General features: G+C 51.2%; 42 protein-coding genes (2 of these 42 running past the window's edge). 36 read left to right on the top strand and 6 right to left on the bottom strand.

What is annotated here, in order from left to right:
- The 9 genes from R2940_13260 to R2940_13220 form a co-directional block, all read left to right on the top strand.
- On the top strand, positions 1–833 hold the 3' portion of the coding sequence (locus R2940_13260; protein ID MEZ4600751.1) for a type II toxin-antitoxin system HipA family toxin. It extends 406 nt beyond the left edge of the window; 833 of the gene's 1239 nt are visible here — the last part of the coding sequence; its start codon lies off the left edge, out of view; it ends in the stop codon at positions 831–833.
- A 364-nt stretch (positions 834–1197) separates the two neighbouring features.
- Positions 1198–2187 carry a hypothetical protein gene (locus R2940_13255; GenBank protein MEZ4600750.1) on the top strand — a complete coding sequence of 330 codons (990 nt, stop codon included), beginning with the start codon at positions 1198–1200 and terminating at the stop codon, positions 2185–2187.
- A 65-nt stretch (positions 2188–2252) separates the two neighbouring features.
- Positions 2253–2459 carry a hypothetical protein gene (locus tag R2940_13250; protein ID MEZ4600749.1) on the top strand — a complete coding sequence of 69 codons (207 nt, stop codon included), beginning with the start codon at positions 2253–2255 and terminating at the stop codon, positions 2457–2459.
- Between the two features lie 50 nt (positions 2460–2509).
- Positions 2510–3610 (top strand): ThiF family adenylyltransferase, encoded by a 1101-nt coding sequence (locus tag R2940_13245; protein ID MEZ4600748.1) that lies wholly within the window; start codon positions 2510–2512, stop codon positions 3608–3610.
- 88 nt (positions 3611–3698) lie between these two features.
- Positions 3699–4691, top strand: coding sequence for a ThiF family adenylyltransferase (locus tag R2940_13240; GenBank protein MEZ4600747.1), 993 nt, complete (start codon positions 3699–3701; stop codon positions 4689–4691).
- Between the two features lie 939 nt (positions 4692–5630).
- Positions 5631–6992, top strand: coding sequence for a restriction endonuclease (locus tag R2940_13235; GenBank protein MEZ4600746.1), 1362 nt, complete (start codon positions 5631–5633; stop codon positions 6990–6992).
- Between the two features lie 493 nt (positions 6993–7485).
- Positions 7486–7863 (top strand): helix-turn-helix transcriptional regulator, encoded by a 378-nt coding sequence (locus tag R2940_13230; GenBank protein ID MEZ4600745.1) that lies wholly within the window; start codon positions 7486–7488, stop codon positions 7861–7863.
- A 547-nt stretch (positions 7864–8410) separates the two neighbouring features.
- On the top strand, positions 8411–9814 hold the full coding sequence (gene ltrA / locus R2940_13225) for a group II intron reverse transcriptase/maturase (protein ID MEZ4600744.1): 1404 nt from the start codon (positions 8411–8413) through the stop codon (positions 9812–9814).
- A 49-nt stretch (positions 9815–9863) separates the two neighbouring features.
- Positions 9864–10682 carry a hypothetical protein gene (locus tag R2940_13220; GenBank protein ID MEZ4600743.1) on the top strand — a complete coding sequence of 273 codons (819 nt, stop codon included), beginning with the start codon at positions 9864–9866 and terminating at the stop codon, positions 10680–10682.
- Here R2940_13220 and R2940_13215 read toward each other — a convergent pair.
- The gene (locus R2940_13215; GenBank protein ID MEZ4600742.1) at positions 10599–11372 is read right to left on the bottom strand and encodes a hypothetical protein; all 774 of its coding nucleotides are present in this window, start codon (positions 11370–11372) and stop codon (positions 10599–10601) included. The two genes, R2940_13220 and R2940_13215, sit on opposite strands and share 84 nt — an antisense overlap.
- 778 nt (positions 11373–12150) lie before the next feature.
- Between R2940_13215 and zorA the strand changes: the two genes are divergently transcribed.
- From zorA to R2940_13160, 11 genes are all read left to right on the top strand, one after another.
- Entirely contained in the window at positions 12151–14193 is a 2043-nt protein-coding gene (gene zorA, locus R2940_13210; protein ID MEZ4600741.1) for an anti-phage ZorAB system protein ZorA, read from the top strand.
- The gene (locus R2940_13205; protein MEZ4600740.1) at positions 14190–14930 is read left to right on the top strand and encodes an OmpA family protein; all 741 of its coding nucleotides are present in this window, start codon (positions 14190–14192) and stop codon (positions 14928–14930) included. Before zorA ends, R2940_13205 begins: the two co-directional genes overlap by 4 nt.
- An 11-nt stretch (positions 14931–14941) precedes the next feature.
- The gene (locus tag R2940_13200; protein ID MEZ4600739.1) at positions 14942–16420 is read left to right on the top strand and encodes an EH signature domain-containing protein; all 1479 of its coding nucleotides are present in this window, start codon (positions 14942–14944) and stop codon (positions 16418–16420) included.
- A 5-nt stretch (positions 16421–16425) separates the two neighbouring features.
- A complete protein-coding gene (locus R2940_13195; GenBank protein ID MEZ4600738.1) occupies positions 16426–19443 on the top strand; it encodes a DEAD/DEAH box helicase in 3018 nt (1005 codons plus the stop codon).
- A gap of 59 nt (positions 19444–19502) precedes the next feature.
- The gene (locus R2940_13190) at positions 19503–22853 is read left to right on the top strand and encodes an AAA domain-containing protein (GenBank protein ID MEZ4600737.1); all 3351 of its coding nucleotides are present in this window, start codon (positions 19503–19505) and stop codon (positions 22851–22853) included.
- An 83-nt stretch (positions 22854–22936) separates the two neighbouring features.
- Entirely contained in the window at positions 22937–24469 is a 1533-nt protein-coding gene (locus tag R2940_13185; protein ID MEZ4600736.1) for a class I SAM-dependent DNA methyltransferase, read from the top strand.
- A 226-nt stretch (positions 24470–24695) separates the two neighbouring features.
- Positions 24696–26276, top strand: coding sequence for a class I SAM-dependent DNA methyltransferase (locus R2940_13180; protein ID MEZ4600735.1), 1581 nt, complete (start codon positions 24696–24698; stop codon positions 26274–26276).
- 250 nt (positions 26277–26526) lie between these two features.
- The gene (locus tag R2940_13175) at positions 26527–26874 is read left to right on the top strand and encodes a hypothetical protein (GenBank protein MEZ4600734.1); all 348 of its coding nucleotides are present in this window, start codon (positions 26527–26529) and stop codon (positions 26872–26874) included.
- Entirely contained in the window at positions 26867–27970 is a 1104-nt protein-coding gene (locus R2940_13170) for a HigA family addiction module antitoxin (GenBank protein MEZ4600733.1), read from the top strand. Before R2940_13175 ends, R2940_13170 begins: the two co-directional genes overlap by 8 nt.
- A 132-nt stretch (positions 27971–28102) precedes the next feature.
- Entirely contained in the window at positions 28103–29098 is a 996-nt protein-coding gene (locus R2940_13165) for an ATP-binding protein (protein MEZ4600732.1), read from the top strand.
- Between the two features lie 6 nt (positions 29099–29104).
- The gene (locus R2940_13160; protein MEZ4600731.1) at positions 29105–30619 is read left to right on the top strand and encodes a S8 family peptidase; all 1515 of its coding nucleotides are present in this window, start codon (positions 29105–29107) and stop codon (positions 30617–30619) included.
- Positions 30620–30633: 14 nt separating this feature from the next.
- On the opposite strand, the gene R2940_13155 is transcribed toward R2940_13160, so the two are convergent.
- A protein-coding gene (locus R2940_13155; GenBank protein ID MEZ4600730.1) for an IS3 family transposase occupies positions 30634–31799 on the bottom strand; the annotation gives its coding sequence in 2 pieces (ribosomal slippage) (positions 30634–31535 and positions 31535–31799; 1167 coding nt in all).
- A 64-nt stretch (positions 31800–31863) separates the two neighbouring features.
- Here R2940_13155 and R2940_13150 point away from each other — a divergent pair.
- From R2940_13150 to R2940_13130, 5 genes are read left to right on the top strand one after another with little or no spacing between them, the layout of a single operon-like run.
- On the top strand, positions 31864–33810 hold the full coding sequence (locus R2940_13150) for an HsdR family type I site-specific deoxyribonuclease (GenBank protein ID MEZ4600729.1): 1947 nt from the start codon (positions 31864–31866) through the stop codon (positions 33808–33810).
- A 29-nt stretch (positions 33811–33839) separates the two neighbouring features.
- Positions 33840–34265, top strand: a complete 426-nt coding sequence (locus R2940_13145; GenBank protein ID MEZ4600728.1) for a hypothetical protein — start codon at positions 33840–33842, stop codon at positions 34263–34265.
- Between the two features lie 2 nt (positions 34266–34267).
- Positions 34268–34948: a hypothetical protein gene (locus R2940_13140; protein MEZ4600727.1), complete on the top strand. Its 681-nt coding sequence runs from the start codon at positions 34268–34270 to the stop codon at positions 34946–34948.
- A 50-nt stretch (positions 34949–34998) separates the two neighbouring features.
- Positions 34999–36639, top strand: coding sequence for a hypothetical protein (locus R2940_13135; protein ID MEZ4600726.1), 1641 nt, complete (start codon positions 34999–35001; stop codon positions 36637–36639).
- The gene (locus R2940_13130; GenBank protein ID MEZ4600725.1) at positions 36632–37597 is read left to right on the top strand and encodes a hypothetical protein; all 966 of its coding nucleotides are present in this window, start codon (positions 36632–36634) and stop codon (positions 37595–37597) included. The genes R2940_13135 and R2940_13130 overlap by 8 nt, the downstream gene beginning before the upstream one ends.
- Here R2940_13130 and R2940_13125 read toward each other — a convergent pair.
- A protein-coding gene (locus R2940_13125; protein ID MEZ4600724.1) for an IS3 family transposase occupies positions 37572–38737 on the bottom strand; the annotation gives its coding sequence in 2 pieces (ribosomal slippage) (positions 37572–38473 and positions 38473–38737; 1167 coding nt in all). The genes R2940_13130 and R2940_13125 overlap by 26 nt on opposite strands.
- A 115-nt stretch (positions 38738–38852) precedes the next feature.
- On the opposite strand from R2940_13125, the gene R2940_13120 reads away from it, so the two are divergent.
- From R2940_13120 to R2940_13085, 8 genes are all read left to right on the top strand, one after another.
- On the top strand, positions 38853–40385 hold the full coding sequence (locus R2940_13120) for a hypothetical protein (protein ID MEZ4600723.1): 1533 nt from the start codon (positions 38853–38855) through the stop codon (positions 40383–40385).
- 58 nt (positions 40386–40443) lie between these two features.
- Positions 40444–40917, top strand: coding sequence for a hypothetical protein (locus tag R2940_13115; protein MEZ4600722.1), 474 nt, complete (start codon positions 40444–40446; stop codon positions 40915–40917).
- 40 nt (positions 40918–40957) lie between these two features.
- Complete coding sequence (locus R2940_13110; protein ID MEZ4600721.1) at positions 40958–42214, top strand: DNA repair exonuclease; 1257 nt, start codon at positions 40958–40960, stop codon at positions 42212–42214.
- On the top strand, positions 42204–45707 hold the full coding sequence (locus R2940_13105) for an AAA family ATPase (protein MEZ4600720.1): 3504 nt from the start codon (positions 42204–42206) through the stop codon (positions 45705–45707). The genes R2940_13110 and R2940_13105 overlap by 11 nt, the downstream gene beginning before the upstream one ends.
- A 114-nt stretch (positions 45708–45821) precedes the next feature.
- Positions 45822–47039 carry a hypothetical protein gene (locus tag R2940_13100; protein ID MEZ4600719.1) on the top strand — a complete coding sequence of 406 codons (1218 nt, stop codon included), beginning with the start codon at positions 45822–45824 and terminating at the stop codon, positions 47037–47039.
- The gene (locus tag R2940_13095) at positions 47036–47587 is read left to right on the top strand and encodes a hypothetical protein (protein ID MEZ4600718.1); all 552 of its coding nucleotides are present in this window, start codon (positions 47036–47038) and stop codon (positions 47585–47587) included. The genes R2940_13100 and R2940_13095 overlap by 4 nt, the downstream gene beginning before the upstream one ends.
- Complete coding sequence (locus R2940_13090) at positions 47584–50289, top strand: hypothetical protein (GenBank protein ID MEZ4600717.1); 2706 nt, start codon at positions 47584–47586, stop codon at positions 50287–50289. Before R2940_13095 ends, R2940_13090 begins: the two co-directional genes overlap by 4 nt.
- A gap of 142 nt (positions 50290–50431) precedes the next feature.
- The gene (locus R2940_13085) at positions 50432–51127 is read left to right on the top strand and encodes a hypothetical protein (protein MEZ4600716.1); all 696 of its coding nucleotides are present in this window, start codon (positions 50432–50434) and stop codon (positions 51125–51127) included.
- A gap of 592 nt (positions 51128–51719) precedes the next feature.
- Here the strand turns inward: R2940_13085 and R2940_13080 are convergent.
- Positions 51720–52007, bottom strand: a complete 288-nt coding sequence (locus R2940_13080) for a hypothetical protein (GenBank protein MEZ4600715.1) — start codon at positions 52005–52007, stop codon at positions 51720–51722.
- Positions 52008–52419: 412 nt separating this feature from the next.
- Between R2940_13080 and R2940_13075 the strand changes: the two genes are divergently transcribed.
- Together R2940_13075 and R2940_13070 are read left to right on the top strand one after the other, a co-directional pair.
- Complete coding sequence (locus R2940_13075) at positions 52420–53736, top strand: ferric reductase-like transmembrane domain-containing protein (protein ID MEZ4600714.1); 1317 nt, start codon at positions 52420–52422, stop codon at positions 53734–53736.
- 15 nt (positions 53737–53751) lie between these two features.
- Positions 53752–54273 carry a cytochrome c gene (locus R2940_13070; GenBank protein ID MEZ4600713.1) on the top strand — a complete coding sequence of 174 codons (522 nt, stop codon included), beginning with the start codon at positions 53752–53754 and terminating at the stop codon, positions 54271–54273.
- Positions 54274–54320: 47 nt separating this feature from the next.
- On the opposite strand, the gene crtI (R2940_13065) is transcribed toward R2940_13070, so the two are convergent.
- Both crtI (R2940_13065) and crtI (R2940_13060) read right to left on the bottom strand, forming a co-directional pair.
- Positions 54321–55814: a phytoene desaturase family protein gene (crtI, locus tag R2940_13065; GenBank protein MEZ4600712.1), complete on the bottom strand. Its 1494-nt coding sequence runs from the start codon at positions 55812–55814 to the stop codon at positions 54321–54323.
- Positions 55811–57310 carry a phytoene desaturase family protein gene (gene crtI / locus R2940_13060; GenBank protein ID MEZ4600711.1) on the bottom strand — a complete coding sequence of 500 codons (1500 nt, stop codon included), beginning with the start codon at positions 57308–57310 and terminating at the stop codon, positions 55811–55813. Before crtI (R2940_13060) ends, crtI (R2940_13065) begins: the two co-directional genes overlap by 4 nt.
- A 159-nt stretch (positions 57311–57469) precedes the next feature.
- Here crtI (R2940_13060) and R2940_13055 point away from each other — a divergent pair, with 159 nt between their 5' ends.
- Positions 57470–57671, top strand: the start of a protein-coding gene (locus R2940_13055; GenBank protein ID MEZ4600710.1) for an aldehyde dehydrogenase family protein. 1187 nt of this gene lie beyond the right edge of the window; 202 of the gene's 1389 nt are visible here — the first part of the coding sequence; the start codon lies at positions 57470–57472; its stop codon lies off the right edge, out of view.

Genomic DNA, 57671 nt, shown 5'->3' with positions numbered 1-57671 from the left:
AAGCCCTATCGGCGCCCCCCGTGGCCAGGATGGCCGAACTGGAACAGGTCGCATTCGAGTTGACCCGACCGAAGCAGGATGACCTTGGGAGGGTCAAGGAGTGGCTGAAAGTCCTCGTAGCCCCCGGCGCTTCTCTGGGCGGCGCACGCCCTAAAGCCAACCTGCTGGCAGAGGACGGCAGTCTCTGGATCGCCAAGTTTCCGTCGGCCGAGGACGATTACGACGTCGCCCTATGGGAAAAGCTGCTTCATGATCTGGCGGGAGAATGCGGCCTCCGTGTTCCCGAATCCCGCATCATGCGTGTCGGAGGGGGCTACCATACATTCATGGTCAAGCGGTTTGATCGTTGCGGCGACGAGCGACGCTTTTTCACCTCGGCCATGACCATGCTCGGGCGTGTCGATACCGAAGATGCGAGTTATCTGGAGTTGGCGGAATTCATCGCCACGTATGGCGAGCCCGGTCACTTGACGCATGATCTGGAGGAACTCTTCACCCGCGTCGTTTTCAACGTGATGACAGCCAACCGGGACGATCATTTGCGCAACCACGGCTTTCTCCGTAGCCCCGCTGGTTGGCATCTTGCCCCCGCCTTCGATCTTAACCCTTCCTTCAAGAAGGACGAACACGTCCTTTCCTTAGACCTCATTGAACGTCGCCCGGACATTGAGACTGTATTTGAAACAGCATGTTTTTATCGATTGGACGCTGAGAGCGCCAGGAAGATCATCGACAGGGTGCGAAAGGTGGTTGGGGGATGGCGGGCCAGAGCGCGCAGACTTGGCCTGTCCGCCATGGAATGCCTATCCGCGGAGCACTTGTTTGTCAATTAGCCAGTGGGCGCGGAGGTCGGAGGAAACAAGTGCATACCCCAATTTTGGTCGTGAACGGTTGAGCTGTAGAGAATCTTCGTCCAGGAAAAGTCCTCAATCCAGGGATAGAGGGCTTTTCCTGTAATGCGCTATTTTTTTGAAAATACTTCTAGGGAGCAGCTTTCCGGTGCTTATTAAGGAGTGGTTGTGAGAAGTGAGCAGCCATTCCCTTGTTATCTCTCCATCGTAATCTGAGAGGATTTATCGGACATCTGAAATACTTGACCGGGGGTCCCTAGTGGGCTACATTGATGCTGCCTTATTTTTTCATTGTACGTTTAACTGATTAATATTGCACGGCCTTTTAGCCGACTGGGGAGATGCTATGGAAAAGCTTTTAAATGTAATAAAAGATTTCCGTGGTCCGGCAGAAGACAAGATCCGCGAGAAGGGCCGCAAGATGATCGAAAGAACCTTTGAGGATCAGAAATCTTACGGATTGAAGTTGCAGGATAAGTTCGAAGAACTGACAAATGCTGATATCTTGACGACGGCCTTGCCGTTTCGCGCTGATATCCCAAAAAATTATCGGAATCGCCTTACACAATATCGAGAGAAGGTAAGAGAAATTATTTTTGGCATCGCAGTTGAACTGCAAAATCAGAAGTTCAAGGGACTTGATAATGACATCAAGGAGGCCGGTCTAAGTAAGTACCAAGAGCGGCGCTATATAAAGGTTCGCGATGCGCAAAAGGAGCTTTATGCTAGTTATGATGCAATTCGTGAAAGCCTTAACTACATAACCGATTTCAATAATAAGATCTTAAAAAAAATCAATGAAGCAACTGGCGCCAAAAAGACAGACCTTTTATTGCTCAACGCCATTATCGTTTATGAGCTAACGGATGCGATTATCGATCTTTTGGAAGACTTCCAGCTTAGAGGGAAAGACACCTTGCAAAGCATTAACGATCAGGTCTTAGAAGAGTTAAGGGGCCAAGAAGCACACGATGAGGACCTTCAAAAACGGGCTAGTCATGGTAACGGTCATGTTGAAAAGGGGGTTCAAAGATCGATCAAAGAGAGAAGAGAAATTCGGCAAATTGTGATAAAAAAATGGAAAAAAATTTGGAAGCAGGTTACGGCGCTCGAGGCTAATATTTTGAACGCGAAGGGGCACCTGGAAACGCTTAAGCTGATCAGAGACAATGCAAAGGGGCAGATTAATATTTTGGAGGTCATCGGAATTACACAAATTGTAGAGAGCAATATTCGTAACTTCCAAGAGATTTGTGCAGTGACCAATATTGAGCTGGCACCTCTCACTAAAGAAGATGTATATGGTCTGATAGGTAGAGTTGAAAGCCACGATTAGCCTGAAAGCTAGCTGGTAATGATGCCGGAATTTCCAAACCTGATTACTCAACCAAGGAGGATGAAATGGCAAAGTATTCGCTCGAAACAGATGGCTTTGAAGAGGTCAAGGTCGAAGATGGGATGACAGATGGCAGTTTATACACCGCCAACTGCTCTGGTGGCCGCTCTGACTGTTGTACCAGAACCTGTTCGAGAGACAGCAACTTTACTGCCTCTGAGGAGGCATGGGAAGCATACTTGGAAATTGAAGGCGGACAAGTTCAATATTGACACGAAAGGGGGTTAAAGCCCCCTTTCGTTTTACCAATTCAAAGTAAATCATGAATCCATACCTTCGCGACGGCATTGATGTCTACATAGAAGACACTCCTGATAAAGGTCTCTGCACAATTATATTTGTGTTCCTTTCGACTCGAAAAAGAATACAAATCAATGCAAAGAAAGATTTTTTGAAGGTACTTCCACTGTTGGACGGTGATCGAAAAATTGAAGAGGTTTCTAGTATTGTCGAACTCCCACAACAAGAGGTTGCGAAGTTCGTTGATTATCTTGAGTCGCGCAATATTGTCACTTCAAAAAATTGGTATCTCGAACTAAACTTTGATGATAGTTACAAGTGCCTGATTGAGAAGCAACTCTACTTTTTGATGGATATGCTGCATTCATCAACAGATGTGTACGAAATACAAAAGAGGATAAGATCGACTCGGATAGGAATCTTCGGGCTAGGCTCTATAGGAAGCTGGATACTTGTGGAGCTTTTGCAAATGGGATTTGAGCTGTTTGCCTTGTTTGATTTTAAGCCTCTTGCGAAAGATTCCGTTTCAAGGCATGCATTCTTTTCAGAAGATTGTGTCGGAGAGTTTAAAGGTGATTACTACAAAGACCTAGCAAAGCACGTCAATCCCAACGCCGAGGTTGTCGCAAAGAAAATTTCTATAAGTATAGACAGTAATTTCACTAAAGAACTCAGTAGCTTAGACTTCCTTATAAATTGTGCTGATGAGCCTTATGTCGGTTATACAAGCATCGCTCTTTCTCGGTTTTGTGTAGCTCACGGGAAGGTCCTTTTTGTTGCTGGAGGGTTTGATGCTCATCTGGGTTGCTTTGGCGAAATGATTGTTCCGCAGAAAACGCCTTGTTCAGACTGCTATAGCCAATACTTCAAGGCATCACTAAAAGACTGGAAGCCAGTGAATCATCCGGTAAAGAACAGGGCGAAAGGCTTTGGTGGCCTTGCCCCTCTTAGCGTATTTTCTGCCTCGACCGCAGCGTTGTCGATTCTGAGATACTTTCTGAATGAAACTCAGTTTCTAGAGGCGGCAGGTGGCAGAGGGGAATTCAAGTTTGATGACTACACCATCGATGCCTTTGAAGTAAGAAGGGATAGCAATTGCGAGGTATGTGGTGACAGAAAGTAAATTAAAGTACCGATTGCGGCCTTCTGTCAGCTTGGTTCCGACTAGGGACGAAATGATTTGGGAGTTTTTTCAGTCCAATACGAGAAGGTTGAAACATATCCGGGTGCAAGACCAGTGGTTGATTGAAGCCATTAAGGAACTTGATGGCACATGTGTCGATGAACTAGTTGCGAAATATGGTTTACCTGATCAACTCCCCAAGTTTTTGGAATACCTCAGTTCTGTGTGCCTTATTGAAGAAGTCAGCATTGCTCAGGTAGTCAATGAAAGCCCCTACAATAGAGTTCTAAATTTTTTAGCGGATTACTTCCCTTCGGGTGAACTCATCAATGCATTTGAAAGGATCAGGAATTCCCATGTGCTCTTGGTCGGGGTCGGGGCTGTTGGGAGTTGGATTGCTCATTTGTTGGCCCAGTCTGGCGTGAAGCACTTGATCTTGTGTGACCCCGATATTGTTAAGGCGCACAATTTGAATAGAAGCCTTTTTGTTGATTCTGATAAAGGGAAGATGAAAACAAAGGCGCTGGGCGCCAAATTGGAAGTTATCGATCATGGTATCGAGGTAAGCTGTTTCGAAATAATGATAAATGATGTTGATGATCTTGATCAGGTTTTATCGAGATGTCAAACTTGCTTTGATTTAGTAATTAATGCATCTGATTATCCTAATGTTGATATAACATCGAAAACTATTTCCACTTTCTGTATGAGTCATAATATCCCACACATTATTGCGGGTGGGTACAATTTACATTTGAGTCTAATTGGGCCTACAATCATCCCGAAAGAAACGCCATGCTTCTATTGCATAAGTAGGAGGCTTGAGGGGGGCCATCCTGAGGACTTTTCAAGAGTGAGAAAGTTATATAGGCCTAAAAGGAACATAGGTAATCTCTCTCCATTGGCAGGTATCTCCGCTTCATTTACATGCTTTGAAGCAATAAGGGTTCTTGTGAAATCAGAGCGGCTTCGCCCTGTGATGGTCGGCCGCCGAGGCGAGTTCAACTTTTTAACCTCTAAGTTGAATTTTTCTGAATATTCAAGGATGCCTGATTGTGAATGGTGTGGGAGCATTATTTAGCCACTGCTGCCGGAACATTTTCTCCCATTCTCGATACCGCAGGGTTTTCAGACACATAAAAAGGGCCGTTTTCATCCTTGATGAAGCGGCCCTTTTTCGCAGGTCAGGGGTGGCGAGAATCAATCTCTGTTGCGTTTTTGGCACGACCAGAATTTATGCGAGATAATTTTCCGGACAATCGAAATACTTGACCGATGATTCCCCCTGGGCTAGATTGATGCTGTCTTATTTTTCGGATTTGCTGGAGGGAGTATGCAGGAAAGGCTTGAAGACGGGACCTGAGAAACCAATGAACCGCAGTTGCCGATTGTACGGTCTGCGGTTTTTTCGTCCTCAAGTTTTGACCTGTCCCTTTGGGGAAAGCATACGTTTCCTCACCAGGAGTTATAAAGTACTGTATAAGGTTCCATTATTTTTGCGTTTGGAATTTTCCGATAGTCAAAAAGCAGAAATATTTGCTCGGGATCGAGGCATATGTGTCTTTTCGGGCAAAAGTCTTTGGATCCCCGACTACGGTGTCAGCCCTACTTATGACATCGACCGGGGTTGATCACATCCTTCCCGCTTTTCGCGGCGGTGATAACTCCATCGAGAACGGTATTTATGCAAGCTACTTCTACAATATGAAAAAGCGCGGCAACTTAAATGACAAAAGGGTATATATTTCGTTTGGGGCGGCTGACCAATCATTTTTTTATTTCTATAACTTGGATAGAAAAAAAAAAACTTACCAGTTGTTCGCCATGATGGATGACCAGTAGCGCATTTACAATGTAGTATTTAGATATTATAAAGAAGGGAATCGAAGCGAAATAGAAATGGAGTTTATGAAAGTATTTATGGCTGGGTTAAGGTTTATGCAAAAAGTATTTTAAAGGTAGATTTTTCTTCTTGCATTAAGCTATAGAATAAAATCTGATATCAAGTAGCAGAGGCTATATGGAAAATGTTATATCTTCTTATGACGAAATTAAACTAACGAAATCCTGCAATGAAATAAAAAATTTGTTAAATAATGAGGAAATCGAAAAAATAATAAATAACAAAAAGGAAAGCTGTCCGAATTCTACCACAATCATTGACAAGGTCAAAATTGGTGGGTTTGTTGGTAAGTTGTGTTTATTTAAAAATGTTTTGATTTTTATTAGACTGATTGACGATGTCAGGTCAATATTTGTAGAAATTGAATTCGAAGATTTTGACAAATTAGTTATTATGCACAGCAGCTCTGCTAATTTTAATTTATATAAAAACAGAGAGCACCTTATTAATATCAATTTCCCAAATTATGACGGTGAAACAGTTGCCAAGCACTTTCAGCATTTAATAGTTAAAAGAGAAAATGAAATAAAAAAAAGAGAAAATGAATTGGCAAGGGCGAGGGTATTTGAAAAGTTATATCGTGAAGATTTAGAAGTTTTACTTAATGGCTACATCACTAAGATTCATAAAAATATGTTTCTAAATCTACAAGAATATAGAGAATTTATTGAAAAACTTAATTATATCACCAAAGTTTCGAAAGGATTCACATCATTTTATGAAGATTATCACTATTTCGTCAAATTTTTGAATCTTCTTACAGAAAAGTACAAAATTGACATAAGTTTACAAGATGTAAAATACGTTGTTGAATTTTTGGAAACTAAATCTATTGATATTTTTGCAGAGGAATGTCAAGAATTAGATTTATATTACACACATTCTTTACAAGAAGTATCTTTAAATTCTCTTTTATTGTCACATCTGCAAAATATTTCATCAGAAGACCCAAGATCAATTTCATTGCTTGCATGTAAGTCTATAAAAAACGGGTTAATTAAAAATTTAAGCTACGTCGAAGCTTATGAATTAATTGATTTGAAAATTGGAGAAATCAACTTTCATACTGATCTCGAATCTTATGAAAATTATCTCTTTGATAACCAAACGTTCAATTCATTTGATTGGAGACAAGTAGATTCTTTGTCTGGTGAAGAATTCGAGCTTTTAGTTGAATCTATAATGACAAAAAGTGGTTATGTATGTGAAACAACAAAAAAGACAGGTGATCAGGGTGTTGATATTATAGCAAAGAAAAACAATATAAAAATAGCTATTCAAGCTAAGAGGCATTCATACCCTGTTTCAAACTCAGCCATTCAGGAGGTGCTTGCTGGCAAGGAGTTTTATAGCTGCCAAAAGGCAATTGTGGTGGCCACTAATGTTTTTACCAAGTCAGCAAAAGAATTAGCTGCAAAAACCAATGTCATATTATGGGACAGAGATTATTTAATGCAAAAACTGCAAGAAGTCTTTTGATCCATGTTTCTACTTCGACAAGTATTGATATTGGCGAACCAGAGGGTGGAGCGGTCAGTTCTACTCTGGGTTTTCCGCGCAATTATCTTTACATATTTTCGCCGGCACTCTGCAGTCGTTTCCCCAGACCCGATAATCCTTTTTAACCTGCAAATCGTACTGTAGCAAAACGCCTGTCAGAAAAATCACCAAGTTCAAGACACGAAAGGCCCGCCAAACGAAACGGCGGGCCTTTCCTATTTCCTCGCACGTTTTCTAAAAATCCCACATATCCAAAAAGTTGTCTTATACTAGCATCCAAGATTATATGGGGATTTATAAGACATCATAAAGCCAGATCGAATTTTATTTGATTACTTATCTAGGTTATGAAATTTCTTTCTATAATATTGATAAATTTTTTTACTATGCAAATAATGCTTGTAAAAAAGATTTTTTAATATAGAGTTTTCGTATTGCAGCTTCATTCCATTTATTTAAAACAGGAGGTTTTATGGATTTGAAAATTAAGTTGAAATCTTTGCGTAACTATCTTGGGCACAGTCAAGTTACATTAGGTCAGGAGCTTGGAGTTTCAGACGCTTTTATCTCACAATTAGAACACGGTCGTCGACTAACCGATAGAAACCATTATCGGAAATTAGCCAAATTGGTTGCGGATAATCATAGCCAGGTCGATGAGAATCGAATTTTTCTTGAGTTAGTCATTCTTGATTTTAAACGTAGGGATCCAGAGCTTTATGAGCTCCTCTGTTTCAATAGATTTGATTATGAAAGGGAGGATTCCGATGCTTCATGCCCGCTCTTTCAGGGTTCGGGCGAAATCTGCAACCATGAAGGTTTTCCGTGCTGCAAAAACAAGAAAAAATAACAGAAATGCCAATGTTCATGCTGCAAAACCTCTTTGACCATCAAGCCCCCCTGAAGACCCTCCCGATTCGGGAGGGCTTTCTGGTTGGTGCGCCAGGCATGGCGCGTAGCGCCTTGACTGGCGCTGTTCCGGTTGTTGTGGTGATAACCGGATGACTTGGGGGTGTAAGTCCCCTGTGGACCCTGATGGCGGGAACCACTAGCCGAACGGCAAGGGTGTCCACCGCGAGGTGGGATCTGAAGGAAGCCGCAGGCAAACTCCCGGCCCGACGAACAGAAATCGCATACGAGGCAGTTCCATCCGGGCGAGAAGGCCAACATCTTCAAAGCCCCATAGCCATCCGGGAGGGTGGGGCTGTAGATGCGGCGGGTATATGGGAGGAAGGTCACGCGCATTACCCTGGGAGATCTGCCGATCTGCCTCGTGCTACCGGCGTCGAGAGGCGTCGGGACGGGTCGGCAGAAGTCAGCAGAGGCCATAGTAGCCGGGGTTGACCATCCCGGTGAAGGGCCGAACACGAGGCGCCATTCAGGAGACTCGAATTTCGATGACGATCGAAGAAGCAGAAGCCCTGGTTGAGATATCAGGGGCCGCGCCCGAGGGTAGCGACCGGAAGTCGCAAGAGTATGGCACAGGTGCGTCAAACGTCACGGCATGCCGGGAACCGTCCTGGACGGAAGCGGAGACGCGGCTGATGGAAGAGGTTGTCAGTCGCGGCAACATGATGGCGGCCTACGACCGGGTGGTTGGCAACAAGGGAGCCCCCGGCATCGACGGGATGCAGGTGGGTGAGCTGAAAGGCTACCTGGTCAAGGAATGGCCGCGCATCAAGGAGGACCTGCTGAACGGAAGCTACCAGCCCCAACCGGTGCGGAAGGTCGAGATACCCAAGCCCGGCGGCGGGGTGCGCATGCTCGGCATTCCCACGGTGCTGGACCGGCTCATTCAGCAGGCGCTGCATCAGGAGCTGATGCGGCTGTTCGATACCGGATTCTCCGATAGCTCCTACGGGTTTCGGCCCGGACGGAGCGCCCACCAGGCGGTACAAGCAGCCCGCAGGCATGTGGCCGAAGGGCGGCGGTGGGTGGTCGATATCGACCTGGAGAAGTTCTTCGACCGGGTCGGACACGACGTGCTTATGGCACGAGTGGCCCGCAAGGTCAAAGACCCCCGTGTACTGCGACTGATCCGCAGATACCTGAGGGCCGGAGTGCTCGAAGGGGGGATCGTCTCGCCACGGGTGGAAGGGACGCCGCAAGGCGGCCCGCTCTCGCCGCTGTTGTCGAACATCCTGCTTGACGAGTTCGACAAGGAACTGGAGAGGCGCGGCCACGCCTTCTGCCGTTATGCCGATGATTGCAACATTTACGTGCGCAGTCGGCAATCGGCGGAGCGGGTCATGGCTTCGCTGATCCAGTTTCTCGAACAGCGGCTGAAACTCAAGGTCAACCGCGTCAAAAGCGCCGTTGGCCGCCCCTGGGAGAGAACCTTTCTGGGTTACAGGATGACCTTTCACAAGAAACCGCGGCTCAAGGTGGCTGAAGGCTCTGTGAAACGGTTCAAGGCCAACCTCAGAGAGCTCTTTCGTCGGGGAAGGGGACACAGCCTCAAACGGGTCATCGAAGAGTCCACCCCGAAACTGCGGGGATGGATCGCCTACTTTCGGCTGGCGGAAGTCAAAGGCATCTTCGAAGAACTGGATAGCTGGGTCAGGCGGAAACTACGCTGCATTCTGTGGCGGCAGTGGAAGCGCTCTTTTACGCGGGCCAGGAATTTGATGCGGCGGGGATTGTCGGAACTCAGAGCATGGAGGTCGGCTCAAAACGGGCGAGGCCCCTGGTGGAATGCAGGAGCCTCGCACATGCACGATGCGTTTCGAAAATCCTTCTTCGATAAACTGGGGCTGATCTGCTTGGTAGACAGTCTCAGACGCTTTCAGAGTGCTTTGTGAACCGCCGTGTACGGAACCGTACGCACGGTGGTGTGGGAGGACGGCGGGGGTGACCCCGCCTCCTACCCGATTCACAGATTATTCAAACTTGTCAGATTTGCATATCCCTTCCAGTTTGGTATTGCACAATTACATGCTGTACCGGCCCGACGCCTCCGGACATATCACGGCTTATGTGGGGGAAAGCTCCGGACGAATCAGTCGAGTTGTTGAAGATCGCTCACGAATCAAGCGTCGGGCAATGAACGGCGAAGTTATGTTATTTTTCTGCCCGAAGCCTTTACATGATCCGGGCATGCGTAAGCTTCTAGAGGCACGCCTGTATTATGCGTTGCGACGAAGTCCCGGCTGGCATTTCCTTAATAGTAATAAAGGTTTAGGTGCAACAGCGCGCTTCCAGCAAGGATTGACGTATGTTGAGCATTGTATGGAAACGGTCTGGCTCTACTTAAGAAAAACGGGTTATTTGGGGACATCCGCCCAACCTTTTGGCTGGGTGCCGTCTCCCGGGCAATTTGAATTGGCCTTTAACCATGAGGGCTCCCTGTATTTTGCCGATGCAACCGTCAATTCCTTTGGAAATTGGGAAGTAGCTGCCGGTTCTTTTGCAAAAGCTAGTCGTTCTGTGCCCCACGATGATCATTTTTTGTTGCGTCAAAATCTGATTGCTAACAAAGTGTTGAACGCTGTCGGGAACGGCTTATACAAATTCGTACAGTCTTTCGAGTTTGCTCATCCGGCCACCGCGGCCGGTGTCATCTCCGGCCAGAACGCTCCAGGCGATTCATGGCGGCAGCGAAAAACCGGGCTCCCGATTTCCGGTTGCTCGCTCCCGGGTCACCTGGTTGGGCGCTGGCCCCGGTGTTGATGGGTTTTCTTTGTTTAGAAATTCTTCTGGCGCCCTTTGACGGTTAGGCTCGCCGGCCTCCGAAAAAGCATTCTTTTTTCTCGTTTTTTCCGACTTGTTTCTTCCCGGGATGCTTGCTTGCTGCTGGTTGTTTTCTTCAAGAGCGTTTGCGACTTTTTGCAATGTGTCTTGTAGCGACGCAAGCATGGGCTCAGACAATGAGGGCTGGCGCAGATTGCTCAAAGCTTGCGCTTGGTCTCGATTCGTTTGTTGAGCTGCTTCAAGCTGACCCTGTAATTTGCCTTCCTCGATGAGCGCTCTTTCCCGCTCTTGCTTGGAGAGCTCTCGCTCTTTGGTTAACTGTACTTTTAGACTCTCCGCCGTGTCCCGTGTTGCCGCTAGTTCGGTTTTTAATGCCGCAATTTCCTCATCTTTTTCTTCACACTTTTTTTCAAGCGGAATTGTGCGAATTTTGACAATTCGATTTATTTCGAGGGAAAAATCTAAAGCAAACTCTTCTGAAAATTCAGGGAGTCGCATTTCGATAGCCTCATCACGCTTTCGTTCACGTTTAAGAAGAAATTTTTCAATGTCTTTCAGGGCCCCTCGTTTTAGATTGAGTTGTTTTTGGATGCTCTGAGGTGTAACTAATACCCCATCTTTTTTGAGCGCTGCAATCGCTTCCAGAAACCCTTTTTCGTGAATGTCCATTTCTCTAACCTCTCATCTAATTTATTGAATTTATCTTTCTTGTTTTTCTAATCATACTCTTTTATGGAAAACTTTAGAGATCAGATAATGAATTTTCGAACAAAAGAGGAGAAATAGAAAAATATATTCTCGTCTTGTGTCTAAAAATCAGGTTTTTCGATACTATTTATGACAGAATAATCTCCAGGAATGGAGCAAACTAAAACAGTTGTAGTGTCTAAAAAGGAGGTTTTTAGAAACTACAACTTACCGTTAGATTTGACACGACGTTACTTCTTTTGTTAAGAAGTGGGATATTAGACACGACACGTGGTAATTTTTGAGAATTTTACCTTCTGGAAGATTGGCTTTTTTAGGGGGTGGGGACAAAAATCGAAGAAATGACCAGAAACTAAAATAGCCGATTGCCCGGAAGGTTTACTGAGACCGAAAATTGGAATGAGGTTCCCGGCAGCGGGTCTTTGACCAAGGTTCTCTTATTTCGGGTTTCAAGGCCACAGATTTCAATTTGACTCAAGACATAACTGGGCACTGAATCTAAAATTAGAACGCTTGACCCACTCCCCCTGCTGACGTTATTTTTATTCGGATTAATTTTCTGTGAAATGAAGTGATTTTCGGAGGGCAGGGTGTTGGTCGAAGATCGGGCAAAAAGTGTTTAAAAACCGCTCTGTGCCTATAAGGCGCGGGCGGTTTTTTTTTCGAGTTTGATATTTTTTTGAAGTTTAGATACCTGCATTAGAGATGACCAGGTGAAATTCCAGTTGGAGGAAGTTGTATGCCACAACAAAATTTTAGTGTTATTCACCTCATGCCTCACTTTTCTGAAGTCTTCCAAGGCAACTTTTCTTCTTCCCACGGCTTGAGTGCCGCTATTGTCTTGTTTTTGTTGGTGGTAGCAATTGGCTTTCTGTCTTTCGCCATTTCAAAATATCTTCAAGCAAAACGACAAATTCTATTTTATGAAACCCTTGTAAGTGGAATTAACCAGTCTGAACTGGCAGGCCGGCAGCGAGAGATTACTCAGAATGCTCTACAGCATTCAGATTACGGCAAACTTTGGAAAGAGTTTGACGAAACTCTTGTTATTTCTCCCGACGGCACCCGGCTTTTCAATACACTTGATGCAGAACATTTTTTTAATAATCATACTCTTGCCCGAGGTTTAACTGAAAACAGATTACTGGCCGCTGTTCCTGGTTTCCTCACCGCAATCGGAGTCATCGGTACTTTTGCCGGTTTGCAAATGGGATTGGGGTCCCTGGAATTAAGTCAGCAGGCCGGGGTTGAGGCCCTGCAGCAGGGCATCGGTCATATGATCAAGGGTGCCTCCGTTGCATTTCTAACTTCGGTATGGGGCGTTTTTACAAGTGTTCTTTTTAATTTCATTGAAAAAATGCTCGAAAGGGGTGTTAAGAAGCGAATCGCGAACTTGCAAAATTTGATCGACTATCTTTATCCCCGAATCAATGCTGAACAATCCTTAGTTTCCATCGTCGACCACACTCGTAATTCAAGTGAGACTTTGCAGGGCTTGGCGGAAAAGATCGGTGATCGTCTTCAAGAATCCCTTCTCCAAGTTTCGGATAATATCCGGACTGGATTGGAAGAAAGTCTAAGCCTGATAATGGCGCCTGCGATCCAATCGTTGGTGGAAAATGCCAATAGCGGTTCCCAGCAGGTCCTCGACAGTTTACTCAACAAGTTTCTGGATGGAATTGGCGATGCGGGAACTTCACAACGAAAAATGATGCAAGAGGCATCGCGAGATGTTCAGGTTGCTCTTAGTGGTTTGGGTGACCAGATGTCCGGTTTTCTAAAACGTTTGGACGAACAGTCGCGGCAGACAGAAAATGCTGCTATAGAGCGCCAAGCTTTCCTTGAAAAGCAACTTGAGGCCCTTGGAGAGCAGCAAACAGACCGCCAAAGGAAGCTTGGAGAGTCCTTTGAGAACATTTTTGAAAAAATGGTGGAACAACTGAACCAACAGCAAAATGATTCTGACCTAAGGGAAAAGGAAAGAGCAGAACAACTGCAGGGTCAGCTTCGCCTGATTGTTGATCATGGTAATCAGGCCGTTGAGAACATCGGAAGCGAGGTCACTCGGCAGTTTAAAGAACAGCAAACGCGTGATGAGGCCCGGCAGAAGGAGTTTGCGGACAATGTAACATCTATGCAGCAGATCCAGAACCAACTTATGGACCGGGTCGAATTTATGCTGTCCAATCAAAAGGAGTTGTTTGACGCAGTTCATCGTCAAATGGTTGGCCTGCAGGAGCAATTTAAGGGGTTGGCTGAAGCCCATAGCCTTTCCGGAAATGAAGTATCGAACGCGGCTCAACAGATGAGGCAGGCGAGCAATCAACTGGGTCTTCTGTCGGCTAATATCAGGCAGGCAACAGAGGTTCTGTCCAGGGATGTAGCTCAAGCCGCAGAGACTACGGCTGGTCTTGCAGATGAAAACCGGAAAATCAACCAGGTCATGCAAGAAACTCTGCAGGGTTACGGAAGTTTCAGCAAGGAAATGGATGGTATCGCCGATAAGCTGAATTTGGCAACCGCAAGCGCCCAGAGTGGTTTTGAGGCTGTTCATAAACATCTGGACCATTTTAAGAATTCACTCAAAGCTCATATCGAAGAAGTTGAAGACCACGTAGCCAAACTTCTTAGCGATTACGCCGCCACTGTCCAGAGCCAGACCGGTGAACGTATGCGGGAGTGGAATGCTCATACCAACGAGTACATCGCCATCATGACAAATGCAGTCAAAGCATTGTCTGACGTGGTTGATGGAATGGAAACGAAATGTAGCGCCGCATGAAACTGAGCAGCTCCCTGAAACGAAATGGACAGGTGGATGAAGAAAATCCGTATTGGATCTCTTTTTCGGACATTATGTCCGGGCTATTGGTAATTTTCGTTCTTGCCTCTTTGGCCTTGATTCTTGAGTTGACTCAAACCCGTGTTGTGGTCAATGACGCCATCCGAGAAATTGCCAAGGCGGAAACCGTGCGTCGAGATATTCTGCGGGAAGTGGCGTCCGAACTTCAGGGCAAGAATATTCCGGTAGAAATCAGCGACAACGACACGGTTCTGCGAATCCCAGACCACTTGTTGACTTTCGAGACCAATGAGTACCGAATTCCTCCGCAAGCCGGTTTGGAGAGAACTGTTCTCGAAATAGGTGCGGTTTTGTTCCGGGCCATAGACCGAGAAAAGAGGTGGCAGTACCTCGATACGATCTTTATCGAGGGGCATACAGACCGTCGCGCTTCACCCAGGCATATGGGCAACTGGGGACTCTCGACCTTTAGAGCAATATCGGTATGGAATTTCTGGAACGAAAAACTTCCCAAGGAATCACGTTTGGAAGATCTTGTTAACCATAGTGGAACGCCTTTATTCTCTGTGAGCGGATATGGAAAGACAAGACCCGTTCAAGTGGAACAGGAGACCGAGGCCGATTTTCAGAAGAATAGAAGAATCGACATACGATTTACCGTTCGACGTCCAGCCATGAAAGATTTCCAAAACATCAAGAAATTGATGGATGAATGATGAATTTTAGATTGCTAAATCTGGTGTTCCATCTTCCCGAATGGAAAACCGCGGATTTTGCCGTTCTTGAAAGGTGCAAGAACAAAATGCAAGATCTTGCAGGGAAGACGGGTAAAGGATCCGACCGCTTTAAAAAAGCCTGCCAACGGCTTTGGAAATTGGCAAAAGATGGCAGGGGCCATGCCATGGCCGGCGAGATCCACAGCTCTATTGATGTCCGGGCTTTGACCCATTTGCTTGGAAAAAACAAGGATTTTTTCCAAGATGTTCCAGTTACCGAAGATCTTTTGGAGAGCCTCTACAAGCCACGTCCAAAGTTAGGGCGACTCAGCCTCCTGCAATTGATTACAGCCTTTTTTGTTCATTTTGACGAAATCGCAGAGAGAGAAGTTTTTAATCGCCTTTGTGATCTTATTTGTTTGGAGATAGCTCAAAATTTTGGACAGTCGGGGGAGGGTGATTTTGCAATCCTGAATAAGCACAGGAATATTTTATTCACCATCAATGGTCCCAAAAATTTGGTGACTTATGCCAAAACCTTTGGCATTGACCTGGACCAGGCCCTAAAAGATCTGGCCGTGGATGGATGCCAGGAGGGCCGTTTTCAAAGGGTGGCGCGTTTTCACTATTACCTGCAAACAATCAGGGAACTTTCTGTTGGTGAAGACCATCCTGTGCTTACTGAAATTTGCAAACCCCAGGTCTACAATGCTCCGGCCGAAGAGGGGCGTCTCATGGGCCACGAAATTCTTACTCTGTTGATCGACAGGTCTTTACCAAGTGATGTTTCCGATACCTGGCGACGAGTCATTGTAACGATAGCAGGTGACCCTCGCGTGCCGCAGGCAAGCCAAAGGTATCAAAAATGGTGGGCTTTCCTCGGTGAAGATCGAATTCGTAAAGTCAGGGGTTGGCTTTCGCGTTTTGACCTTTTGCTTTTTCTGGGAATATTGCAGGAATACGGAGAAAGCACATGGAACTCTGATCTGATGCGAATGTTTCCAGCTCGAAAGGCTTTTCTGGAAGGGCTTTACCGTCAGGGGTTAATTTCGGACAGCAGGTTGTTCGTAGGTAAGCATGCCGAAAAATATCTGAATAAAAATTATCTCCGGCATGAACTTCCAGAATATGCCTTTGTCAAGGATCCCTATCGATCAATGATATATCTACGCGTAGGGGAAGTGCATTTGATAGAGGGAAGTCATAGCTTTAAACTTTGGGTTTTTCCTAAATTGCCATCTCAAATTAATCTCATGGATTATTCGAATAAAGAATTTACTCCTCAAGAGCTTAGTTCAGATATAAGATATGCTTATCTTAAAGAATTCAATTCTGATTGGAACAGAATTGCTGATATTATACACAATCCAAATATTACTTGGCAGGCAAAAGCGATTGAACATTTAAGAAACCTGGGTGTTGAACTAGATGTTGAAGAGCTCTTCTCTAAGGAAGATTACAGGTCCTATAAGTATCGATTCGGATTGTGATCATTATGTCTCTAACGAATTTTATTAAAAAAATCATCGCGAAAGACAGAAATGAGAGGCGCTTTGCTCAGATTGCCGACCAAGAGGGTCTTAATTTTGTTTTACCCAAAGATATATTTGAGGCCTGCGAAAACGGACAGGGTAGCGGCTGGCTTTTGCATCAATATGTATGCCTGAAGATGATGGAAGAACAGGGGATGGCACTCCGGATTGCAAACGGTTTTACCATTCCTTCCGATTTTGCAGTAAGGTTGGAGCCTGATGCCGCTGATCTTCTGGAACTTCCTCCACCTTTCAAAGGGCGCTTTGATTCCAGGGTAACCGGGCAAACCGGTCAGAGCGCCTTTTCCGTACAAATCAATCCAGTCCTGCCTACCGGTGAAAGAGTACCCGTTTATAAGTTGAAGGGACCCTGCCTTCAACTTAGTCCCCAAGAATGTTTTCTTTTATCTGCCGCTGAATGGCAGGCTCTCAAGGCGGTTGATGAGCACCAGCGGTTGGCTCCAGAAGAAAAAACCGAACATCTCAACCTTGATCTGGTTGGAAAACTGCAGGCCTCTCAAGAACATGGAATGCCTATCGACCTTTCCCATTTCAATATTTTGAAAGTCTCCCAGCCCGAGAAAGTTGGAGTAACCGCGACCGAGCAGCCAGACGGCAGCCTTGTGTTAGTTCCGTCCTTTGGAACAGGAGCTGCCACTGACGATATTCAATCACGCCTAGGACAGTTGAATCAAGCGAACGGCCTCGGCACTTTAAGGGTTAGGGACCAAATTATCGTTTTGGATGAAACGCGTCTGAAAGCTACCCAGGAAATCATCAGTAATCGTCGGATTCCAAAATCGCAAGTCCAGGCATTCCTTAAGACGCCATCGGCCTTTTTGGATGCATCGTTGGTTGATCTCGAGACGGGATTTTCCTTACGAGTGAAAGGGGCAACCCGGTTTCAGTTCATGCAGTTTGGTGAAACCGATACCTCTGGAATCGACTGGTTTTTTTCTAGTAAGTCGGCCGAAGATGCCGAGGAACTGAAGGCAGTTATTGGAAGTAAGGAGGAGTTGGAAGAGTTTCGAAAAAAAGTCGAAATTGCAAGGCAGCAAGGGGCCGAGGTTGTTGCCTTCGGCGGAAAACTTATCGACATCTCCTTCCCAGAGAAGATCGAAAAAGAATGTGCGGCAATTGAAAGGACTTTAAATAGATTTCATCCAGAAGAAAAACGTTCCCTTCCTACTGAATCTGATACAGAAGAGCGTTCCACAGTCTTTTTGGAAGAGGTTGAAGATCTTGGTCCTGAGTTGTTGAAAAAGGCGGAATCCTCCTCATATCCAAGAGCCATCGATTATTCCGTTTTCTCCCGGTCCCCCTTTCCCCACCAGGCGCAAGGCATTGAATGGATGATGGGGCTAATGCACTCATCACTGCAAGGTGAATCTGATGACGTGCAACGAATCCAGGGGGCTTTATTGGCCGATGATATGGGTTTGGGGAAAACTTACATGGCCCTGGTGGGGATTGGTGAGTTCTATAGCCATTTACGGGCTTCTTCACTTACCGAAAAGCCCGTTTTGGTCATCGCTCCGCTTAGCCTTCTTGAAAACTGGGAAGATGAGGTCGCCCAGACCTTCGCTAAATCCCCCTTTCGCGACATTGTGGTATTGCAAGCGGGAAGGGATTTAAAACGATTCAAGATAGCCGGAGCGCCACCTGAAATCCGACAGAGACTTGCTGACGAGGATGTCCTTCCCGAAGATGCCATTCGATATGCCTTGAAGGTTGGCGGTGCCTATGGAGCCGAGCGGCTGGACATGCCAAAGCGATTAGTCCTGTCTACCTATCAAACTCTCCGGGATTATCAGTTCTCCCTTTGTCGGGTCGACTGGAGCGTAGTGGTTTTTGACGAAGCCCAGAACATAAAAAACCCGAACGCTTTGCAAACCAGAGCAGCCAAAGGGCTGAAAGCCTACTTCAAATTGCTCGCGACCGGTACTCCAGTTGAAAACAGCCTTTCTGATTTCTGGTGCCTGATGGATACGGCCCAACCCGGATTGCTGGGCACCTGGCCCGATTTCCGGGAGGAATATGTCAAACCAATCAACCAGGCTCCTCCCGATGAGACTGATAATGTGCGATTAGATGTGGGGAAAAAGTTGCGACAGGACGTTGGTCCATTCATGCTGCGGCGACTGAAGGAAGACCATATTGAGGGCTTACCCGAGAAGCGAGTATTTACTGGTGTGCCCAATAATGGTTTTGGCGGATGGGCATTCAAGCCTGAGATCAAAAGTGTAATGCGGGGGCATCAGTTATCCCGTTACGACGAAATTATCGATGGCTACAGCCAGCAGCGCATGGAAGGGCAGGGAAGGGGACTTGCTCTTGGATCATTGATGCAACTACGCGAGGTGTCTTTGCACCCATCTCTTGCCGATGTGAAAAAGTTGGTGACGAGTTCTAAAAATGAAGCGCTACAGGTTCTCGGTCAATCTGCCAAGTTGGAAAACGTAGTTTCGATTCTGGAGGAGATAAAATCCCGGCGGGAAAAAGTCATTATCTTCGCCATGACGAAAAAACTGCAAAGGGCCCTGAAGGTTTGGCTGGAGCAAATTTTCGGGATAAGGATCGACATCATCAATGGGGACACTCAGGCTGTTGCATCTAAAGGGAAAAGTCTGACTCGAAAAGGGATAATTTCCGAATTCGAGGACGCTTCTGGGTTTGGCATCATAATTATGTCTCCCATTGCTGCCGGGGTAGGTCTGACTATCGTTGGGGCGAACAATGTCATTCACCTTGAGCGTCACTGGAACCCTGCCAAGGAGTCCCAAGCAACCGATCGAATCTATCGCATCGGCCAGAAAAAGGATGTGAATATTTATCTTCCGGCACTGCATCATCCGAAGTTAAGTTCCTTCGATGTCAATTTGGACAGGCTGCTGTCGAAGAAAATCAATTTAAAGGATGCGGTGGTGACACCGCAGATCGTTACACAGGAGGAATTAGAGGAAAGCCTTTTTTCTCACTGATTTAATTGCATTTTCTTTGCACATAAATTAAAACTTCTTTCATTTTGGTTTTCTTTTTTATGTCCATAGCTGATCAAATTCTATCTTCCATTAAGGAGAACCCTGGCCAAAAGGCCCGTGATCTTGCCGTAAAACTAGGGTTAGACAAGAAAGAGATCAATAGTTTCCTTTATGGGAAGTTAAATGGGAAAGTTTGGCAGGATAAATCTTATCGATGGTATCCAACTGATTCTGCACAGGAGGGACCTAGATCTGCCGACTCAACACCTTTGCCCAAAATAAATACTCCCCTAAGCAGGCTTTGCCGATATTACCTGGAGGCATTATCCCAAGATGAAAGTATGGGGGTAAGCACTTTTGCTTATAATCAATACGGTGATCCTGATTATGTCGAGCTGGATCAAAACGAGCTTTTTGATTGCCAGGGGGGAGGGTTTTTCAGCTCAGAAAAGGCTCGGAAACTATATGGGCGCGTTCGAAAAGATCGTGGCCGCTTGTCCCTTTATCTTGGTTACCCGACCAGACTCCGTCAGCATACTGGGAAAAAGGGCTGGTCGGGCTTTTTTGTAGAACCTATCTTTTTATTTCCTTTCGAATTCGATCCTACTGATAAACATGAATTGCCTCACCTCTCCGGGGACCTTCCCCATTTTAATTTCAAGGCCCTTTCTTATCTTACCGGCGGTGGAGCAGGAAGCCTCATGGAAGAGGCCATTTTCCTCGCTGAAGAGTTGGGTTTGAATAATCCTCAAGAGGATCTTCCGGAAGCCGATGATGTTTTCCTGAAAATTCGCCAGTTGAGAGCCGAATGGGACTGGCTGGAAGATCCGGACCCTCATCATTTACACCAAAGCACACCCCTTTCAGAAATCAAGAAACAGGGCATCTATAATCGCGCAATTCTTCTGTTCGGCGAGCGTTCTCCATACACGCAGGGATTGGAATCAGAGTTGAAAAAACTTTCTGAGACTCCCGAGGGCGTATATGCAAATACAGCTTTGGGACAATGGCTCGATGGGGCCCCTGTCGCAGAAATGATCGAAAGCCCAAAGGCGCTGCTAGAGGTCCTTTCACTGAATTTGGAACAGCGCGAGGCAATAAACCGTGCTCTGGTGGAACCCTTGACGGTAATTACAGGACCACCAGGAACAGGGAAGTCGCAGGTGGTAACCAACCTGCTGATCAATGCCGCCTGGCAAGGACAAAGGGTGTTGTTCGCCAGCAAAAATAACAAGGCGGTGGATGTCGTCGAAGCGCGTGTTAATGGGCTTGGCTCTCGTCCGGTCTTGCTCCGTATGGGGTCCAATGAATACCAGGGGAAACTTGCAGAATATCTGGTGCAACTCCTTGCAGCTACCTCTACCGCGGAACAGCAGGCCGAGTACGAGGAATGCTTGGCTTGCCATAAATCCGTCTTGGCGGAATTTGCCGAGCTGGATCGTCTTATAAATCAGACGATGGAGGCCAGAAACACCGTCGATCGACTGGAGCGCGCGGTTGCCGAATATCGCGAGCAATGGGGGCAAGACCTCTTTACAGCCCTCAGAGAACTCGACAGTAATGCTGCCGGCATTAGTATCCAACGTTATCAATCCGCTTTGACTGCCTGCCGGAAAGAGAAACAGCCCCTGATATCAAGGCTGTTTTGGTTCTTCAAGGTAAAGGAAAGGTTATCGGCGCTCGCCGCTGCAATAGAAGAGCAGCGCCAACTGGCAGCGACCTTCAAGATACCGGTGTCAACCAATGCGCCGTCCGAGAGCAATTTGCCCCTATGGAGGAAATTTGGCGAGGAAATGGCTTCCAGGATAGCCTCGGCCCGAGAGGTTAAGGATTACTTCGATTCTCTGGCCATCCTTCAAAAGCAGCCGTCCATGGAGTGTTTGGCCGGGCGGCAGTTGAGGCTTACACAAAAGATGGCCGGAAATTCCGAGCGCCTGTGGCAGAACTGGGTTAAACTCCAGCCCAGCCGAATCTCACAGCAGGACCGTCGGCTGTTAAGTGAGTACGCCTCAGTTCTTCAAATGATGGTTGGAGAAAGTGGCTCTAATGCCCGAGCGGACCGAAGCGTATATCGAAGGTATTACGAGCTCTTTCCTAAGGTCTCTCATATGTTGCCCTGCTGGGCGGTGACTTCCCTCTCTGCTCACAATAAGGTCCCTTTTGAACCAAGCTTTTTTGATCTGTTGGTGATTGATGAGGCCAGTCAGTGTGACATCGCTTCGGCTTTGCCATTGCTCTTCAGGGCCAAACGGGTTGTAATCATCGGCGATCCAAAACAACTCAGCCATATTAGCACCATCAGCATGAGGCAAGATAAGCAGTTGCTTGGAAAACATGGAATTTTGGACGGTCATGCCTCCTGGGGATATTCCGCCAACTCTCTGTTCAACCTTGCCAGCGGTTTGGCTCGGCCGGAAGACATTGTCGCGTTGAAAGACCACCATCGCTCCCATGCTCAGATCATTGATTTTTCCAACAGGTTTTTCTATGAAGGTAACCTCCGAGTTGCGACACGCTATGACCGATTGAAGCCGTTAAACGACGGCAAGCCGGCAGTCCGATGGACCCATCATGCAGGAACTGTACGCCGGCCAACCAACGGTGGGGCTGTCAATGAATCGGAGGCTAAAGCACTAGTTGCCCAATTACGGGACCTCATGTTGACCCGTGGGTATCCCGGTACCGTAGGAGTCGTGACTCCATTTCGCGCTCAAGCCAACAAAATTCGGGAACTGGTTCATGCGGACGACACGTTGGCTACCCGTCTTTTTCAGGCAGAATTTTTGGTCGACACAGTACATAAATTCCAAGGAGACGAACGGGACGTGATGTTCTTCTCCCCTGTGGTTTCTCAAGGGATAAGCCAAGGCGCCTTGGGATTTCTGAAAAATACCGGAAACCTATTCAATGTCGCCATCACCAGGGCGCGCTCTTTGCTCCAGGTAGTTGGTGACCGTCAAGCTGCTCTCGATTCCGGGGTGGATTACCTTGCGTCGTTTGCCGATTACACGGCACGCCTTTCTTCAGATACAGCCCGAAAGACTGATGTCGAGCAAAACGAGCTGGGTCCCGATTATCCTCCTGTGACCTATCCGGAAAGAGTTTCCGATTGGGAGCGAGATTTTTACAAGGCGCTCTATGCAGCAGGCCTAAGACCGATTCCACAATATGATGTCGAACAATATGCCCTTGATTTCGCTTTGCTGGACGACGAGCGGAAGCTGAATATCGAAGTGGACGGAGAGCGTTATCATCGCAACTGGAACGGGGAACTTTGCCGAAGGGATCAGATCCGGAATCAAAGGCTCATTGAGCTGGGGTGGGAGGTAAAAAGGTTCTGGGTCTACGAGATCAGGGACGAAATGGAAGTTTGCGTTAAGTGGGTTAAAGACTGGCTCAAAAGAAAATAAATTGGGGTTTCAAATTTCAGAACTAGGGGATTCATTCAGGCAATGTTTGACCCTTTGGACTATCAAAATACTGGAAATTTTGAATGAGTAAAAAGAACGGAAATAACAAGTCTGACAAAAAATTTGGTGACCTGGATATCGGTACCCTCTCCAGTCACCTCTGGGAGGCTGCCAACATTTTGCGTGGCCCGGTCGACGCGGCTGACTTCAAAACCTATATTTTCCCATTGCTCTTCTTTAAACGTATTTCGGATGTGTATGACGAGGAACTATCAGTTGCCCTCGAAGAGTCCGCCGGCGATTTGGAATACGCACACTTCCCCGAAAACCACCGCTTCCAGGTTCCAGACGATTGTCACTGGAAAGATGTACGGGCTATGAGCGCCAATATCGGCCATGCGCTCCAGAAGGCCATGCGTTGCATTGAGCAGGCCAACCCGGACACACTGCACGGCATCTTCGGCGATGCCCAGTGGACCAACAAGGACCGCCTTTCGGACGCGCTGCTCAAGGATCTGATCGAACACTTCTCGTCGCTCAACCTGGGCAATGAGCACTGCAAGGCGGACATTCTCGGCCAGGCATATGAATATCTGATCAAGAAATTTGCCGACCTCACCAACAAGAAGGCCGGTGAATTCTATACCCCGCGCTCCGTGGTCGCTCTGATGGTTCGCATCCTTGCGCCCAAGGCCGGGGAAACCATCTATGACCCGGCCTGCGGGACTGGCGGCATGCTCCTCGAGGCGCTACACCACGTCAAAGAGCATGGCGGCGACGAGAACCTCATGCTGGGCAAGCTCTACGGCCAGGAAAAGAACCTGACCACATCCTCCATCGCCCGGATGAACCTCTTTCTCCACGGCGCGGAAGATTTCCATATCGAACGCGGCGACACCCTGCGCTTGCCCGCCTTTTATTCAGGCGACAGCCTCGCCACCTTTGACTGCGTCATCGCCAATCCTCCCTTCTCCTTGGAAAAGTGGGGGGACGATGTCTGGATCAATGATCCCTACGGCCGCAACTTTGCCGGGCTGCCGCCAGCCAAGTCCGGCGACTTCGCCTGGGTCCAGCACATGATCAAATCCATGGCCCGCAAGACCGGCCGCATGGCCGTGGTGCTTCCCCATGGCGTGCTGTTCCGCATGTCCAAGGAAGGCGAGATCCGCCGGAAGCTGCTGGAGATGGACATGCTCGAAGCGGTGATAGGTCTCGGCCAGAACATTTTCTACGGCACCGGTCTCGCGCCCTGTGTCTTGGTCTTCCGCGACAGCAAGCCCAAGGCCCACCGCCAGAAGGTGCTTTTCATCGACGCCTCGAAGGAGTTCAGGACCGGCCGCGCCCAGAACGAGCTTCTGCCGGAACACGTGGACAACATCCATCGCTGGTACGAGGACTATCAGGATGTGGAAGGAATCTGCCGGGTGGTCACGCTCGACGAGATCCGCGAGAACGATTTCAACCTGAATATTCCCCGCTACGTGGAGCCGGTGATCGAGGAAGAATCCATGACCATCGATCAGGCCATCGCCAACCTCAAGGAATCCCTGCAGGCGGCGTATGCGGCCGAGGATAGGCTCAAGGCGCTGCTCGAAAAAGAAGGGTTAATGGCATGAGCAACACATCAACCCGAGTCGAACGTGCGCAGAAACCACGGAAATGTCCCGAATGCGGGCAGGCCCCTCTGGCCAGCATCCTCTATGGCATGCCCGCGTTCGATGAGGAGTTAGAACGAAAAATGAATGAAGGCAGGATCACGCTTGGCGGCTGCTGTATCAGCGACGACGATCCAGCGTGGGAATGCACCCACTGCGGACTCAAGATTTTCCGGAGGCAGGTGCAATGATTTCCCAAGCCCAACTCGAATCCTACCTCTGGGGCGCGGCCACCTTGCTGCGCGGTTACATCGACGCCGGGGACTACAAGCAGTTCATCTTCCCGCTGCTGTTCTACAAACGCCTGTGCGACGTGTACGACGAGGAGCTGGCCGATGCACTGGAGGAATCCGGCGGTGATAAGGAATACGCCGCGCTTCCCGAACAGCACCGCTTCCAGATAGCGGTGGACGCCCACTGGAAGGCCACCCGAACCAAGGTTAAGAACGTGGGCAAGGCCATTCAGGATGCCCTGCGGGCTATCGAAACAGCCAACCCCGACACCCTGTATGGGGTCTTCGGCGACGCTCAGTGGACCAACAAAGACCGCCTGCCGGACCACATGCTACGCGAGCTGATCGAGCATTTCAGCTCGCAGACGCTTTCGCTCTCCAACTGTCCGGAGGATGAGCTGGGTGTGGGCTACGAGTTTCTGATCAAAAAGTTCGCCGACGATTCCGGCCACACCGCTGCGGAGTTCTATACCAACCGCACCGTGGTCCATCTGATGACCGAGATGCTCGAGCCCAAACCGGGTGAGTCGATCTATGACCCCACCTGTGGTTCGGCGGGCATGCTGCTCTCCGCCGTCGCCCATCTGAAACGGCAGAACAAGGAGTGGCGAAACCTGCGGCTGTTCGGCCAGGAGCGCAACCTGCTCACCTCGGCCATCGGCCGGATGAACCTGTTCCTGCACGGCATCGAGGACTTCCGCATCGTCCGGGGCGATACCCTGGCCAATCCCGCCTTTGTCGAAGGCGACCGGCTCATGCAGTTCGATGTGGTCCTGGCCAATCCGCCGTACTCCATCAAGCAGTGGGACCGCGATGCCTGGTCCGCCGATCCGTGGGGCCGGAACATCTACGGCACCCCGCCCCAGGGCCGCGCCGACTACGCCTTCTGGCAGCACATCATCAAGAGCATGAAGGCCAGGAGCGGCCGCTGCGCCATCCTGTTTCCGCATGGCGTCCTCTTCCGAAACGAAGAGCTGGCCATGCGCGAGAAGCTGGTCGCCCACGACGTGGTGGAGTGCGTGCTGGGCCTCGGTCCCAACCTCTTTTACAACTCGCCCATGGAAGCTTGCGTCGTCATCTGCCGGATGAACAAGCCCAAGGAGCGTAGGAACAAGGTGCTTTTCGTCAATGCAGTGAACGAGGTAACCCGCGAGCGGGCGCAGAGCTTTCTCACAGACGACCACATCCAGCGCATTGTCGCTGCCTACCAATCCTTCAACGACGAGGACGGTTTTGCCCAGGTAGTCAGTAATGACGAGATCCGGGAGAAAGGCAGCAACCTTAGCATCCCGCTCTATGTGCGGGCGAAAAAGGCTGCGGCGGGGAGAGTTGCGGAGGCACAAGCGCCTTATGGTAAAACGAGTCTCAAGCAGGCCATTGCCAACTGGCAACAAAGCTCGATGGTTCTGCGGAAATCCATGAACGGCCTCTTTGAGGTACTTGAACAACAGACAGATCATTTCCCCGGCGCCGGGGAAATGGTACGGGATCAATTTCCTGAGACCACGAAATTGATAAAAACATCGGGCGAATGATCGTCGAGCGGTAGGCCTTGAGGAACGACGGTTGTCCAGCAATTGGTTGGAGATTTACAGCGGGAGTTTCCTGCTCGATCGGGCAAAGTCAACAGCACACTCTCGAAAGAAAAAGGTTTTTTTTGAGCAGATTATTGATAACTGTCAATAAAATTCAGGTATTTACAAGGTTGTCTATTGCGGATCTCTTTGAGGGTTTTATCTTTTTGTTAACTTGTCGGGTTAATAAAATTATTGACGCGGGGTGGGTTTGGATATATCCTTTAAAAACAAAAAACTTGAAAAAGAGTTCAATGAGGGGGCTCATCTCAACAAGGTACATGGGGCCACGCGAGCGAAAAAGATCCGCATACGAATGGCGGAGTTTCGAGCAGCTACAAGCCTGATGGATTTTTGGCCCCCCAAAAGTGGCCCCAGCCGATGCCATGAGTTGACTCAGGGAAAACGCAAGGGCCAGCTATCCGTAGATCTAGACCATCCCTATCGCTTGATTTTCATTCCCGATCATGACCCCGCCCCCAAACATGAGAATGGTGGTCTGGATTGGCTGCAGGTGACAGCTATCAAGATTTTGGGAGTGGAGGATACCCATGAGTAGAGCGCAAGCAAACCATTTTGTCCCGGATTATCTGGTTACCCCCGGAGAGGTTCTTGAGGACTATCTGGATGATCTTGGCATGACTCAGGCCGAGCTTGCCGACCGGATGGGTTTGGCCAAAAAAACCATCAACGAAATCATCAAGGGCAAAGCACCTATCACGACCGAGACAGCATTGAAGTTGGAGCGAACCCTGGGTCGGCCAGCGCATTTTTGGAGCAATTTGGAAACGCAGTACCAGGAGGATCGCTTGCGCATCGCAGAGCAGCAGCGCATGGAATCCGACTTGGAATGGCTGGAAAAAGTCCCCGTTGCGGCAATGGCCAAACTTGGGTGGATTCCCAAGCTGAAGACCAAGTTTGAGAAACTGGAAGCGGTTCTCTGTTTTTTCGGTATTGCCTCTCCCGCCCAATGGGAAACGGTATGGCGCGAACATCAGGTCGCTTACAGGCAGACAGATAATTTTGAAAACTGTGCAGAATCGGTTTCAGCCTGGCTGCGGCAAGGAGAAATCCAGGCGCAACAGATTGCCTGTGCTCCCTTCGACAAAAAAACCATTCAGAATGTTCTTGGTGAAGCTCGTGATTTGACCAGAGAGGAAGACCCCGGGGTGTTTGTACCCAGGCTGGTCGAACTTTGCGCTTCTGCCGGTGTCGCCGTTGTTTTTGTCCCTGAACTCCCCAAGACGGGGACTTACGGCGCAACACGATGGCTTGGTGATCGAGCGGTGATTCAGCTCAGTTTGCGCTACAAGAGCAATGACCATCTTTGGTTCACCTTTTTTCACGAGGCAGGTCATATTCTCAAGCACGGTCGTAAAGATGTCTTTATCGAGGGGAAGAATGGTTTAGACAATGAGAAGGAAGAGGAAGCAAATGTTTTCTCCCGCGACAAGTTGATCCCGCCTCAAGAGTATCGTCGGTTCCTCGCCAGTTGGGATGGGAGATCTCTTGCTCCTGTTGTTACCTTCGCTGAAGAAATCCAAATTGCCCCGGGAATTGTTGTTGGCCGGTTGCAGCATGACGGTCGTCTCCCCAAAGGAATTGGAAATAAATTGAAAGTTTTCTATCGCTGGTCGGCTGGCAAGGGAAAATGATGGCTTTTCAAGCCCTGAAATCCGGCTGGGAGATGATCAAGTTTGGCGACATTGCACATATCGAGGTGCCGCGAAAATGGTTGAGTAAGACAATGGTGCGGCACGAGAGAGCAGATACGCTGGAGAACAATTATGGCGACAGCTAAATTACTGAGACAGCTAATCAAAACCGGATCGGAAGGAAACCATGAAGCATTTAAGCGCGTTTCCGAGCAACTGATCCAGGAAGAGCGCGTTAAGAATCACCATCTGCTGGCCAATGATCTTGAAAAGATTCTTTATGGCCGTCGAAGCTCAACTGTGCCATTTCATTCCGTGTTAAACGACCGATTGCCAAAAGATAAAGAGCGGAATTTACCTCTGTTGCAAATCAAAGAGCCTGTAAGGCGCCTAGAAGACGTTGTGCTTTCGGATGAAAATTCCTCGCTCCTGGATGAACTCCTTCAAGAACATCATCGGGCCGAGACATTGAATAGCTATGGCCTGCATCCGGCAGATAAGTTGCTGTTTTGCGGCCCTCCGGGATGTGGGAAAACTCTGACCGCTGAAGTTCTAGCCAGTGAGCTTGGCTTGCCGCTGGCAATAGTACGCATCGACAGCGTGATTTCCTCTTTGCTGGGCGAAACAGCGTCCAATTTGCGGCAAGTCTTCGATTTTATCTCTACCGTGCCGATGGTAGTACTGTTCGATGAGTTTGATGCAATGGCCAAGGAGCGTTCAGATGAGGCTGAGCACGGAGAACTGAAGCGGGTAGTGAATGCCTTCCTCCAGATGCTCGATGCTTATGAAGGTAAGAGCATTCTGGTGGCGGCAACCAACCATGAACGCATTCTCGATTCCGCCGTTTGGCGGCGATTTGATGAGGTGCTGATTTTTGAATCACCAAATCTTGAACAGTTGCGTCGCTTATTATCCGTCAAGCTTCACGGTCTTCGTAGGGAATTCGAAGTTGATGATGCTCGCATAGCAAGTCTGTTTAAGGGCATGAGCCACGCCGACGTGGAGCGCGTTCTGCGCCGTGCCGCGAAAGATATGGTTCTGGCGGGTAAAGAGTTCCTCAGTGAACGCCACCTGCAATCAGCCATCAAGCGCGAGGATGCTCGAAGAGCACGCACCAAGAGGAGCTAATCGGTCATGGAAGAAACCTTTCCCCACCTTGCTCTGCAGCGCGAAGCGCCGGTCAACGAGAAACGACCTGGAACCTATATGCCTCCGAAGGCACCTAGTGATGTCTGCGGACACGGTCGCGGGCTGTTACAGAAGCTCGCCAATGCCAAGGAACAAGCTACTGGTGATGTGGGTGGATTTGATGATCGCAGGCTGTTCCGGTTTTCTGTGCACAAGGGATTTGACCCCGAGGATCTGCGCAAGATTTCACCGGAAATAGAATTTGTCAGTCAGGAAGACGAAACGGTCGTCATCGGTTTCGCCAGCAACGCGGCCCTCGCCCAGTTCGAGTCGCGTCTCTCGACCATGGCCCGTGGCGGCGATGTCACGAATAAGCAGGTCATTTATGCCCTGCAAAGTATCGATGGCTGGAGTTCCGAGGACCGCAAAGGTTGGGCGTTGAGGAAACAGGGTCTCCCGGAATCAGATGAATTCCTGCTGGATATCGAGCTTTGGCCATTGGAGGATAACCATCAGGGGCGTGATCAAGAATGGGCTAAGTTCGAAGAATGGCTGACGCAGCAAAGCATTGAAAAAAAGGATCAGGTCAAACAGCCCGGGTTGACGCTCTACCGGATTCTTTGTAACCCCGCTCAGGCGGACCAACTCCTCCGGCATCGTGATGTGCGTTCTGTTGACCTGCCGCCCAACTTTGGTCTGAAGCGATCCGTTGTTTTTCAGGATATACAGAACTTTCCCGAGATTATTGATCCAGGCGAGGATGCACCCGGCGTCGTTGTCCTGGATAGCGGTCTCGCGACAGGACACCCCCTGCTGGGAGCTGCCGTGGGCGAGGCGCAGAGCTTTCTGCCTGGCGAAGGATCCCATGACGAGAACGGTCACGGCACCCATGTCGCCGGTCTGGCCCTGTATGGCGATTTTGAGTGCAGCTTACGCGACGGTACCTTCGTTCCCAGCCTGCGCCTGTTCAGCGGCAGAATCCTCGACAAAGACAACGAAAACACGACCGGTTTTGTCGAGAATCACATTGAAGAGGCGGTACGCTACTTTACAGAAGAGTACAACTGCCGAGTCTTCAATCTCTCATTTGGTGATGCGAATAAACCTTATCTCGGCGGCCATCTGAGAGGGCTTTCCATGACCCTGGATACTCTTTCGCGGGAATTGGGCGTCCTGTTTGTGGTTTCGGCGGGTAACCATCGCATCGGCGAGGACTCGCCTGATGGCTTGACGTGGCGTGACAACTACCCGAATTATTTGCTGGACGATGCTTGGCGAATCATAGAGCCAGCACCGGCACTGAACGCCCTCACCGTGGGCAGCTTGGCACGGCACAACCAAAGTTGGAACAGTCAGACCCACACACACGACCCTTCAGAGGTACCGATAGCTCAACCTGATCAACCATCGCCTTTCACCCGAGGCGGCTATTCCGTTGACGGTGCCATCAAGCCGGAGCTGGTGGCGCATGGTGGCAATTGGGCCATCAATACGCGGGCGGGTGACGTGTCCTGTCAATAGTGGACACTCGCATCTCAAGCGGCCGCTGTCTGAAGGTTGAAGTTTTGCAAGAACACGGCCGGCGCCAAATAGCCAAGGCGCGAATGACGCCGTTGGCGGTTGTAGAATATCTCGATGTACTCCCGGATAGAGGCTTCAGCCTCGGCCCTGGTCGCGTAGCGGCAATGATGCACCAGTTCATTCTTGAGGGTTCCCCAGAAGCTCTCCATCGGTGCATTGTCATAGCAATTGCCCTTGCGTGACATCGACGGCCTCATACCAAACTGCACAAGGAGATTTTGGTAGTCGTGGGAGCAATACTGGCTGCCACGGTCCGAATGGTGGATCAGCCCGGCCGTGGGCCGTTTCTGTTGCGCCGCCCGGAATAGCGCCCGACTGGTCAGCTCCTGCGTCATGCGCTCCGCCATGGCGTAGCCGACGATTTCGCAGGTGAATACGTCCTTAATCCCTGCCAGGTAGAGCCAGCCCTCGCCAGTAGGGATGTAGGTAATGTCTGAAACCCAGACCTCATTCGGCGCGCTGGGGGTAAAGGTTTGTTCCAGCAGGTTTTCCGCCACCGGCAGGTTGTGTTTTGAATTCGTTGTCGCCTTGAATTTGCGCCTCTGTCGACACCTTATGCCCAATTCCCGGCGTAACCGGGCAATGCGATCCCGTCCGGCGATAAAACCTTCAGCCGCCAGCTCCGGCTGTAATCGCCGCGAGCTGTAACTCTCGCGAGTACGCTTGTGGGCGGCCTTGATAGCAACCTTGAGGCGTTCATCTTCTTGCGCACGTTGGGACGGTTCTCGTGTCAGCCAGGCGTAAAAGCCGCTGCGGGACACATCGAAAACCCGACACATGATCGTAACGGGAAAGTGGAGTCGCCATTGCTTCATGAACGCGTACCGGGCAGCGACTCCCTGGCAAAGTACGCCGTCGCCTTTTTTAAGATGTCACGCTCCATGCGGGCCTCGGCAAGCTCCTTGCGCAACCGGGAATTTTCTTTCGCCAGTTCATCGGCAGAAAGCGCCCCAGGCGCTATTGAAAGGTTGGCTGCCCTGGATTCCGCTACCCAGTTCGCCAGTGTGCCCTTGGGTATCGAAAGCCGTTTGGCTGCTTCCGGCTGCGATAGACCCTGTTCCGTTACCATTTTCACCGCCTCAGTGCGAAACTCAGGCGTATACCGTTGCTGTCTTTTCATTGTCACTCTCCTGCCTGGCAGTTTACCAAGCGAGAGTGTCCACTGTCACCAGGATACATCAATCGTGGTGGACCGTATCGATCTGGACACCCAGATCACCGCTACCTTCAACGCCGCCGACATCCCGAACATGATCGGAGCCGCCACCCGGCAGGAGCTGCAAAGCCTGCTGGCGGCCGATACCCGCAAGATCATCATCACTACCATTCACAAGTTCGGCGAGGCGGACGGCCGCCTGAACGAGCGCTCGAACATCATCGTGATGGTGGACGAGGCGCACCGCACCCAGGAAGGCGACTTAGGCCGCAAGATGCGCGATGCGCTGCCCAACGCCTTTCTCTTTGGTCTGACCGGCACGCCGATCAACAAGCGGGACCGCAACACCTTCTGGGCCTTCGGCGCGGACGAGGATGAGCAGGGCTATATGAGCCGTTACTCGTTCCAGGATTCGATCCGGGACAAGGCCACGCTGCCGCTGCATTTCGAGGCGGTGGACGTGAAGCTGCACATCAACAAGGACGCCATCGACGAAGCCTACTCACAGATGACCGATGAGCTGAGCGAGCTGGATCGTGACGACCTGGCCAAGCGGGCCGCCAAGATGGCGGTGCTGATCAAGGCCCCGGCCCGGGTGAACGCCATCTGCCAGCACATCGTCAAGCACTTCCAGGAGAAGGTGGAGCCGAACGGCTTCAAGGCCCAGGTGGTGACCTTCGACCGGGAGTGCTGCGTTCTCTACAAGAAGGCCATGGACGAGTTGGTCGGTCCGGAGGCCAGCGCCATCGTCATGCACACCCAGGGTGGAAAGTCCGATGATTACGCGGAATGGAAGCTGGCCAAGGACGAGGAGGAAAAGCTCCTCGACCGGTTCCGCGATCCGAACGACCCGCTCAAATTCCTGATCGTCACTTCCAAGCTGCTGACCGGTTTCGATGCGCCGATTCTGCAGGTGATGTACCTCGACAAGCCGATGAAGGATCACAACCTGCTGCAGGCCATCTGCCGTACCAACCGCGTCTACCCCGGCAAGACCCACGGACTGATCGTGGATTACCTCGGCATCTTCGATGACGTGGCCACGGCCCTGGATTTCGATGAAAAGGCGGTGCAGAGGGTTATCACCAATCTGGATGACCTCAAGAAAGAGCTGCCCGGCGTGGTGGCGAAGAGCCTTTCGTTCTTCCCTAGCGTGGACCGCACCGTCGGTGGCTACGAGGGGCTGATCGCGGCGCAGGATTGCCTGCCGGATAACGAGACCCGGGACAAGTTCGCGGCGGAATACTCGGTGCTCTCCCGTCTGTGGGAGGCGCTGTCTCCCGATCCCTGTCTCGGCCTTTATGAAAAGGACTACAAGTGGCTGACCCAGGTCTATGAATCGGTGAAGCCGCCGAGCGGCAACGGCAAGCTGCTCTGGCACGCCCTGGGGGCCAAGACCATTGAACTGGTGCATGAGAACGTGCATCTGGAAACGGTGCGCGACGATCTGGACACCCTGGTGATGGACGCCGAGGTCCTCGAAGGGCTGCTCGATGCCAAGGACCCGGACAAGAAATCCAAGGAAATCGAGATCAAGCTCATCGCCCGCCTGCGCAAGCACAAGGACAACCCGAAGTTTGTCGCCCTGGGCGAGCGCCTCGAAAAGCTCAAGGAACGGCACGAACAGGGCCTGCTCCACAGCCTCGACTTCCTCAAGGAGCTGCTGACCCTGGCCAAGGAGGTCGTCCAGGCCGAGAAGCAAGTGGACCCGGTCGATGAACAGGCCAAGGCCAAAGCTGCCCTGACCGAGCTGTTCGCCGAGGTGAAGAACGGCAAGACGCCGATGGTGGTCGAACGGATTGTCAACGACATCGACGAAATCGTACGGATGGTCCGCTTCCCCGGCTGGCAGGATACCAAGGCCGGAGAGCGCGAGGTCCAGAAGGCCCTGCGCAAAGTGATTTACGTGAAGTACCAGGTCAAGGACCAGGATCTGTTCGACAAGGCGTATAGCTATATCAAACAGTATTACTAATCTCTCCTTACAGGGGCTGGGCTATTAAAATGAAGAGGATTGTTCTCATCTCCTGTGTCAGTCAGAAGCAGACGAGCAGATCCTTAGCAAAAAATCTCTATGTGAGCCCACTGTTCCGACTTAGCCTTCGTTATGCGCAGCTATTAACCCCGGACGGCATTTTCATCTTGTCGGCCAAATATGGTTTGGTCGAGCTTGACGACGACCTCGACCCCTATGACCAAACTTTGAACACCATGAAGGTTCAGGAGCGAAAAGAGTGGGCGGCTGCAGTTCTTGCCCAGCTTGCAAAACGGGCCGATCTTAAGAGAGATCACTTTGTTTTCCTGGCAGGCGATAAATATCGAAAATATCTTCTTGCCCAACTGAGTTTCTATGAAATACCCATGCGAGGATTAACTATTGGTCGCCAGCTTCAGTTTCTTAAGCAGGACCTGAACCAGGTTGATTTGTGACCATGAACCGAAAACAAGACATTGAGCGGTTTTATACCATTCTTCGAGCCTTGCGGCGACGGCAGGGGATAAGAAAGTTATCCGAGAGTCATGGTCGCATGAACTGGCCCCGCCGAGGTGTCTATTTCTTCTTTGAAGAGGGAGAATTTAGAGAGAATGGGCAGGATCTGCGAGTGGTTCGGGTTGGCACGCATGCTGTCAGTACCGGATCACGGACCACGCTTTGGAGTCGGTTGAGAGGGCATAAGGGAACGAATACCGGTGGGGGCAACCATAGGGGATCCATCTTCCGACTTCACGTCGGAAGTGCGCTCATCAAAAGGGGCGATTTTGAATGCCCGACTTGGGGAAGAGGAAGCTTTGCTAACCAGGAGGTACGTGCTCTGGAACATTCCCTCGAAGTCAAAGTAACTCAGGTTATTGGGGCTATGCCTTTTGTTTGGGTGGAAGCCGACGATTCCTCGGGATCCCATAGTATTCGTGCCTATTTGGAACGCAATGCGATAGCGCTTCTTTCCAATGTGGATAAGGAACCGATCGATCCCGTAACGAAAGATTGGTTGGGATTGGATGCCGATCGGGCGGTGATTGGCAAAGCCGGTTTATGGAATGTCAATCATGTGGGAGAACCCTATGATTCAGGTTTTATTGAATTTTTTGAAAAAATTGTACAGGCTTCGTAAGCTATCTTAGTGTTTATATCCGCCAACATCTTTGGCGAGGGAGGGACGCCGTGGAAGTTCAAACTGCCTGGGTTAAACCCCCAAATCAAATCGGCGGTTTAGATCATTTATCGGTTCAGGCGCCGTGTATCAATATCTATGGGCGCATGTTGCCGGGAATTACCAACGTCACTGACCGGGCCCGGTATTACAGTTTTTATCCATGGATCGTTTGGGCGTTGGAGCAGGCGGGGTACCGTTACAACGACACCTTTATCGACCAGTTTCGCAAAGCAGACTGCTTGTTTACTCTGATCGCTCATCGCCATGCGCATCTCACGGGGACTGACCATGAGGGACACGCTGGCGCCACCACTGGCAGCGCTAACATTGCGCATCAAATCAGTGAAATAAAAAATAACCAATCCGTTACATTGTCTGAAATTGCCCATCGGGAAGACAAACCAGGAAGATATTTTAAAAATAAATTGGGTGGATTGGGACAGTATTATTTGGGCGTCTTCGCCGAGCTAGGCATTATGGATGGCAACGGGAGCTCCGGAATTGCAAACACCAATCAGATTGGCCGTATTTTGGCAGAGGCAGTGGATCAGGGAGTAGATCGAAGCCTGTTTCTGCAAACTTTGGATGAAAATATTGTGACGGCGGAGCGCCTCGATGAATTGGCCAGCTTTTGTCCATGTCACCTGAAGAACAACCCTCAAGAACATCAGCTACTGGCTGATCTTTTTTTTGTCCGCAACCTTTTTGAAGAGACAGATTTGCTGGCTCGCCGCCGCAGTTTGCAAGTCATGCTCTATTTGGCAGATGAACTGGCGCGCTTTGACCAATCCATAGATTTAGCAGCGTTTCGGGGGGCTGTTTATAGCGGGGCTCTGCCCAATGGGGATGCCTGGAGTCTACCAGAAAGACTGAACCAGAATCGGTGCCGATGGGCCGTTTATCAACGGAATGAGTTGCTGTCTATCGCCGTCCAGGGCATCTTTTTTGTTCTTTTGGACGCTTATGAAGAATCCGGACTTCGTTTTGAATCATCGGAACAACTATGCCAGTGGTTTGTATCTTCTCTTGATGTCGCGGCTTTTGAAAGCAGTATTTCTCTGGAAATGACGGTTGCCGACCTTGCCGTTTCTACAGATAGTTGGCTGCCTTCGCTAAGCGATTGGGCTCATGAACACCATGAGATGCAGCTCGCCAACCTGATAGAAAGCCTATGCGACAAAAAGGCGACTCCAGATTATCGTTCCCGGATACTGGAAGCAGCGCTCAATATTCTGATAGCTCTGATGAAAAGGCCTGAAACGCAAACCGGATATGAAGAGTTTGTTTTCAATGGCCATTATTTCGACGTTTACCCCATAAATTTAAAATCTTTCCTTTTTCACTGCTCTCAAACCTGGGGCCATTTAAGGGTGTGGGAGTGGATTGCCTGGCTTGGCCACGAATGGGGAGTGCATACCCACTTTATGGTTGCATTGCGCAAGCTGCGGGGCCAGTCCCAGTCGACCTTCCGCATCCGTCCCTCGGACCAAGGGCTCGAAGTTATATCTGTACCCCACGCCGTTTTCACGAGCCCTCGGTTTAACCAATCCTTGCGTATCCTCAAAGACATTGGCGCTCTTGAGAAAAACGGAACGGTATGGGTTACCTCTTCCTTGGGAAAGCAGCTCAGGGAGGTTGGTGATGAGTGAACGGATCTCGATAATTGATGAAATTAAAAAGGGAGGATACGAAGCCTCTCTGATTACCAGCTATAACGCTTACCTGCCATTTTACGAAGAGGTGGTGCTTCGCAAGCTCATCGGCCAAGGGGTTCACCACAACGTTTTGTTAATGGATGCCGCGCAGTGTGCCCATTCGGTTGCCCATCACCCACCTCGTTTAGCGGGTCGCTATTACTCCTTGGTGCCGATCTCGTCCCCCGGGGCTTTCCATCCCAAAGTCATCTTGCTCGTGGGAAAAAATAAAGGCTCCCTTTTGGTTGGCAGCCACAACCTGACATTGTCCGGGTTTGGCTATAACCGTGAACTGACCAATCTTGTTCGTCTACAAGGCAGCGACGACGATGAAGCGGTGTCTGTGCTACAGACAGCCTGGCGCCATGTGTTGGCCTGGGTAGAATCCCAGGGCAACCAATTGCCCAGCCACTTGGGCGAGATGGTGCTAAAGCTTCAGGATTTTGCCCCCTGGTTGAAAACGGACCGAGAAGCAGTGTCCGAGCGCTTTCACCTATTGGCGGCGAACCCCGCCTCTCCCAGTTTATGGGATCAGTTGATAGTGAATATTGAAGGCGAAGTTGAGCAGGTGTTAGTTGCGGGGGCATTTTTTGATGCCGAACTAAGGTTTTTGCAACGACTCCAGGAAGATCTGCGCCCCAAGGAAACCCTGGTCGCAATCGATCCGGCCAGTGTGCAGATCCCATCCGGTCTTAAGGTTGCGGGAGTTAGATTTGTCAACGGAGGCAATTTGGGGGCGACTGACAAAAATGAACGGACCGGTTACCTGCATGCCAAGGCTTTGGCCATCCGCCTGTCGAACGGTGAATTCTTTTTAGCAACGGGCAGTGCAAATCCAAGTGCTCCCGCCTGGTTGACGTGTCCTGTCAATAGTGGACACTCGCATCTCAAGCGGCCGCTGTCTGAAGGTTGAAGTTTTGCAAGAACACGGCCGGCGCCAAATAGCCAAGGCGCGAATGACGCCGTTGGCGGTTGTAGAATATCTCGATGTACTCCCGGATAGAGGCTTCAGCCTCGGCCCTGGTCGCGTAGCGGCAATGATGCACCAGTTCATTCTTGAGGGTTCCCCAGAAGCTCTCCATCGGTGCATTGTCATAGCAATTGCCCTTGCGTGACATCGACGGCCTCATACCAAACTGCACAAGGAGATTTTGGTAGTCGTGGGAGCAATACTGGCTGCCACGGTCCGAATGGTGGATCAGCCCGGCCGTGGGCCGTTTCTGTTGCGCCGCCCGGAATAGCGCCCGACTGGTCAGCTCCTGCGTCATGCGCTCCGCCATGGCGTAGCCGACGATTTCGCAGGTGAATACGTCCTTAATCCCTGCCAGGTAGAGCCAGCCCTCGCCAGTAGGGATGTAGGTAATGTCTGAAACCCAGACCTCATTCGGCGCGCTGGGGGTAAAGGTTTGTTCCAGCAGGTTTTCCGCCACCGGCAGGTTGTGTTTTGAATTCGTTGTCGCCTTGAATTTGCGCCTCTGTCGACACCTTATGCCCAATTCCCGGCGTAACCGGGCAATGCGATCCCGTCCGGCGATAAAACCTTCAGCCGCCAGCTCCGGCTGTAATCGCCGCGAGCTGTAACTCTCGCGAGTACGCTTGTGGGCGGCCTTGATAGCAACCTTGAGGCGTTCATCTTCTTGCGCACGTTGGGACGGTTCTCGTGTCAGCCAGGCGTAAAAGCCGCTGCGGGACACATCGAAAACCCGACACATGATCGTAACGGGAAAGTGGAGTCGCCATTGCTTCATGAACGCGTACCGGGCAGCGACTCCCTGGCAAAGTACGCCGTCGCCTTTTTTAAGATGTCACGCTCCATGCGGGCCTCGGCAAGCTCCTTGCGCAACCGGGAATTTTCTTTCGCCAGTTCATCGGCAGAAAGCGCCCCAGGCGCTATTGAAAGGTTGGCTGCCCTGGATTCCGCTACCCAGTTCGCCAGTGTGCCCTTGGGTATCGAAAGCCGTTTGGCTGCTTCCGGCTGCGATAGACCCTGTTCCGTTACCATTTTCACCGCCTCAGTGCGAAACTCAGGCGTATACCGTTGCTGTCTTTTCATTGTCACTCTCCTGCCTGGCAGTTTACCAAGCGAGAGTGTCCACTGTCACCAGGATACATCAGTTGCGAAGGATCTTGGGATTCTGGACATTCCAACTTTGCCGGAGCTTTCCGAAATGGACTGGAAAGGCATAAGCCTCAACTGGCAAAAAACGCAGACCGGAAAAAACGATAAATCGGTCGTGATAGGTGTCGGCATTGTTACCGAGGAAGGGATTGCCCTGAAGGGCAAGTTCCCTGCGGAAGTAGCGACGCTTTCTTGTGAAATAAGGGATCAGAATCGAAAAACGATTTGCTTGAAAACAGCTCAACGGCAAGAGACTGACTTTTTGGTCGAAATGGCTAAAAAAGACATTGATTCTGCCGCTTTTGTTGTGTCCGACAGCCAACAACAGCAACATTTATTCTTGGTTCATCATCAGCGCAGGATCGAAGAATGCTCGCGGACTGGTCCTCAAAGGCGGTTTCGCGAGGCTTTAACCAGTCTCCACACGGATTCCCCGGACTTAGAAACCCTGATTAAGTGTGTCGATAAAATAATCTTTGCGAAAGAAAGTGAAGTAAATCGGGAAGTAAGTAAACTCAAGCAAGCCGCCACGGTAAATGCTGAAGAGGCTAAAAACTCTTCCGAAGGGACAAGTCTCTCCATCGATCTAAGCCAAACTAAAAAAGTGCAGAATAAGCATCGTCTGCGTCATTCTGATGATTTGGCCTATCTCCTTGATGTCTTAATTTATCACCTGCGGACCGAAGCCGAAAAAGATCTGGGATCGGCCTATGAGCCGCGGGATGCCAAGGGGCGAAGCGAAGAGGAACAAGTGGATGCCGATGATGAAGAAGCGGGTGAAATAACCGACAAAGAGTTAGCGCAGAAGACCCTTCATCTGTGTCATGCGAAGGTACACACCTTGATCGGGAGGATGATCAACCAATGCCACGCTTTGGTCGAGAAGAAATTGTCTTTTGAGGATATCGTCATCCGTCTGACTGCTGTTTTGGCGGTTTTAAGGCAGTTGCGCAATTGTGACGGCAGGGTGGCATGGGTCAAACAAGGGCAAACTACCTTTCCTGTTGAAGAGAGATGGCGGCTTTTTGAGACCATTGTCCATACGTTATTTGAGACTCCGAACTCTCTCCTCCATCCCCCGGAGGATCTCACACTCGGTAACGCCGATGAGTTTGCCAGGTTACGAGGGTTGGTATTGTGGCTGGCCTGGGATTGTGGTTTGCGTTTCGTGCCCCCTAAAGCGCTCAGTGAAACGCCTGAGGAGGAGCAAAAACGCCTGCGTGTAAAAGCCCTGATGGTTTGCTTGGCGCAACTAGTGCGAGATGATGAGGTGGTTATGGAGGAGGCCCGACAAAGTATAGGCCCGCTGTGCTCAAGCGATTTGGATTGGCTGGAGTGGATTTTTTCTGCGAATAAAATCCTATCCGAGTTGATCGCAACCCCGGAAATGTGCTCTGTGGGCACGGAAGCAAAAAAAGGCGATATTGCCTTAATAGAAACAGCCCCCCAATTGGGAGCTCGCTTGATTCTTGGCCTGGATGGTGGAAAGGCAGACCTGGCTTTCTTTGACAGAGAAAAAGGGTATAGGCGCTACTTGCAACGAGCTATTCGATCTGCTTCCTTTGATCAGTTGATGGTGTGAGTACTTGGATTTATTTTAAAAATTCTAGAGTTTTTTGGAAAGGAAGGGGTGGACAAGAATGCCAAAGATAACCATAGAAATCGATGAAGAAATTTATAAATTCCTTCAGAAAAAGGCTATCCCTTTCGAAGAGACAGAACCTAATGATGTTTTAAGAAGGTTGCTTTTAAAAGAAGGCCAGAAAACCAAGAATACTGATCAACCCGTCATTGTGAGAAAGACTATAATATCTTTTCCAGTTCTTCCTGGTGAGGTTCCAAAGGCTCTTGAGCATATTTTGCAGGTTATCTATCTAGTTAAATCCAAGAAAATGTCTCGAATGAACGGGACTCACTATCTCGCCGAATTTCACAAAGTTTTTCCAACAACTATTGTCGATAAATATACCCGCCAGCTTGGATTAACTGCTCATGAATTTGATCAGCTTCTGGAAATTGAGAATTCAGAATCTCTAAAAAACGTTCTTCATAGAAAGTTCCCCGACCATTTTAGATCGATAAATGAATATTTGGGGAAAATAGATATTTTCTGATAACTTATTAAACTGTGTTTATTAAATAGGGTGCCGAATCATGTTCAAATTCCTACATGCCGCTGACATTCATCTCGACAGCCCGCTTAAGGGCCTAGAAATTTATCCGGATGCCCCAGCCGAGCAAATCCGGGGCGCGGCAAGGCGGGCTTTTGACAATCTGGTAGAACTAGCTATCGACGAAGAGGTGGCCTTTATCCTGCTGGCCGGCGACCTCTATGACGGCACTTGGAAGGACTACAATACCGGCATCTATTTCGTCAATCGCATGGGCCGGCTGCGGGAAGCCGGCATTCCGGTCTTCTTGATTTCCGGCAACCATGATGCCGCCAGCCAGATCACCCGTGCTCTCAATCTCCCCGACAACGTTACCCTGTTTTCGCACCGAAAGGTGGACACCCACCTTTTAGAAAATCTCGGCGTTGCCATCCACGGTCAGAGTTTTTCCTCCCGGACGGTGGCCGATGACCTGACTCAAAATTATCCTCAGGGCGATCCCGATCTCTTCAACATCGGTCTGCTACACACCAGTCTTACCGGTCGTCCCGGGCATGAGCCCTATGCGCCTTGTACCCTGGATGCTCTGCGTTCGAAAGGTTATCAGTATTGGGCGTTGGGGCATGTCCATCAGCGCGAAGAGGTGGAATGTGACCCTTGGGTGGTTTTTCCGGGGAATCTTCAGGGAAGACATATCCGTGAAACAGGAGCCAAAGGCTGTACACTGGTGACTGTCGAGGACGGACGGGTAGTGGATGTCACCGCGAAAGAACTGGATGTTCTGCGTTGGTCTCCCTGCCGGATAGACTTGAACGGTTGTGACCGTAGTGAATCGCTCCTCGAAATGGTGCGGGAGGCGCTAGAGGATGAGCGGGAGCAAGCCGACGGTCGGCCTCTGGCTGTACGTCTAACGTTGCTGGGAATAACCCCTCTGCATGGCCGGCTCCATGACAATGCGGCTCACTGGCACGAGGAATTTCGCGCTGTGGCCGCAAGTCTCGGTGACGTCTGGCTCGAAAAGATTTTGTTCCTCACTCGCAAAGAAAATTCTGTCGAGGGAATTGCCGATGACTCCCCCTTTGCCGCTTTGGAGCAATCGGTGGAAAACCTGCAATTCGAATCCTCTCGCTTACTGGACCTGGTCCCTGGTTTTGAGCAATTGCGCAGCAAGCTCCCTCCGGACTTGTTGGTCGACGACGATCCTTTTGCCCCTGGCGAAGAGGACCTGGCCACCTTGCGGGAAGATGTCAAGGAGCTGCTAAGGGCCAAGCTACAGAAGGGAGGGCGGCATGCGCATTAAACGCTTGGAACTCAAGGCTTTCGGCCCCTTTACCGACCGGATCCTCGATTTCTCCTCCGAACTTCCCGGCATGCATGTCGTTTTTGGGCCAAACGAAGCCGGCAAGAGCAGTTCCCTGCGAGCGCTGCAGGCCCTGTTCTTCGGTTTTCCCATGCGTACCGATGATAATTTCCTTCATTCCTATGATCAACTTCTGGTCGGTGGCCACCTACAGGGGGGAGATGGTCGTGAATTGTTCTTTTACCGCCGAAAAAGAAACAAAAACAGCCTGTTTGACAGCCAGGAACAGCCCCTCGAACCCGCTGCACTGACCCCATTCCTGCACGGCATCGAACAGGACCTTTTCAGCACGTTGTACGGCATTGACCACGAAACCCTCGTCCAGGGAGGGCAGGGCATTCTGGAACAGCAGGGTGAGGTAGGTCAGGCCTTGTTCGCCGCAGGCACCGGCCTGGCTTCCTTGAAAACGATCGTCGATGAACTGGAAAGCGAGGGGGACAATCTGTTCAAACAGCGGGGCTCGAGTCAGGCCATCGCCGTGGCCCTCCATCAGTACAAGGAGCTCCAGGCTCAGATCAAGCAGGTCACTCTATCCAGTCGGGATTGGCAGGAACATCGGCGAGCTCTTGACGAAGCCAAACGAATGCAGGAGGAGATCAACAAACAGCGCGCCAATCTGGACAAAAAAAAACGAAAGCTTGAGCGCCTGAAACAAGCTTTACCCTACCTTGGCCAACGCCGGGGCTTGCTGGAAAAACTGGGGGAACTTGGCCAAGTCGTCGAGCTTCCTGCCGATTTCGGCGAAAGAAGACGGGACTTGGAGCAAGAAATTAGGGACACTCGGAATTGTCTGGAAACGGCCAATAGCCGCTTAAAGGACCTGGAAGAAAAACGCAAGGACATTTCTCTTAACCAGGGGCTTTTGGACTATGCCGAGGAAATCGAGCTCCTGCACCAAGAGCTCGGGCAGTATCGAAATGCCAAGGCAGAGCGGCCTGGGCTCGACGGGCGGAGAATCGGTTGTCGTTCCGATGCGGCCGAGTTGCTGAAACAGATCCGGCCGGACCTGCCCATCGACCAAGTCGAGACCTTGCGCCCGAGCTTGGGAAAACGAAAAGCCATTCAAATCCTCGGTGGCAAACATGAGGCACTCCTACAGGGGGTTCGCCAAGCAGGCCGTCTCGTCCTGACTGCCACCAAGGAATTGAAAACCGCTCAAGAGGATCTGCAGAAAATCCCCCCTGTCGCTGAAGTTGGCAAGCTGTCCCAAGCGGTTTTGCGGGTGCAGAAAGCTTGCGATTTAGATGGTGAAATATTGAATAGGCGGCAGGAGTTGGAAAGTGCTCAGAAGGAATGTTTGCCGACTTTAGAGCGCCTGGGGCTTTGGCAGGGCTCCTTGGATCTTGTAAAACGGCTGCCGGTCCCCTTGCCGGAGACCGTGCAGTGGTTTGAGCAGGAACTGCGGATGCCTGCTGATGAGCTGCAACGATTGCAGACGGAACACGAAAAGTTGGAAGGAGAGTTGACAAAGCTTGCCGAGCAGATTCGCGCCATCGAGTATGCTGCAGAAGTGCCCACCGAAGAGGACCTGTCCCGGGCCCGCAGGCAGCGTGATCATGGCTGGCAGCTTTTGCGGCGGCAATGGCTGGAGGGCCAGGACGTGGCTGCCGAGAGCCGTGCCTTTGATCCCGATCATTCTCTGCCGGAGGCTTATGAAAAGCTTGTCGGCATCTCCGACCAAACTGCCGACCGTTTGTACCGTGAAGCCGATCGGGTTCAAAAGCATGCTGCCCTGAAAGCCCGGGGCGAGACCATCGAACAACATTTGGAAGAGCTGGGTGCCCAAAAGCAACAATTTGATGCTGAATTGGCCGATGCTACCCTTCGCTGGCAGGAATTATGGATACCCTGTTCCATCCAGCCCTTATCGCCACGAGAAATGCACGCTTGGCTCACCAGTTTTGAAAAGCTCCGTTTCCAGGTAGCTGAGGCCGATAAGTTGGCTCAGGATTTGGAGGGCCGGGAAACCAGACGCCGGGAACTGCGAACCTCTCTTTTAATAGAGCTTGCTATGGCAGGGGAGGCGCAGGACCTTCCGGGAGAAGAGCTATCGCCCGTATTGGAGATGGCCGAAGACTTGGTCCAGCGGAGGCAGAGCGAACAAACCCGACGTACTTCCCTCGAAAACAAGATCCAGGATCTGCAAAATACCTTAGATGCAGCACGAGGGGAGGAACAGGAAGCTGAAGAAGAACTCCGGCAATGGCAGGTTCTTTGGAAGGAAGCCCTAACCCCCCTCGGTCTCGACCGCAAGGCCTTGCCAGCAGAGGCTGTCGACTTCATCGAGACCCTGGAAAAATGCTTCGAAAAACTAAAGGAGGCCGACGGTTTTGGGAGCCGCATCAAGGGGATCGATCGGGATGCAGCCGCATATGAAGGTAGGGTTCGTGGGGTGGCCATAGAAATTGCAACAGACCTTCTCGATCTCGATGCTGCTCAAATCGTTTTACATCTAAAGATTCGCCTCGGCAGTGCCAATAAGGACCAGGCTCTCGTGCAGGAATATTCCGAGGAAATCGCGGCCCTGGAGCAGGACCAGGTGAGTGCCCGAACGGAGTTGGACAATTTAGACGGGCAGATGGTGGCCCTGCGCCAGTTGGCAGGCTGTGAAACCACGGAGCAACTTAACGAAGCGGAACGACGTTCCAAGGAATACCTGCAGCTCAAGGAAAAGCTCGATGAAGTGGAGGCGACGCTGGCTCGGATTGCTGAAGGGATTTCCCTCTGCGAGTTGGAGTCCCAGGCAGAAGACATCGATCCGGATGAGTTGCCGGGTCGCATTGAAGAGCTGACCAACGAAATCGAAGGAAATCTGGATCCGGAAATCCGACGATTATCCGAAACTATCGGCCAGGAAAAAAACGAACTCGCCAGAATGGATGGCAGTGGCCAGGCCGCCGAGTTAGCGGAGGCCTCACAGCAGGCTCTAGCCAAAATCCGCCGCCTGACTGGACGCTTCATCCGCATCAAACTCGCCTCGAAGTTCCTCAGGGAAGAAATCGAACGCTACCGGGCCGAAAACCAGGATCCCGTCCTGAAAATCGCCTCTCGGTATTTCAGCGAGTTGACCTTGGGGTCCTTTGCAGGCCTACGTACCGATATCGACGACCATGGTCAACCGATCCTGATCGGGGTGCGCCCCAACGGTAATTGGGTCCAAGTGGCGGGCATGAGTTCAGGTACCCGCGATCAGCTTTACTTGGCCTTGCGCCTGGCCACCCTCGAATGGCGCATCCAGTCCAGCGAGCCGATGCCCTTTATCGTCGATGACATCCTAATCAATTTCGACGACCAGCGTTCAAAAGCCACCCTAAAGGCCTTAAGCGACCTAGCCTCTCAGACACAAGTGATCCTGTTCACCCATCACAGCCAGATCGCCGAGGCTGCGCAAGAGGTGAATGTTGGCGACAGGATATTTGTTCATGAGTTGTGATATTTATTAAGGGAGCTTATGGATGCCAAGGGGAAACTGTTGGCAAGTTTGATCACGAGTGCGGGGCAGACTCCTTATGATTGATGAATTTTTGAACTGTGGTTATTAAAATCAATGGCTTCCAACCCCCAGGCATTTTTCCGCTTTGCAGCTCGCTATTACCCCCTTCTGATCGACCTGTTCTATCGATCCGAAGGGGTGACTGAAGCCGACTTGCGTGATTTGATCGGCCGTTCCCGCTCAGAGGGAGAACCGGCGGCTTCACATGTCTCCGAACAGTTGCTCACTTTCGGCATCATTGAGCCTATCCCCGACGCAACCGCGACATTCGAACTGACCTCCCCCATCCGGGCTCTTCTTTCCTTTCTGCTGCGGGAGCATCGCCTCACGTCAGCCAAGGTCATTCAGGGGTATCTCAGCGACATGGAGCAATTGCGGGCGGAGCTTGACGGCGCGGCCCGGCAGGACCTTGGCAATCAGGCTGCTCGGGCTTTGGCAGATATCTCCGCACTGCTCGAACGTATTCGGCAGGATTCCCATGCAAACCGCGAGGCGATTATCGCCGAGGTGCTCAAGCTCAAGTCCAACCGGGAGAAGCGCTCGACCAGGGAGCGGTTTGAAATCATCAACCGGATCTGGACCCGTTATCTTGAACCCCTTCGGGACCTGATCGATGTCCGTCAAGCCATGGATACCGATCTGGACGACCTGGAGCGGGTTCTTGCCTCTGCAGCACGCTCCTTTCAGCTCGACGGCACCTTGTCCCGGGAGTTTCCCCGTTGCCGAGCAAGACTCCTCAGGCTGCGGCGGGAGGTGGCGGAAGATTTTCGGGAATCTCTGCGGGAGGTGGAGCCACTGTATATTTCCCTTAAAAAGGAGAGCGAGCTGGTGCGTGGAGCCTCCCTGGCGCTGGAACAACTTGACCGCCGGGGATTGGCTGCACTGAAACTGGAGGAGATGCTTGCCATTTCGGTCTGGCGTATTGAGGGAACCTTTGCCGATACATCCCTTGAGGCCTATATCCATGGCATCAAAGGCTATGAGCCTGCCGAAACCCCGCCTTTGGTGGAAGAATCGGAGGGGGCTCCTATTCAGGTTATTCTGCCCTCGGAGTTGCTGACACGTTTGGAAGCATCGATCCCGGTCGACGATCTTCTGGCATGGCTGCTGGCCGTCTATCCCGAGGCAAATCTGGGTGAACTCCTTCGCGCTTACGGAAGAATTGTTCTAGGTGATACGGCCAGTCTCCGATTTGGAGAAGAAGAGCGGCGCTATCCAGTCCCAGGGGCCATTCTGGTTGCCCGGCCGGTTCGATTGGAGAGAAATACATGAAAAAAGACAGCCCCTATGCTCTGCCGCAACTGGAAGCAATCTTCGACGCTTTGCGACGTGGCAGGCACCTGTGCTCAGAGGACGGAAAACCTTTCTTTGCCCTTCGGGATAACCTGGAAGATTTCCAGGACCTCTTTGGCCATCTCGGGTTTCACTTGGTGGTTCACCCGCGGGATTTTTTCTATTTCCGAGGCAAAGACAGTCTCAGTCCCCAGGGTTCCAGGATGGCCGTGTTCATCTTTATTTTGATCGAGGCGCTTGCCGATCAGGGGGAGCCGGTGGTCGAGACCCTGATGACCAAAACCTTCACTATCGGCGACCTGCCCCATTTGAAAAGTGCCCGTTATCGCGCCTATCTAAAGGAAATCGATATAACGGAGGAGGATGGTCTCCGGCGCATCGTTCAGCACCTTGACAGATTCGGATTTGTACAGAAACTCACCGATGAAACCTTTCGCTTCCGGGCGCCGGCCTACCGGTTTTTCGATGCCTGCAGCCAGATTCTGGCGACGGAAGGGAAGGCGGTCGAAGCAGGGGAGAGGGCATGAACATCGTCGGCCCATCCCGGCTGGTTCTGCTGCGCTCGGGAAAATATGATTACGGGGAAGTTGAGTTGGCGAGACCCCTGCACCTTGTGGGGGCCAACAACGTGGGGAAGACCTCCCTCATTTCCGTCCTGCAGTTTCTCTACCTTGATGACCAGCGCACCATGCATTTTTCCCGGGATATGGCAGAAACCCGACGATACTATTTCCCCGACCACAACAGCTACATCCTTTTCGAATGCCTCACCCCCGCCGGCTACCAGGTCGTCGGTGTTCAGGGACGGGGTCCCATGCACAGTTACGAGTTCCAGCGTTTCGCCTACCAGGGGCAGTACGACTTGGCCGATTTCATCGATGAGGAGCGTCGGATTCGTCCCCCGGAGGAAATCCACGCCCGTCTGTCGTCGAGGGAATTCAGAAAGCTTGAGCCGCGCCACCTGCAGGCGGCCCTGACCGGTCTCGGGGAAAACCTTGGGGTGAATCTGGGCCTGGTACCCATTCGTCAGCGGGACCACTATCCAAGGTTTCGCGCCGCCTTCAGCAACCTGCTGCGCTTGGCCCATCTGCGCCAGGATGAACTCAAGCAGTTTCTGCTGGATATTCACCAGGGAGAATTCCAGCAACGCTCCATCGATCTGGAAACGGGTTATTCCAGCCAGTACCGCAAGGTATGCCGGGAGGCGGAGGAACTACGAGAACTTAAGGCGATTGCCGACGATGTGCGGCGGGTCCTCGATCTGGCCCGGGAACGTGACCAGCTGAGGCAACAACTGCCAGGGCTCTGGGAGGCCATCCGCAATGCCTATTCAGCGATGGAAGAAGATATCTCCAGGCAAAAACTTGAGTTCGATATACGGACAACCGAACTGGCGGAGGAGGAACGGCAGAAGCTCTCTCGGGAGAAGGAAGTCAAGGAGCAGGTGGCGGAAGTGCTCCAGCAGATTGGGGACCTGAAAGGACGACTGAAGCGGCATACGGAAGAGGCCCGGGAGTTTCAGGGTTACCTCCCCGATTTCGAACGCACCCGGCAGCAGCAGCTCGAAACCGAGATGGAGCGACTCGGTTCGGCCCTCGCACAGGGGGTCGGAGAGAACCCGGCCCGGGTTCGCGAGCGCATCGCCAGGACAGAGGCGGACCTGAACAGACTGCTTCGCCAAAAGGAGAGGTCCGCCGGAAATTTCAGTTCCCATCTCCTGCAGTTGATTCCTGAACAGGCGCTGGAGGATCTTTTCCGTTTGGGGAACCCCGATATTCTTGGACTTCCTCTGGGACCGGAGGGAGTAGTGCTCCGGGATGCCGACAAATTCGAGGGGTGTCTTCGGAGACTCTCGGACCGGGTCAGGGACGGTATCTACAGCGACGAAGCCATCGAAATTCACCTGGACGCCCTTGGAGCCCCCGATCTGAAACCATACCTGGATGCCGAAACGCTTGAGGAACGGATTGTCGAGCTCGAAGCGAGTTTGGCCCGGGAGCAGAAGGTGCTTGAGGCGGCAGAGAATTTCGCCCACCTCGAGGCCGGCAAAAAAGCTTTTCAACAAGAGTGGCGGCAGATCGTGGCAGGCCTGGCTCGTTTCGAAACCTTTCAGGAAAACGAGCCGAAAGCAAAGGTGTGGGAGAAAGAACGTCAGGGACTGGAAAAAGAGCATCAGACGCTCAGTCGGGAACTCGATGGCCTGGAGGCCCGGCGTCTGGAATTGGGAGAAGAGAGAGCCCGGCTGGAGGAGGAAGGAAAGCGCCTTGAACGTCGCAAGAATCAGATGTTGAATCGGGTCCAGGCCCTTGTCCGTCCGGACCCGGAATGGCCTTTACTGACTTGGGCGGAAACCTCCCTCGATCTGCCGGAGCTATGTAATCGTTATGAACTTCTCAGTCGCGACCAGGATGCCGCAACACGCCGTTTGTCCGAAGAATTTCAAAGAATCGAACAGCGAACTTACGGCAAGTACCTGGGTGGCAGCGAGGCGGAAACCCTGGCCAACCTCCAATCTGAATTGGACGCCCTTGAAGAGCGCGAGAATGCTGCGCAGGAACTCTGGAGGGGCCTGGCGGTAAGTCTGCAGAACGCCTTCAAAGGACTCTTGCGCGATCTTGAAACCCTGCAGTCGCGGATCGATGAACTGAATCGGCGCCTGGGAAAAATCTCGATCTCCAACCTAGCCCGGCTCAAGCTGATTTTGCGAGAACATCCCGAGTGGACCAAGCGTATTCGCACGGTAGTAGATGCGGAAGCCCTGCCTCTGTTTGGGGACAGCTCAAGCATCGCTCAAGCCCATCAAAATCTGGGAGATTTGCTCAGCCAGCACCGCAAAGTCGAATTGGCGGATCTCTTCGACCTTCACTTTGAGGTCACCAGTGCCGATGGCCAGACCAAACGCTACCCCCACCTGGATTCCATCGAATCGAACGGCACCACCATCACCATCAAGGTGCTGATCAACCTGATCCTGCTCAAAGGGCTTTTGACCCATAAGGAAGTTTCCATCCCTTTTTATCTGGATGAGGCCTCCAGTCTGGATCGGGATAATCTGGCTGCCATCGTTGCGGAGGCGCGCCGGATGGGTTTTGTTGCCGTGCTGGCCAGTCCCGAGGCCATGGAGGCCGCCGATCACCTCTATTTCCTTCGTGAGGAAAATGGCCGGGTGATCCTCGATCCCAAAACAGCATTGGTTCGCATCGAGAGGAGGCTGAATGAAGCCGGTTGATTCTCTTGCCGAGAAGCTTCAAGTCCTTCTTCAACAGGGCGGCCTTCCGGCCAGCCGACTCAGTCCTCGGGACCGCAGTCGTCTGAAGGGTCTGCTTCATGCCGGCGTTCTTCAGGAAGAGCGGGCAGGGGCAGGAATTCGTGTGGTTGTAAAGGATGCGGCTGCTTTACAGGCATTTGCAGAAAAGAACTATCCTTCAGGCCTGTGTGGGGAAAGGGAAGAACTGCCGTCTCGCGCTCGGGCAGTGGCCGAATTGAGGGATTCCAAAAAAGCAAAGGGAAGATGCCCCGCAACGGTGCTTTTGCGCGGATTCAGGGGTTGTATGCTGAATGCCGGCGGGGATTCCCTCCAGATTGCAGCATGGACAGCCCAGGCCGGGGTTGCAGCGGTGGCTCGAGATCGGCTCTCCACCTGGACATTTAGAGGGGTCATGGCCATCGTGGAAAACCTCGAAGTGTTTTGGAATATAGAAAAAATTTCCACGGAGGTGGATTTGGCCCTGTTTTCCGAAGGACGACTGGACCAAAAAATCCTTGATTGGCTGGCCTCACCAACTATGGAGGGCGCCCGAATCATTCATTTCGGTGATTACGACCCGGTTGGCTTGGACGAATACCTCCGTTATAAGGAAGTTTGTCTGGGCAGAGTAGAACTTTTCCGCCCTTCCGACCTGGAAGAGCTGATTCGCAAATATGGCAAGCCGCGATTGTTGGCGGACAGCGCTTCAATTATGGCTCGCCTTCGTAGAACCAAAAATCCAGAAGTTGCTGCCATTCTCATGCTGATTGATCGCTATGGGGCAGGCTTGGAGCAGGAAGCCTTGCTGATAAGAGGTTAGCGAAGACGTGCATGAAGGGTTTTTGGGGTCGACCAGAACGATTATTTTTTCCTAACAAATCTAATTTAAATAAATTCAAGTACTTAGGTCGATTTTTTGATATCAAAAAACGGCCCGAAAATTTAGTCCGACAGCGACTCTCCTCCATCTGCCCATTGACTCCACAAAAATCTAATCCTATCATCCATTTCAAGAACAAACTTTGGAGGTGCCAAATTTTAAGGTAAGTTGTTGAAACAAAAAATGGATTCTGCTTCAGGTAGGGTTAACAATTTAAATGATTGGCTGAAATGTATTTTTCGGCTCTGTGTTTCTGGCAAGTATTTTAACTGTGAAAGGATTTTAGAAAGTGGAGAAATTTCTGACAGAACAAGAAGTCGCTGAAATTTTGAAAATTTCCGTGCACAAGCTGCGCCGTGACAGGACTATTGGCGGAGGTATACCTTTTTTGAAGTTGGGCAACTCTGTCCGCTATCCTTCGAATAAGTTGGAAAACTACATAAATGAAAATATTTATCAAAACACGAGTCAGTATAAAAACACGGATCGAACTCTTTAAATTCATTCTCTGGTCAAAGAATGACATTAAGTCCTAGATCAGTCTTTGATCCTCTAGCCTCTTATCGATAAATGATAGTTTTTTCTCTTTAGAAGCACGAATGTGAAAAGCTTCAACACGCTTGTCGTGTGACTTGGCCATTTCAGAAACTTTGGATTTGGACAGTTTGGTTGGAAAAGCCACTGCGAGACCAGGATTATCAATGGCCTTTCGCAAATGTTGCAAAAGTATAATTCGACCATCGCGTTTTCTCCTTTCGCTGAAGCTTGGCGGTTTCAGCTTTGGGAAAATGACGCGATGGTCTTCTTTTTTCAGTCGCATTGCCCTGTTAAACCGATTGATTTGACTCTAACCCCTCTGAAAAACCGTCGTACCCATATCGTACCCAGCAGGTGTTGGGTGATGAATAGTGATGAAAAAACAAGTACTTTACAAGTTAAGGTCAAGTATTTCCTCTACAAGACCATCCGGATCTGAGGATTCCATACCTGCTCAAGGGATTCTGAAAATCGCTGCTTGCTCTTTGTTCAGAGCAAGCAGCTTTTTTATTTACTGATTCCGTCCCTCGCGTAACTGGCGTTGGCGATAAACCGACACCTTCGAAATGTTGATCGCCACTAATCGTTTTTCCGTGTCCACGGACAATCGCGTGGAGATTGAGGGGAATGGATGGTTTTTGACAACCCCCCACCCGATGATAGAATCAAGAAACTTTCCGCAAAGGAGGACTCGATTGAACAGGGCCATCACGGGTTTCTTCTGGATCATGCTTTTTCTGGCGGTGGTACTGCTCCCGGTGGGCATTCTGCTGGTTTATCCCGCTCCTTCCGGTCGTCCTTTCTGGCTCGAATTCTCCATCGCCCTCGGGTTTTTCGGCTTGACGCAGATCGCGGTACAGTTTGTGCTGATTGCCCGATTCAAGTCGGTTACAGGGCCCTATGGCATCGACGTTATCCTCTCTTTGCACCGCCGCCTCGCTCTCGTCGCCATTGTGGCCGTCCTGATTCATCCCTTGATCATTATGGTGGATAACCCGTCACGATTGAAACTGCTCAACCCCCTTGGCGGCAACTGGGCCAGTCGTTTTGCGCTGCTGAGCGTGGTTTCCCTGCTGGCCATCGCCGTCACCACCCTCTACCGTGAAAAGTTGAAATTCGACTATGAATACTGGCGCTTTTCCCACATGGTGCTGGGTATCCTGGCGATCGTTTTTGCACAATTGCATGTCTCCCTGGCCGGCCTCTACACGAATTCCTTCTGGAAACACGCGATCTGGATCATCATCGCCCTGGCCATGGTCGGTCTGGTGCTCTACCTTCGCCTGCTCAAACCTGCCTGGCAACAGGGCAATCGGTGGCGGGTCAGGGAAGTGCGTCCGGAACGGGGCAATACCTGGAGCCTGGTTCTGGAGGCGGAGGATCATGCAGGGATCCAGTTCCTGCCCGGGCAGTTCGCCTGGCTCAAGCTCGGTCCTTCTCCTTTTACCCTGGAGGAGCACCCCTTCAGTTTCAGCTCCAGCGACAAGTGCCGCAGCCCGATTGAATTCGGCATCAAGGCGCTGGGCGACTTCACCAGCACCATCAAGGATGTGAAGCCGGGAACGCGCGCCTACCTCGATGGTCCCCACGGTGCATTCTGCATCGACCGCTACCCGGCGGTGGGCTACGTCCTGATTGCGGGCGGTGTCGGCATCACGCCGATGATGTCGTTTCTGCACAGCATGGCCGATCGGAGAGATCCCCGGCCGGTGGTTCTCTTTTACGCCGATCGCGAATGGAAGGACATCGCCTTTCGCGAAACCATCGAACAGCTGAAGCAAAAGCTCGATCTCAAGGTGGTTTATGTTCTTGAAAAACCGCCGGAAAACTGGCAGGGAGAGAGTGGTTTCATTGACGAAAAGATTTTTCAGAAACACCTGCCCAAGGAGTTGATTCACCGAAATTTCTTCATCTGCGGACCACCGCCAATGATGGACGCCGTGCATGCCCTGTTGACCGAGCGCGGGGTCCCGAATGCGGACATTCAACTCGAACGTTTCAGCCTGGCTTGACCGGGAGCAGTCATCATGCGGCATCTGCTCGGCAATATCGCTGTCTATACCATCGCCCTGTTTCTGCTTGGCGCCGCGGCCCTGTTCGGCTGGCTCCGATCCGCCCAGGTCGTCCTCACGGATGAGGGGACACTGCTCGAACGGTTCGAGTCTGCCCCGGCCCGGCAGTTCGACTGGAAACAGCTTGGCCGAGAGGGCTATATGCGCAATTGCGCCAATTGCCACGGCGAGAAGGGCAGGGGTTGGGATCAGTATCCGGGGCTTGCAGGCATCGATCGGATGCTTGCCTTTCCCGGGGGGCGGGAGTATCTGGTGGACCTGCATCTCTACGGGCTGACCAGCGACCGTTGGGGAGCCCCGATGCCGCCTATGGGTCACATTCGGGATGCGGAGCTGGCAGCGATCATTGATTACATCCTGACCCGCTTCGGCGCCGGACAGATACCGGACCAAAAACTATTTACTCCTGAAGATATTGAAGACAGGCGAGGGAAAAACCTTTCGCCCTCAGAGGTGAATGCCCGGCGTCCTCTTTGACGGCAAAGGCATCGGCCTTTTTTGAAAACCAGGGACCGGGCCCGGTCTCATACCAGGTCATTGAAGATCAGATTGGCGGTGATCCGCCCCGACTCGTAAATCGTCGGCAATCCCGATCCGGGGTGAGTGCCGCCGCCGACCAGGTAGCAGTTGCCGACTTCCTCGAACCGGTTGTGGGGCCGGAAGTAGAGCATCTGCCCGATATTGTGGCCGAGATTGAAGGTGGCGCCCTCGAAGAGATGATACTCGTTCTTCCAGTCGGCGGGCGTGATGATTCTCTCTACGACGATGTGGTCCTGCAGGTCCCGCATGGACGTGCGTTCGGTGATCCGCTCCATTACCTGGCTGCGATAGCTGGCCGTCTGTTCGGCATCCCAGACAATCCCCGACATGGAATTGGGGACCGGCACCAGGATGTAGAGAGCCGAATGGTTTTCCGGCGCCAGGGACGCATCGGTCCGGCTCGCGTTCCTGACGTAGATCGACATGTCTTCGTGGAGGGGGCGCCCGGACATGATGTCATCGATGTTGCGCTTGTAGTCGTCGGCGAAGATAATCTGGTGGTGCTCTTCGTCGTAGAGCCTGTTTACTCCCAGATAGATCATGAAGGTGGAGCAGGAATATTTTTTCCGCCGCAGTTTGTCGGGGGAGTACTTGCGGATGACCCCGGGGGCGAACAGGGTTTCCATCGCATGACCGAAATCGGCGTTGATCACCACCGCATCGGCCTCGACCTTTTCTCCGTCGTCCAGTTCCACGCCCCGGGCCTGGCGCCGATCGTTGACCATAACTCGGTTAACCTTCCGCCCCAGGTGGATTTGGCCATCGTGTTCCTCGATGACCTGCGCCATGGCCGTGGAGATTTTGCCCAGCCCGCCCATAACGTGGTAGATGCCGTACTCGTGTTCGATGTAGGGCAGAATGGTAAAAGCGGCCGGGCATTCCCAGGGTGACATGCCCAGGTATTTGGCCTGGAAGGTGAACCCCAGGCGGCATCTTTCATCGGTGAAATAATCGCCCAGCTTGCTGAAGATATTCTTGGGCAGATCGAGATAGGGCAGGGCCGTCAGCAGATCCTTGTGGAACATGGAGGACAGGGTGGAGTAATCCTTCCGCAGGCAGGGATACATCTTTTCGTACTTGATTTTTTCCTTCTCCAGGAACTTGTCCAGCCCCTCCTCGTCGCCCGGGAACATCTGCGCCAGACGCGCCTTCATGGTGTAGTGGTCGTCGGTCAGGAGCAGCCTGTCCTTATCGAAATTCAGCTCGTACATGGGATCGAGTCGCACCAGGGAGAGATAATCCTCGATCTTCCTCCCGGCCAGCAGGAAGATTTCCCGCAGGAAAAAATCCATCATCAGAAAGGTCGGTCCCAGATCGAAGCTGTAGGGGCCCAGCTCGAAGGTGCGGTTGCGGCCGCCGACCCGGTCCTCCCGTTCATAGATCGAGACCCGATACCCCCGATTGGCCAGGATCATGGCGGCGCTCAAACCGCCCGGTCCGGCCCCGATAACAACGACATGCTTCTCTTTTCTGCTCATGGCTGATTCCGGTTCTCCTCTATTGATGCGGCGATCATCTCCCCGACCTGCATCCCGCAGGCCGTGACCATCGGCATGCCGGCCCCGGGGTTGATGCTGCCCCCGGTGAAGTACAGATTCCGGTAGCGGCGGCTCCGTTTCGGTGCCTTGAACGCCATATTCTTGAATCGGTCGGTCACCACGCCGTAGATGGCGCCTCGGTTCGAATAGTATTCCCTTTCGATGTCCGGTGGCGTCCAGGTTTCCTCGACTATGATGTTTTTGCGCAGATCGGTCAAGCCCATCCGTTCGCATTTTTCCAGCACCCGCTCCCGCAGCCGGGCATAATCTTCTGCCGGAACAGGGTTTTGCGGGTCGAGGTGGGGGATGTGCGGCAGAAGTTTGAGATTGTCGCAGCCCTCCGGGGCCACGGAGGGATCGGTTCGGGCGGGCGCGACCAGGTAGATGGTCGGATCCTCCGGCAGGCGATGCCGGTCGAAAACAGTCCGGAAATGCTCCCGGGAATCCCTGGAAAAGAGGAAATTGTGATGGGCCAGCTGCGGATAGATTTTTTTCACTCCAAGGTGAATGACCAGCCCGGAGCAGGCGGGTTCGAGCTTTCGGCGGGTCCACCAGCCGGGAGAGGTTTTCAGCAGTTTTTCGTGGGCCGGAATGACTTCCATGTTGGAAATGACGACATCCGCGTGTTTTTGTTCTCCGTCCGCCAGGGTGATGCCGGTCACGGTATCGCCCGAGGTCTTTATGGCCACAACCTCTCTATTCAGATGAATTTCGACGGACAGCTTTTCCAGGGCTTTCTTCAACCCCTCGGCCAGGCGGTACATGCCGCCGTCCACATACCAGAGGCCAAAGCGGTACTGCACCCAGGGCATGAGGTTGATGACCCCCGGCGCATTGTAGGGGGAGGACCCGATGTACTTGGCGAAATAGTCGAAGATGTCCTGCAGCCTGGGATGGCTGAAATGGGAAGCGACTCCCTGGTGCATGGATCGCAGCATGTCGAGACCGGACAGGCCCTGTCCCAGAAGGTCGAGGATGATCTGCTTCGGGCTGTCGAACCCCGCCAGATAGTTGCGGTCGGAGAGTTCGTATTGCCGCCGGGCATAGGCCAGGAAGCGTTCGAATTGACCGGGAGCGTCGGGATCGACGGCGGCCAGCAGGGATGCCTGCCGTTCCAGGTCGGCCACCAGATCGATGCGGGTTCCGTCCTCGAAAAAATTTCGCCAGTGGGTTTCCAGGGGCCGGATCGGAACATGGTCCTCAAGACGCAGGCCGGCTTTGGCAAAAAGCTCCTGAAAGAGGGCCGGAAGAGTCAGGATCGAGGGTCCCAGATCGAAGGAAAAGCCCTGATTTCGGGAGAGGTTGAGTTTCCCCCCGATCTTGCCGTTCTTTTCGAAGATGGCGACGCGAAAACCCTTGGATGCGCAGGTTAAGGCGGCGGCGAGACCTCCGAGTCCGGCCCCGATGACGACAATCCGTTTTTCGGAATCGACCATGAAAATTCTTTCTCCCTATCTCAGGCTGGCGCTTCAACAGGATCAGAGTATGCTTTTGGAAAACCCGTCAATGCTCGAAGGGACATTGAAAAAACAGTTTCTTCGGTATTATACCTGAAAATTAATCAAGGATCTGACCTGAGGGGAGAAGAAGTTTCCGTGAGAGAATATAGGGACATCCTGACCGGGCAGAAAAGGGCGTCGTTTTCCGAGAGCCTTCCGGATCTGAAAACGCGGCTGGAACGGTTGCGGCGTTTTGAACAATTCACCAACGCGAACAGCAAGGCCATCTGCGAGGCGGTTGCGGGCGACATGAAGCGGCCGGCGCTGGAAATCTACTCCTCCGAAATTGTTCCGGTTC

The organism is Syntrophotaleaceae bacterium (assembly GCA_041390365.1).
Classification (GTDB): Bacteria; Desulfobacterota; Desulfuromonadia; order Desulfuromonadales; family Syntrophotaleaceae; genus JAWKQB01.
The sequence above is the reverse complement of the archived record's forward strand: the minus strand, read 5'-3'. Positions and strand labels throughout refer to the sequence as shown.

Bases quoted from the DNA above. Each gene is read 5' to 3' on its own strand.
- R2940_13090 (MEZ4600717.1), top strand. From the start codon at position 47,584: ATGAACATCGTCGGCCCATCCCGGCTGGTTCTGCTGCGCTCGGGAAAA.
- R2940_13195 (MEZ4600738.1), top strand. From the start codon at position 16,426: ATGTCTCTAACGAATTTTATTAAAAAAATCATCGCGAAAGACAGAAAT.
- zorA (MEZ4600741.1), top strand. From the start codon at position 12,151: ATGCCACAACAAAATTTTAGTGTTATTCACCTCATGCCTCACTTTTCT.
- R2940_13170 (MEZ4600733.1), top strand. From the start codon at position 26,867: ATGAGTAGAGCGCAAGCAAACCATTTTGTCCCGGATTATCTGGTTACC.
- R2940_13160 (MEZ4600731.1), top strand. From the start codon at position 29,105: ATGGAAGAAACCTTTCCCCACCTTGCTCTGCAGCGCGAAGCGCCGGTC.
- crtI (MEZ4600711.1), bottom strand. From the start codon at position 57,310: ATGGTCGATTCCGAAAAACGGATTGTCGTCATCGGGGCCGGACTCGGA.
- R2940_13145 (MEZ4600728.1), top strand. From the start codon at position 33,840: ATGAAGAGGATTGTTCTCATCTCCTGTGTCAGTCAGAAGCAGACGAGC.
- R2940_13165 (MEZ4600732.1), top strand. From the start codon at position 28,103: ATGGCGACAGCTAAATTACTGAGACAGCTAATCAAAACCGGATCGGAA.
- R2940_13205 (MEZ4600740.1), top strand. From the start codon at position 14,190: ATGAAACTGAGCAGCTCCCTGAAACGAAATGGACAGGTGGATGAAGAA.
- R2940_13235 (MEZ4600746.1), top strand. From the start codon at position 5,631: ATGGAAAATGTTATATCTTCTTATGACGAAATTAAACTAACGAAATCC.
- R2940_13185 (MEZ4600736.1), top strand. From the start codon at position 22,937: ATGAGTAAAAAGAACGGAAATAACAAGTCTGACAAAAAATTTGGTGAC.
- R2940_13120 (MEZ4600723.1), top strand. From the start codon at position 38,853: ATGGACTGGAAAGGCATAAGCCTCAACTGGCAAAAAACGCAGACCGGA.
- R2940_13140 (MEZ4600727.1), top strand. From the start codon at position 34,268: ATGAACCGAAAACAAGACATTGAGCGGTTTTATACCATTCTTCGAGCC.
- R2940_13180 (MEZ4600735.1), top strand. From the start codon at position 24,696: ATGATTTCCCAAGCCCAACTCGAATCCTACCTCTGGGGCGCGGCCACC.
- R2940_13115 (MEZ4600722.1), top strand. From the start codon at position 40,444: ATGCCAAAGATAACCATAGAAATCGATGAAGAAATTTATAAATTCCTT.
- R2940_13070 (MEZ4600713.1), top strand. From the start codon at position 53,752: ATGCGGCATCTGCTCGGCAATATCGCTGTCTATACCATCGCCCTGTTT.
- R2940_13250 (MEZ4600749.1), top strand. From the start codon at position 2,253: ATGGCAAAGTATTCGCTCGAAACAGATGGCTTTGAAGAGGTCAAGGTC.
- R2940_13110 (MEZ4600721.1), top strand. From the start codon at position 40,958: ATGTTCAAATTCCTACATGCCGCTGACATTCATCTCGACAGCCCGCTT.
- R2940_13130 (MEZ4600725.1), top strand. From the start codon at position 36,632: ATGAGTGAACGGATCTCGATAATTGATGAAATTAAAAAGGGAGGATAC.
- R2940_13255 (MEZ4600750.1), top strand. From the start codon at position 1,198: ATGGAAAAGCTTTTAAATGTAATAAAAGATTTCCGTGGTCCGGCAGAA.
- R2940_13245 (MEZ4600748.1), top strand. From the start codon at position 2,510: ATGAATCCATACCTTCGCGACGGCATTGATGTCTACATAGAAGACACT.
- R2940_13230 (MEZ4600745.1), top strand. From the start codon at position 7,486: ATGGATTTGAAAATTAAGTTGAAATCTTTGCGTAACTATCTTGGGCAC.
- R2940_13100 (MEZ4600719.1), top strand. From the start codon at position 45,822: ATGGCTTCCAACCCCCAGGCATTTTTCCGCTTTGCAGCTCGCTATTAC.
- R2940_13105 (MEZ4600720.1), top strand. From the start codon at position 42,204: ATGCGCATTAAACGCTTGGAACTCAAGGCTTTCGGCCCCTTTACCGAC.
- R2940_13215 (MEZ4600742.1), bottom strand. From the start codon at position 11,372: ATGGACATTCACGAAAAAGGGTTTCTGGAAGCGATTGCAGCGCTCAAA.
- R2940_13095 (MEZ4600718.1), top strand. From the start codon at position 47,036: ATGAAAAAAGACAGCCCCTATGCTCTGCCGCAACTGGAAGCAATCTTC.
- crtI (MEZ4600712.1), bottom strand. From the start codon at position 55,814: ATGAGCAGAAAAGAGAAGCATGTCGTTGTTATCGGGGCCGGACCGGGC.
- R2940_13190 (MEZ4600737.1), top strand. From the start codon at position 19,503: ATGTCCATAGCTGATCAAATTCTATCTTCCATTAAGGAGAACCCTGGC.
- ltrA (MEZ4600744.1), top strand. From the start codon at position 8,411: ATGACGATCGAAGAAGCAGAAGCCCTGGTTGAGATATCAGGGGCCGCG.
- R2940_13080 (MEZ4600715.1), bottom strand. From the start codon at position 52,007: ATGCGACTGAAAAAAGAAGACCATCGCGTCATTTTCCCAAAGCTGAAA.